The following is a 57,097-nucleotide window of genomic DNA, read 5'->3' as shown; positions in this document are numbered from 1 at the left end:
TATTGCTTCATCACGATACCGCCGCGGATCGCGATCTCACCGATCGCGCCGTCGCCCAGCGGCTGGCCCTCGGCATCGAGGATCGCGACATCAACCCCCGGCCACGGCTTGCCGCACGAGGTCAGCTTGCCCGGCAAGTCATGCGCCGACGGCGACAAAAACGTCCCCCCGCCCGCCGATTCGGTCATCCCGTAAAATTGCACGAAACCGCAGCCAAAGGTCGCACGCGCGCGGCGCAGCACATCCTCGGCGATCGGCGACGATCCGTAGGCGATCGTGCGCAACGCCGAATAATCGCGCTCGCCGACACCGGGTTGCTGCAACATCATCTGGATCATCGCGGGGGCAAGAAAGGCGTGCGCGACCTTTTCCTCCTCGATCATGCGGATCGCATCGTCGGCCGCGAAATCCTTGACCAGCACCAGCCGCCCGCCCTGCGCGAGTCCCGAAAAGCTGACGTTGGTGCCCGCGACGTGGAACAGCGGCATGATGATCATCACCGTCTCGTCGACCTCATAACCAAAGCCATTGATCTGGGTCGCCATCTCCATGAAGGCGCGATAGTTGCGGTTGGCAATAACGACCCCCTTGGGGCGCCCCGTCGTGCCGCTGGTATAAAGCTGAAGGACGTCGTCTTCGAGGTCGGGGCTTTGGCCCAGCGGCGTCGCGGCGGCATCGCCGAGCCACGCCCCGAACGCTTCGAACGCCGGATGCTCGCCATAAAGCGCGACCAGCCGCGGCGGTGCGTCCAGATCGGCGACGGCCGCCAGCGCGAGGTCGAAGAAATCTTCGCCGACGAACAATAGCTTGGGTGCCGCATCGCCGAGGATGAAGCCGATTTCGCCCGCCGCCAGCCGATTGTTGATCGGCGCGAGGCAGGCCCGGGCCAGCGCGGTGCCAAAGAATAAAGGATACCAGGCGTCGTGATTCTTGGTGAGCACCGACACCCGATCGCCGGGCACGATGGCCGCCGCGACCATCGCGTTGGCGACGCGGTTCGACTGCGCATCGAGCGCGGAAAAGCTCGTTTCGCGGGCGCCGAACTTCACGGCAATCGCGTCACCGCGCGCGCGCGCCTGCGCCGCCGGAATGTCCGACAACATCCGAATGGCGTCCAGATCGATCATTTCGCTCTCCCAGCTTCGTTTTCAACTTGAATTAGATAGAATACTAAGCAAATGTTTGGCCAGCCCAAAAATCGAGAGGACAAGCCTTGTTTAAGCACCCGATCCTGCCAACGACTATCGTCGGAAGCTATCCCCAACCCGACTGGCTGATCGATCGCGAACGGTTGAAGGCCAGCCTGCCGCCGCGGGTGCGTGCCGAGACGCTGTGGCGCATCCCCGCGCCCTGGCTCGCCGATGCGCAGGAAGCGGCAACGCTGATGGCGATACGCGATCAGGAGGAGCTGGGGATCGACATCGTCGGCGACGGCGAAATGCGCCGCGAAAGCTATTCGAACCGCCTCGCGACCGCGCTTTCGGGGATCGATCCCGACAAGCATGGCAGCGCGGTCGACCGCACCGGCAAATCGAACCCGGTGCCGCTGGTCTCAGGCCCGATCCGCCGCATCGCGCCGATCGAGGCGCAGGACGCCGCCTTCCTGCGCCGCCATTCGACCAAGCCGGTGAAGCTCACCCTGCCCGGCCCGTTCACGATGACCCAGCAGGCCGAGAATGGCTATTATCCCGACGCGAAATCGCTCGCGATGGATTATGCCGACGCGGTCAATGCCGAGGTGAAGGATTTGTTCGCCGCCGGGGTCGATGTCGTCCAGCTCGACGAACCCTATTTGCAGGCGCGGGCCGACGAGGCCGAATATTATGCGATCGAGGCGATCAACCGCGCGCTCGACGGCGTCGACGGCACGACCGCGCTCCACATCTGCTTCGGCTATGCGATGGTGCACCATGGCGCGGGTTCGACCAAGGCGAAGCCCAAGGCCTATGACTTCCTCGCCGAACTCGAAGCATCCGCGATCGACGTGATCTCGATCGAGGCGGCGCAGCCGGGGCTCGACCCCGCGATCCTCGCCGAACTGCCGACCAAGACGATCATGTACGGCGTGCTCGACCTGTCGATCCCCGAAGTCGAAACCCCCGAAGTCGTCGCGGGCCGCATCCGCGAGGCGCTGCGCTATATCGACGCCGAACGCCTGTGGATCGCCCCCGATTGCGGGATGAAATATCACAGCCGCGAACATTCGCAGGCCAAGCTGAAGGCGATGGTCGACGGCGCCGCGATGGTGCGCGCGGAGCTGAAGTAATTCTCCCCTCCCGCCTGCGGGAGGGGTCGGGGGTGGGCCAGCGACGTCGCATCTGCCCACCCCGCTGCGGCTAGCCAGCAAGCTGGCAAGCCTCGCTGCCCCTCCCGCAAGCGGGAGGGGATTAGTTATCGATAAACTCGGTCAGCAGCGCCGCCACCACCTCGGGCGCCTCGACCGTCGGCAAATGCCCCGCACCCGGCACGACCTCGAGCCGCGCGCCGGGGATCGCTTCCAGTATCTCGTCATGATGCGCGCGGCTGGTGATGCCGTCCTGCTCGCCCCAGATCAGCAGGGTCGGCACCGCAATCTCGCCGAGCCGCGGCCGGCTGTCGATCCGCGCCATGATCGCGCGCTGCTGCGCGAGGAAGGTTTCGGCGCCGGTATCGGCCGCCATCTGGCGCGCGATGCCGAGCAGGCGCGCGTCGCTGCGCTTATGCTCGGGGAAGAGGATCGGGATGCGTTCCTCGACCACCTGATCGAACTGGCCGCTTGTCACAAGATCGATATAGCCCTGCCGCCGCGCAGTCTGCGCCGGACCATCGGCCGACGCGAGCGTCGAAATCAGCGCGAGCCTGGCGACGCGTTCGGGGGCGCGGCGCATCACCTCGAAGGCGACAAAGCCACCCAGCGCATGGCCGACGAGGACGAATTTCGGGGGCGCATTGTCGAGCAGGCGCTGTGCGAAACCTTCGATCGTATCGTCGCTGCGGTTATCGGCGACAATCACTTCGCGGTCCGCCCACATATCGAGCAGCGGCTGCCACACCGCGTCGGTCAGAAGCTGGCCGGTGATGAGGACGATGGGAAGCGACATTAGATCACCTGATGTAAGAGCGCCTCGCCCGCGGCGAGACGGCGACAATTTTCATGGGCGACGTTGAGGCTCCGCACGAGCGTTTCGGGCGTGAGCCACGCGATGTGCGGCGCGAGAACGGCATTGGGCTGCGCGAGCAGCGGATGGCCGGCCGGCAGCGGTTCTGCGGCGAACACATCGAGCCCGGCGCCGCGCAAATGCCCCGACGCCAGCGCATCGACCAGCCGCGCCTCGTCAACGAGCTCGCCGCGCGCGGTGTTCACGAGTAGCGCGCCGGGCTTCATCGCGAACGGGTCGATGGTTCCGCGTGTCTCGTCGGTCAGCGGGATGTGCAGCGAGACGATATCGGCCTCGGCAACCAGCCGACCTAGCGGCCAAAATTCATAGGGCGCGTCGCGCGCGCTGCGCGCGGTGTAAACGACCTTCGCGCCCAGCGCCGCGAGGACGGGGGCGAGCAGCTGCGCCGAATGGCCGAAGCCGACGAGGCCGACGGTGCGCCCGGCAATTTCGCCGACGCTATCGAGTTCGGACGGATCGGCGGTCCAGCCTTCTCCGGCGCGGGTGCGCGCGTCGAAGAAGCAGGTCCGGCGCAGCACCGCCATCATCAGCGACAGCGCCATTTCGGCGACCGCCTGGCTGTTCGTGCCGGGCATGTTGCACACCGCGACGCCGTGCGTCTGTGCGGCGTCGAGCGCGATCGTGTTCACTCCGACCCCGAGTTTCTGGATCAGTTTGAGCTTCGGCGCCGAGGCGATGAAGTCGGCGGTCACCGGGGTCAGCACATGGAGCAAAGCGGTGATCTCGCCCGCGACACCATCGAGCGACGCCGCCTCGTCGACATGCGTCACCACGCCGGGGCCGAAAATGGCATCGACTGCGGCGCAGAAACCGGGGCTTGGGCGAGCGTGGAGGACGATCATGCGAGCGTGGCCGCGATCGGTGCGGCAAAGGCCGAGGCCCCGGCATAATCGGCTTCGGCGCCCAGCGATTCTTCGATCCGCAACATCTCGTTCCACTTCGCCATGCGCTCGGACCGCGTGAAGCTGCCGACCTTCAGCTGCCCGGCGTTCCAGCCGGTCGCGAGGTGCGCGATGGTGACATCCTCGCTCTCGCCCGAACGCGCCGAGACGATTGCGCCCCAGCCGCGCGCCACGGCGGCGTCGAGCGCGGCTTTTGCTTCGGTCACCGTGCCGACCTGATTGACCTTGATCAGCGCGGCGTTGCACGCGCCCGCTTCGGCCGCACGTTCGACACGATCGGCATTGGTCACCAGCACATCGTCGCCGATGATCTGGACCCGGTCGCCGATCGCTGCGGTCACCGCCGCCATCGCCGCCCAGTCGTCCTGCCCCGCCGGATCCTCGATCGACAGGATCGGATAGCGCTTCGCCCATTCGACGATCCGCGCCGCCATTTCCTCGCTCGTCAGACGACCGTCGTCGAGCGCCAGGCTGTAGCCCGACGCGTCGCCAAGTTCGTTCGCGGCGATGTCGAGCGAGATATAGACTTCGTCGCCCGCGCGGTGCCCGCTCGCCTCGATCGCGCGGGTCAGCGTATCGAGCGCATCCTCGTTCGAGCTGAAGTTCGGCCACCAGCCACCCTCGTCGGCAACCCCGGTAAGCGGCCCCTTCGCTTCCATCAGCTTGCCCGCGGCGCGATAGACATCGTCGGTGATTTCGAGCGCGCGGCGGAAGCTGCCCGCCTTCGGGCACATGACCATGAAGTCCTGCACATCGGTGCGGCGTCCGGCATGCGCGCCGCCGCCGAAAATCTGGATTTCGGGGAGCGGGATACGCACCTTGGCGCCGTTCGCGAGATAGCGCCACAGCGGCTCGCGCGCATGCGCCGCAGCGGCGTGGAGCACCGCCATCGATACTGCAACGACGGCATTGGCGCCGAGCCGCGCCTTGTTCGGAGTGCCGTCGAGCGCGCACAGCGCGGCATCGACCGCGGCTTGATCGCGCGCGTCCATGCCGGTGAGCGCCGGGGCGATCTCCGCACCGATGCCCGCGACCGCGCCGTTGACGCCGAAGCCGCCATACGCCGTGCCGCCATCGCGCAGGTCGATCGCCTCATGCGCGCCGCGCGATGCGCCGGCGGGGGCGATGGCGCGTCCGACGGCGCCCGATTCGAGGATGACCTCGGCCTCGACCGTCGGGCGCCCGCGCGAATCCCAAAGCTGGCGGCCGGTGACGGAGGCGATACGCGAGGTCATGCAACTATCCTTTTCCAATGGGTGACGAGCGCGTCGATCGGCGACGGCGCGGCAATCAGCGCGCGCGCCTGTTCGCGCACGATGCGCTGATGTTCGGGGTCGGTGAGATAGGGGGCGGGCGACTTGCCCTCGACGCGCGCGAGCAGCAGCGCGGCGGTGAGCTGGCCCGCGCGGAGCAACAGGTCGGCGGGGTCTTCCCAATCGATTCCGGCGCGATAGGCGGCAACGAGCGCAGTCGCGGCCTCGGTCAGGCGCGCGTCGTCCAGCCACACCGCCTTGAGCAGCAGATGCGTGGTACAGAAAGCGAGGTCGAACGCCGGATCGCCATAAACCGCGCATTCGGCGTCGAGAATGACCGGGCCTTCGGCGCTGACGAGAATATTCTTGGGGCTGACATCGCCATGGACGAGCGCGATCTTGCGCCCCGCGAGATCGCCCGCCAGCGCGCGCAGGTGCGGTGCAAGTTCGGCGTCATTCTCGGCGACATAAAGCAGAAAGGGATCGATGCGTAGCGCGCGGAACATGTCGTCGTTGGGAAAGGCGTCGCGGTCGGCGTCGTTGTGCGCCGTCGCCGCGTGGACCGCGGCGATCCCGCTCCCCACCGCGGCGGCGAAACCGGCATCGACGCGCCCCGCGACCAGCTCGTCCTTCCACACCGGACAACCGGGCAGGAAGCGCATCGCAAAGGCGTGGCCGGTCGGCAGCTCGGCGAGCACTTCGGGCGCGAGCCGTGCGTCGACCCCGCGTGCGCGGCGGAGCCAGCGCACTTCGCTTGTCCCACGCTCGACCGGGGCGAGCCATTCGGCCGCGACGCGCAATTGCGCCAGCGGCCGCTTGACGACGATCGGTCCCGTTGGCGTCTCGACCTTCCACACGTCGCACGACACGCCGCCGGTCAGCGGCTCGAGGACGACATCGCCCTCACCGATCAGGCCGGCGCCGCGCAATTCTGCGATGATATCGGCGTCGGCCTGCTCCATTTACAGCTTCTCCCGGATCCAGCTGCCGACGAGATCGGCGGCGGTCTGACGCTCTTCGATCGAATCCTCGAAATAATGCGCGCCAGGGATCAGTTCGAGCTTTTTGTCCTGGGTACCCAGGAAGTCGAAGATCTTGCGCGCATCGCTGGGGAAGACGCCGGTGTCGGCGGTGCCCTGAACGACCAGCGCCGGGGTGTTCTGCTTGGCGAGGTGCGGCGCGCCCTGACACGGCGAGGTTTCGAGACTCCACATGTTGAGCCAGGTCTTGATCGTGTTCGCGCGGCCGATGCTGGGCGTGCGGTTGGCGATCGCGGGGTCGCCGCGATAGCACCAGTTGGGCTTGCGGTCCGACGGATCGATCGACGGATCGACGCAGCGAATATCGCCCCAGCAACGGAACATCGGGAAGATGCGGTCGGGGATGCCCGCGTCGTTGAGGCGCACGAGTTCGGCCTTTGCCCAATCGGTGATGCGCTGGTTGCGCGCGCGCTGCGCGGCGCGATATTTCTCGATGAAGGCAGCCGAATAGGGCGGGCCATTGTCGGGGTTGAACGGGTCGAGTTCGGGGTCGGTCAGGGTGGGATCATTCTCGTCGATCACCGACGGGTCCATCCAGTCGGTCAGCACTTCGGGGCGACCCTGATGCGCGTTGAACGAGATATAGAGGTCGCCCTTGATCAGCTGCGCCAGCGCGTCCTGACCCACCGACGGCAGCCGGTCGGTCAGCGTTGGCGCGATCGCTTCGGCCTGATAGGCGCCCATCAGCGACCCGCCGCCCGAATTGCCGAGGATGACAATCTGTTCGACCCCGGCCACTTCCTTGAGCCACTTCATCCCGACGCCGATGTCGAGCACCGCATGTTCGAGCAGGAACTGATCCTCGACCCCGCGATAGCGGGTGTTCCAGCCGAGGAAACCAAAGCCCTGCCGCGCAAAATAAGGTGCGATATAATGTTCGGAGAAATCGACATTATAATGGGTCGCGATGATCGCAACCTTGGGCCGCGTGCCCGATTTCGTCCAGTAAATGCCCTGGCACGGATGCCCGCCCGCCTGAATGCGCGGCGCGGTCGGCGACACCAGTCCGACAAATTGCGCGTCCAGTCCTTCGTTCCCGTTGGGGTCCATCATCGTCTCTCCTGATTATCGATTGTCAAATTGTGCGATTGCGGGGCGCGGCGGCTCCGAAAGAGATTCGCGCAGAGGCGCAGAGATCGCAGAGAAAGAGAGAATAGGAGCGGCGAAGCCGCCAATCTCTTGCCTGCTCCACACCTCCGCGCCTCCGCATAAACCCGAATCTCTGCGATCTCTGCGCCTCTGCGCGAATCCTATTTACGCTTCGCGTGCGGGAGCGATGCTCGAAACCCAGCCCTGTCATCCGCGAGAAACCTCGAACGGCAGCGCATAGCCATCGAGCCCGGCGCGGATCGCGCGCTTGTCGATCTTGCCCGTCGGTCCCAGCGGGATTTCGTCGACGAAGAGCACATCGTCGGGCATCCACCATTTGGCTATCTTGCCGTCGAGATAGGCGATCAAGTCACTCGCGACAGCACTCGCGCCGGGCTTGAGCTGGCACAGCAGGATCGGGCGCTCGTCCCATTTGGGGTGCGCGACGCCGACAACCGCAGCGACCGCGACGGGGCTATAACCCAGTGCGATATTTTCAATCTCGATCGAGCTGATCCACTCGCCACCCGATTTGATCACGTCCTTGGCGCGATCGGTGATCTGCATATAGCCCTGCGCGTCGATCGTGCTGACGTCGCCGGTGTCGAAAAAGCCCTCGGCATCGAGGACATCGCCGCCGTCGCCGCCATAATAGGCGCCCGCGATCGTCGGCCCCTTGATCATCAGCCGCCCCGGGGTCTTGCCATCGTTGGGCAGGCGCGCGCCGTCGTCGTCGACCAGCTTCATCTCGAGCCCGCAGAGCAGCCGGCCTTGCTTGAGCTTATACGCCATTTGCTCGGCGTCGGGCATCGCGGCGACCGCCGCATTGGGTACCGCGACTGTGCCGAGCGGCGAGGTTTCGGTCATCCCCCAGCCTTGGATGACATCGACGCCATAATCGTCGCGGAAGGTACGGACGATCGATTCGGGGCACGCCGCGCCGCCAATCGTCACCCGCTCCAGCGTCGTGAAGCGTTTGCCATTGTCCTGCATATATTGGAGCAGCATCTGCCATACCGTCGGAACTGCGGCCGAGTATGTGACGCCCTCTTCCTCGATCAGATTATAGATGGATTCGCCGTCCATCCGCTGCCCGGGCAGTACCAGTTTCGCGCCAACTGCGGGCGCCGAATAGACGACCCCCCACGCATTGGCGTGATACATCGGCACGACAAGCAGCACGGTATCGCGCGCCGACAGCCCCAGTGCGTCGCGCTGGAGCGTCATTAACGCATGGATGTAATTCGACCGGTGCGAATAAAGCACGCCCTTGGGATTGCCTGTCGTACCGCTCGTATAGCAAAGCCCGCAGGCGCTATTCTCGTCGAACCCGCCCCAGACATATTCGGCGGGCTGACCCGCGATCCAGTCGTCGAATGCGGTCGCGGCAAAGCTGGTTTCAGGCAGCGCGGCGCGGTCGCAAAAGAAGATCACCTTTTCGATCGACGGCACCTGCGGCAGCAATTGTTCGACCAGTTCGGCGGTCGCCGGGTCGGCGATCAGCAGCCGGTCGCCGGCATGATTCGCGATATAGGCGATCTGCTCAAGGAACAGCCGCGGGTTGAGCGTGTGGAGCACTGCTCCCATCCCCGCTGCGCCATACCAGGCGGCGAGATGGCGGCCGCTGTTCCAGCCCATCGTCGCGACGCGGTCGCCCGGCGCAATGCCTTCGGCGGCGAGCGCGTTCGACACGCGCTTCGCATCGGCATGAATATCGGCATAGGTCGACCGGGTAACGCGCCCCTCGGCATCGCGCGACACGACCTCGCGCGCACCGTGCCAGCTCGCCGCATGGTCGATGATCCGGTCGACCGTCAGCGGCACATTCTGCATCAACCCGTCCATGCGCCCCGTCTCTCCCTTGGATGCTCGATCATGAAAGATAGTATACTAAGCATTTTGCCTTTGCAACGCCGCTTTGCTTGCCTCGACCCGGCGCTTCTTCTAGCGTGATACCGTTGGCGCTTCGCCGGCCAACAGGGAAACACCACAGCCGCCTATGCGCACCAACCAGCTGATCATCGCCCTTTTTCAGCGCTTCTGCTGGCTCGACGAAGGACTGCAATCGCGGCTCCACGACCATGGCTGGCCTGACGTCAGCCGGCCGCAGTCGATGGTGATGACGAATGTCGTCAGCGGCATCGTGCGCCCGTCGGATATCGCCCGCAACATCGGCGTTTCACGGCAGGCAATCCACAGCACGATCGGCCAGATGGTGACGCTGGGAATCGTTCAGCTCGAACCCGATCCAGCGGACCGCCGCCACATGATCGTGTCGCTGACCGACCTCGGCGCGCGGATGCGCCAGGATGCACAGCGCGCGATGGACGCGATGACGACCCAGATCGCAGCGCGACTGGGTCAACCGCAGTTCGATGCGCTGCTCGCCGCGCTCGACGCCGATTGGGGTGACAATATCGAACTCGTCGCCTCGGCGCCACGGCGGCGCAGCGCCTAGGCCGCGAGCGCCTTCGCAACCGCGATCAGACGCCCCGTGGTCATGTCGACCAGCGACGCGGGCAACGCATCCTTGAGCGCCCCCTGTTCGTCGAACGCAGCATAGGCGGCGGGGATGGCAACCTGTTCGGGGATCACCAGCATCTGGATCGTCGACAATATCTGGCGCAAATGCGTGAGTCCGCGCAGCCCGCCGAACGGGCTGAGCGACGCCGACATGACCGCCGCCGCCTTGCCGCGATAGGCGGTCAGCGCGACCAGCCCTTCATCGCCGGTGGGGCGTGAGGCCCAGTCGATGGCATTTTTGAGCAGCGGGGGTAGCGAGCCATTATATTCGGGCGACACGAACAACAGCCCGGCCTGCCCGGCGAAAAGAGTCTTCAGCCGCAGCGCATCGGGCGGAAAGGCACCCGCCTCGAGCGCAGCCGAATAGAGCGGCAGGTCGAAGGTCGAAAGATCGACCCGGGTGACATCGGCCCCCTGCGCGGCAAGGCTCGCGGCGGCAAGCTCACCCAGCATTTTGTTGAACGAACCGTCGCGCGTACTGCCGACGATGACTGCGATTTTGGTCATTTTCCCTCCCGAACAAAATAATTAGCATGCTAACCTATTTTTCGTCCGGTCCGCAATCCTTTCCACCCGCGCTGCACCCTGAAATCAGGCTTTGATATCCGACAGCACCGACAGCTTGCGGGTTTCATCCGACAGATTGTCGATCACGCGGCGCAGCAGCGACTGCAATTGCTCGACCTCGGCATCGGTCATGCCCTGGGTCGCAATCTCGTGAACCTCGGCATTCATCGGTGCGAGCACAAGCTCCAGCTTTTTGGCGTGCGGGGTCAGATAGATGAAGGTCTTGCGACGGTCGGCATCGGTCTTTGTCCGCGTGATCAGCCCGGCCTTTTCCAGCCCTTTCAGCGCGACGACGGTCGTCGGTTCGCGCATCCCGACCCGCTCGCTCAATTCGCGCTGGGTAATGCCGTCCTCGCGCCACAACTGCCGCAGAAAACGCCACTGACCCGCCGACACATCCTGCGTCAACGTCCCGCGTTCGAGCAGCCGCGAAAAAGACCGAAAAACGATGCGCGAAAGATAGCCGATACTGTTTTCCAGATCGGTGTAATATTCGGCGGGATGCCGATAGGCTTTGTTTTTCTTGGCCAACATATTTCCCCTTCGGCCGTTCCCGTCCACAAACTTGGTCGTTGCCTATCGAACCTTAGGCCGCGAAGATTTGGGCGGCAATATGCTTCGATACGCGCGGCGATCGACCGCCGGCAACCGCCCATCGCGCCAATTTCGTTGCACAACGCCGCGAATGGCTTATGCTTAGAATACTAAGTTATTGAGGCAATGCTATGGAAAAATTCACCCGGCTGTCGGCCGTTGCGGCACCGCTGCCGCTGACCAATGTCGACACCGACATGATTATCCCCGCGCGCTTCATGAAGGCGCTGACCCGCGACGGACTGGGCAGCCATCTGTTTCAGGAGATGCGCTTTGCCGCCGATGGCAGCGAACAGAGCGACTTCATCCTCAATCGCGGTCCCTGCCGGCACGCGCAGATATTGGTCGCCGATCGCAATTTCGGCTGCGGCTCGTCGCGCGAACATGCGGTGTGGGCGCTCATCGGCTTTGGCATTCGCTGCGTCATCGCGCCAAGCTTCGGCGATATTTTCTCGAACAATGCACGCAAGAATGGCCTGCTGCTGATCCGCCTGCCCGACGAGGCCTGCGCATGGCTGCGCGAACAAAGCAGGCTTTCACAATATGCGCCGGTTACGGTCGATCTGGAGGAGCAGCAGATCCTGCTCGCGTCGGGCGAAACGATCCTGTTCGACGTCGACGCCGCCGATCGCCGCATCCTGATCGAGGGACTCGACGATATCGACCGGACGCTGCGCCACGCCGACGCGATCACACGCTTCGAAGACGCCGCCTAGTCGAGCATCCGGGGGTCGGCGATATACCCCGCAACAGCGCTCGCGGCCGCCAGCGCGGGGCTCATCAGATGCGTCCGGCCGCCGCGCCCCTGCCGATTTTCAAAGTTCCGGTTCGACGTCGCGGCGCAGCGCTCGCCCGGCTGCAACCTGTCGGAGTTCATCCCCACGCACATCGAGCATCCCGGTTCGCGCCAGTCGAACCCGGCGTCGCGCAGGATCACATCGACTCCCTCGGCCTCGGCCTGCCGTTTCACCAGCCCTGACCCCGGCACGACCATCGCGCGGATATGCGGCGCCACGCGGCGGCCGCGCACAATATCGGCGACGACGCGCAGATCCTCGATCCGGCTGTTGGTGCAGCTGCCGATGAACACCCGGTCGAGCCGCTGTCCGGCAATCGCCGCACCGGGCATCAAATCCATATAGGCAAGCGCACGCTCGGCGGTGGCCCGGTCATCGCCGTCGGCCATCGCGGCGGGGTCGGGGATGCACTCGCCGATACCGATCACCTGTGACGGATTGGTGCCCCAACTGACCATCGGCCCAACGTCGGCCGCATCGATCTGCACCTCCCGGTCGAAAAGCGCGCCAGCATCGGTCGCCAGCACACGCCAGCGCATAACGGCCGCGTCCCAATCACCCCCCGCCGGTGCCGCCGGACGGCCTTTCAGATAGGCAAAGCTGATGTCGTCGGGCGCGACCAGCCCCGCGCGCGCGCCCATTTCGATGCTGAGATTGCACAAGGTCATGCGCGCCTCCATCGACAGCGCACGGATCGCCGCGCCCGCATATTCGATGACATGCCCCGTCGCCCCGTCGACGCCCAGGGTGCGCAGCAGATGCAGCGCCAGATCCTTGGCATGGACATGCGGCGCCAGTTCGCCGTCGACCAGCACCCGCATGTTGCGCGAACGGCGCTGGCGAATCGTCTGGGTCGCCAGCACATGTTCGACCTCCGACGTGCCGATGCCGAACGCCAGCGCGCCAAAGGCACCGTGGGTCGAGGTGTGGCTGTCGCCGCAGACGATCGTCATCCCCGGCTGCGAGCGCCCCTGTTCGGGTCCGACGACATGGACGATGCCGCCGCGCGGGTCACCCATCGGAAAATTCTCGATCCCGAAACGCGCCGTATTGGCGGCGAGCATCTCGATCTGCGCGCGCGCCTGCTCGTCGGCGACCCCCGACGGCCCGGCGGCCTGCCCCTCGGTCGGTACATTATGATCGCACAGCGCGAGCGCCCGCGCCGGACGCCGCACCGGGCGCCCCGCCGCTGCAAGCGCGGCGAAAGCCTGCGGCGATGTCACCTCGTGCAACAGGTGCAGGTCGATATAGAGCAAGGTCTCGCCATCATCCTCGGCGACGGCGTGGGCATCCCATATCTTGTCGTATAATGTGCGCGGCGACGACGCTTTCATCCGCCGGACGCCCATCGCAGATCAACCTTCCTTCGCACGCGACACGCTCCCCCGGCCTTGACTCGCCCCTCGCCCGACGGCGGCGACATAATACTTAGATATCTAACCTATAAGCCAATGCACCCCACTCCAGCAAGCGGTTTTCAGGGGTTTTCGGTTATGCGAACATCATAATGCTTAGCACTTGAAGTATTTTTCCTCTCTGCTACATCGGGCTTGGAACGAAGGATAGCGACCAAGCTGGCGGCACGCGATGAGGATGCAAAGACATTCTGTGCCGACAGAAATATCGGCCCCGGCCAACAACCGCTCCCGTTCTTGTGAAATGAAGAGGCCGGATGTGAAGGCACATTCCGCCGCGGCAACGCGTGCGGGCGACGAAAGCACACGGCCGCCAAAGTGGGAGGATTTATGAAGACCGGTTTTCTGTTCATTTCGACAGCGGTTGCGGCGCTCGCCGCCATGCCCGTTCAGGCGCAAACCAGCGACGCTCAAACCGATCAGGCGACATCGGGTGACACGGCATCCAACGCCGACAACAGCTATGGCGAGATTCTCGTGACCGCCCAGCGCCGGTCCGAAAGCGTCCAGAATGTCCCCATCGCGATTTCGGCGTTCAACGCCGAAATGGTCGAAGGCAGCGGCAGCACCAACATCACCAGCCTCAACGGCCTCGCGCCGAACGTCGTCCTCCAGACGCAGGGCCTCGTCGCCAACGTGCCGATGATCTCGATCCGCGGCATGAGCACGGCGGATCCCGATCCCAATGCCGACCCCAAGGTCAGCACGATCATCGACGGCGTCTATATCCCCTTCGTCTCCAGCACGATGCTCGACCTGTTCGACGTCGAGCGCGTCGAAGTATTGAAGGGTCCGCAGGGCGTGCTGTTCGGCAAGAATAATCTCGCCGGCACGCTCAACGTCATCACCGCGCGCCCGACCGACGATTTCGGCGCCGAGGCGCGTCTGACCATCGGCTCGTTCGGGCTCAAGCAGTTTCGCGGCAAGGTCAACACCGGCAATTTCGCCGACGGCGCGCTGTCGGCGAAGGTCGCGGTCAATTTCCGCGACTATGACGGCTACAGCCGCAACGTCATCACGGGCAATCGCCTGAACGGCAGCAACGTCAAATCGGTGCGCGGCGCGCTCGCCTATGATGCCGGCGGTGCGTTCGACACGACGATCGTCGCCGACTGGCTGAAGCAGAAGACGACCGGCCCCGCGCCGCACGTCCTCGACAATGGCGACCCAAACTGGGACCTGCTGCCCAATGAAGTGAAGACCGATGTCCGCAAATCGGCGGTGCTGTTCGATCCGATCGCCAACACCGAAACCTATGGCGGGTCGTGGACCTCGAACCTCGACGTCGGTTACGGCACGATCACCTCGGTGCTCGGCTATCGCCACCTCACCTATCTGACGCGCGGCGACTTTGACGGGCTGATCACCCCGGCGCCGCAGCTCGACGTGACCCGCGACTTCAAGGGCGAATCGAAGAGCGGCGAGTTGCGCTATGTCTCGCCGACGGGCGAGCCGGTCGATTTCGTCGTCGGCCTTTACTATCAGACCGACAAATGGCGCCAGTTCAACACGGTGCTCGCAACGCCGACCACGACGACGCTGGCACAGCTCCACCAGGACACCGAAAGCTATGCGATGTTCGCGCTGGTCAACGCGCATCCGGCCGAGGGGCTGACGCTGTCGCTCGGCGGCCGCTACAGCCACGACCGCAAGAAATATGACATCGCGACACAGGTGCGGGTGAACGGCAACCAGACTTCGTCGTTCGCGAGCAGCCTGGAGGCGTCATGGGCCGAATTCACCCCGCGCCTGACCGCCGAATATCGCTTCTCGCCCGCCGTGATGCTCTACGCCAATTATTCGCAGGGCTATAAGGCCGGCGGCTATAATTCGCGCGGCACCATCCCCGAAAATGTCGGTCCCTATAACCCCGAGCGCGTCAATGCGTTCGAGGTCGGCGCCAAGACCGACCTGTTCGACCGCCTGCTGCGCGTCAACGTCGCGGGCTTCGTGAACAACTACCGCGACCTGCAAAGCTCGGTGACCAAGATGGGCGCCGTCCGCGCCGAAAATATCACGACCAATGTCGCGGCGGCCAAAATCTATGGCTTTGAAGTCGAAAGCCTGCTGCGTCCGATGGACGGGCTGACCATCGGCGCCAATGTCGCCTATCTCCACGCGCGCTACACCGACTTCTGCGCCGACACGAACGGCGTCTTCACCAACGGCGCGCCCGAAGTCGGCCAGTGCGGCCCCGCCACCCCGATCCTGATCAACGGCGTGCCCAACGGCACCTTCGCGGTCCCGACCGATTCGTCGGGCCTCGATCTGGCCAATGCGCCGAAGTGGAGCGGCAGCCTGTCGGTCGACTATGCGATCCCGACCGGTTTCGGCGAGATCAAGCTGCACAGCGACGCGCGCTATTCGGCGCGCTTCAACACCTGGGGCCGCAGCAATCTTCCCGGCTATTATCGCGACGAAGTCGTGCTGCTCAACGCAAGCATCGCGGTCGCGGGTCAGGACGACAAGTGGAAGGTCACCCTCTATGGTTCGAACCTCACCGATCAGGAGGTGATTTCGGGCGCGACCAACGCCGGCGCGACCCCGATCTCGCAATTTTACCAGCCGCCGCGCGAATTCGGCGTCGACTTTGCGGTGAAATTCTGACGATCAAAGCCCCGCGGCGGCGTCATGCGCCGCTGCGGGGCGATCGCGTCAAAGGATATTGGGAGAATATGGGATGGCTTGGGATGTGAACCGCCGGACGTTCGTCGGGGGCATGGGGGCGCTGGCGGCAGCCGGGCTCGCGCTGCCGACCTATGCGAAGAACGGCAAGAAGCTCAACGTGCTGATGATCGTCACCGATCAGGAACAGAGCGTCGCCAGCTATCCCAAGGGCCTGCTCGAAAAACTGCCCGCGCACCGCGAACTGATGGAGCGCGGGATGCTGGTCGAAAATTACCATGTCCACACGACACCCTGCACCCCGTCGCGCTCGACGATCTTCGCAGGCCACCACACCCAGCAGACCGGGCTGTTCCTCAACAGCGATAACGCCCCCAACCCGGTCATGGCCGACGATATGCCGACGCTCGGCCATATGATGCAGGCAGCGGGATATTACACCAGCTACAAGGGCAAGTGGCACCTCAGCCGCCTGAACCATGAACGCAACTGGCCGCGCGTTCCCGGTGGCATTTATCCCAGCACCGAACACGCCATGGAGAAATACGGCTTCCACGATTATGGCTTCGACGGCGAAGAACTGGGGCTGACGTGGGACGGTTACCGCGCCGACATGTATGTCGCGGGCGACGCGTCGCGCAGCATTTTCGATTTCGTCCGCCGCGACAAGGCGGGCGGCAAGCCATGGTTCATGGTCGTCGGCCTGATCAACCCGCACGACATCATGTTCTATGACGCGACGGGCGAACAGGCGAAGCACCGCACCCACCCCGATATCCTCGGCCCGCTGCGCCGCGAGCCCGGCGACCCGATTTACGAAGTCGACAACAAGTTCGACCTCCCCGAAAGCTTCTACAAGGACGACCTCAGCACCAAGCCCGAGGCACATCGCGCGATCGTCCGTCTCAACGATCTTTTCTATGGCCCGATCCCGCACGAAGACGAGGCGTCGTGGCACCGCTTCAACAATTATTATTACAACTGCCTGCGCGACGTCGACCGCCGCCTTGCCCAATTGCTCTGGGCTCTCAAGGAAAGCGGGCAGATCGACAACACGATCATCGTCTACACCAGCGACCATGGCGAACGCGCCGGCGCGCATCGCATGCGACAAAAGGCCGGGACGATGTACCGCGAGGAAACCAATATCCCGATGATCATCGCCCACCCCGACTTCGCGGGCGGGCGCACGACCAAGGGGCTGATGGGCGCAATCGACATCGCCCCGACGCTCATGTCGCTCGCGGGCCTTTCCGCCACCGATGCGGCCAGCAAATTCCCGGGGCTGCCCGGGGTCGATGTCTCGGGCCTGCTGTCGTCACCGGCCACACCAACCGAGCGCGACAAGCGCGGCCATTTCTTCAACTATGCCGTCGCGCATATGTGGGAACCGGCGTCGAAACGGAGCGTCGGACCGCGTCCGCCGGGTGAGACGATCCCCGATTACAGCAAAATCTATGACCTCTCGAAGCGGCGCCTGCACCGCGGCGTCCATGACGGACGCTGGAAGTTCGCGCGTTATTTCGCGCCGGCGCACCACCATATGCCGAAAGACTGGAAAACGCTGAACCGGCTTAACGACCTCGAGCTTTACGACACCCACGCCGACCCCACCGAGCTCGTCAACCTCGCGAACGACCCGAGACACCGCGCAACCGTGATGCGGCTGAACAAGATGGTCAACGCCCTGTCGGACCGCGAAATCGGTCCCGGTCTCGACGATGGCCGCGAATATCCGGGCCCGACCGAAATGTACAACCAGCCTGCCTGAGGCTGTGGCCGGAAAGCCGGGGTTTCCTCAGTTTTCCGGCCCCTTCTCAGTCGCCGGCCTCGTCCTGCGCCAGATTGAGCGTCATTCGTTCGATCACATCGAGGAACAGCGCCCGTTCCTTTGCGCTGACCCCCACCGCCGCGCGTCCGTTGACCTCGGCAACATAAGGGAAGAGGTCGGCGCGCAGTGCCACAGCATGCGGCGTCAGCGCGATCCGCCATTTGCGCTTGTCGTCAGCCGCGCGGGTGCGCGTAACGAGCCCGTCCTTCATCATCGCCGCGATCATCGCCGCCGTCGTATTTTCGGCGACCCCTGTGCGGTCGGACAACTGCTTTTGCGTCAGCCCGTCCTCGTCCCACAGCGCGCGCAGATAATACCAGTAACCCGTCGCGATGCCGTGCGGCGCCAGCCGCCGCTGCAGCGCGCGGTCAAAGGCGCGGTGCGCGCGGCGGATGGCAAAGCCGAAGCTATGCTGACCCGATTCAGATTTTGAAGGCTTCAAAACATTCCTCGGCAAAAAGCTCTTCGGGTTGCAGCCGCCGCGACGACAGGCCCTGCTCGTGATGATAGCGCAGGAAGGTGTCGATCACCGCGCGATTCGGACCAAAGCCATAGGGCCACCAGTCGCGCCCAAGCAAGCTCACCGCCTGTTCGACCGCCGCAATCTGCCAGGGCAGCATCGTCTTCAGCGACGCGGTGACGAGCAATTCCTCATAAACCTTCGCCTGCGCGGCCTCGAACGCCTTTTGCAGCGAGCGCGCGATCCAGCGGTTCTTTTCATAGATTTCGCGGCGGATCGCGACGACGTGCATGATCGGGAAGATGCCGGTGCGGCTATAATAATCCTGCTCGACGGGGACGAAATCTGTGAACAGGCGGCGGACCTTGTCGGGCTCGCTGTAGAAGGTGCTCGGCGTACGCGCGGTGTGGAGCGCGTCGATTTCGCCATCCGCGAGCATCCGCGACAGCGTCTGGTCGGGGCCGATCGGCTGAAGTTTGAATTTTTCGGGCAGGGTCAGCTTCAGCTTCTCGTCGCGCCCAGGCTGCTCCTCGCCGCCGGTATAATAGGTGACGCTCGCCGGATCGACGCCATATTCGTCGGCAAGAATGCCGCGGATCCAGACCGGCGCGGTCATCTGATATTCGGGAACGCCAATCCGCTTGCCGACCAGATCGGCGGGGGTTTCGATCCCGCTTTTCGCCGAGACGAAAATGCAGCTGTGGCGGAACAGCCGCGACGGGAAGACCGGGATCGCGATGAACGCCGGATCGGGGCGCGACAGCGTGACGCAGTATGACGACATCGACATTTCGGCGGCGTCGAATTCGCGGTGCCGCAGCATGCGAAAGAAGGTCTCCTCGACCTCGAGCGTCTGGAAGTTGAGGTCGATGCCGTCGGGCCGGATGCTGCCGTCGGCAAGCGCCTGGGTGCGGTCATAGTTCCAGCAGGCGAGCGAAATGGGGAGGCGGGTCATGCGTGTCTTTCAATGCGAGGAAGGAAGAAGGTCGGAAGGCGAAATATCGCGGCGCTCGCGCGCCGAGCGCAGGATGGCGTGGCACACCGCGAGGCTGTCGAGACCCCAGCGGCCGTCGAACAAGGGCGATTCGCCATCGAGGATGGCGCGGGCAAAGGCGTCGGCGACATCGGCGCGCTGCACCGGCGGCAAGGGCGCCGCGATGCTGCGCATCCCGCCATCGCCGTGAAGATTCACCCCCTGCGGGGTCAGTTCGAGATCGGCCTTTTCGCATAGCGCGACGAGCATCCCGAAGCGTTCGTGGTGGCGCACCGCGGAGCTGACCCGATCACCCGCAGCAAAGGTGCGCGCGGCTTTCGCCGTCTGTTCGTCGGCCCCCGCCAGCACCGCGCGCGCACGTCCATGGGCTGCGGGGTCTTTGGCACCGCCCAGCTCCCCCGCCCATCCCGCGAGCGCGTCGCTGTCGTAGCGCGCATAGCCCGAATAGGTGAGGTTCGCCGCGGCACCATTCTCGAACGTCAGCAGCGCGGTGAACGCGCCTTCGGCCGCGCGCGCGTCCCAGCCGCCGGTCCATGCGCGGACCGACGCGACCGGGCTGGCCGCGAGGCGGCGAATCATGTCGATCTGGTGCGTCGCCTGACTCAGCACCACGCCGCCGCCCTGCGCGGTGTCGAGTTCGGCCGGGCGGCGCGGGCGATAGAGGAAATCGGTGAAGTTCGCGGCGTGGATCAGCCGCACCGCGCCCGCCTCGCCCGACGCGATCAGCTCGGCCGCGAGCGCGACCGGCGGGTCATAGCCATGGCTTGGCCCGACCATCAGCACGGTTCCGGCGGCTTCTGCCGCCGCAACCATCGCCGCCGCCTCGGCCAGCGTCACCGCCATCGGTTTTTCAACCAATATATGCTTGCCCGCCTCGGCCGCCATGATCGCGTGGCGCGCATGGAATTCGTGCGGTGAGGCAATATAGACGGCGTCGAAATCGTCGCCATGCGCGAACAGCTCCTCGGCGCTGGCATAAGCGGGAAGCCCGAACCCCGCGCGCGCATCGGCATTGGGATCGCATCCGGCAACGAGCGTGATCCGCGGATGCGCAGCGAACGCCGGCACGGTCAGCACCGCGCCGCGTCCCAATCCCAGCACTGCCAATCGCACCGTCATCCGCCGCTCCCGAAACCCTTGCGGACCCATTTAGCGCCTGCCCCCTTGAAAAGCAAATTACTTCTATATAGAAGTATTTTTAAGCCGCACTGCACGGCACCCTTGTCAACTTCGGGAAAGACCATGACTCCTCAGCAAAATGACCTCCTCTGCCGCGTCGAAGGCGATGCCCCGATGGGCAAAGTGATGCGCCGCCACTGGATGCCCGTGTGCATGAGCGAGGAAGTCGCCGAGCGCGACGGCCCGCCGCGCCGCGCCCGCCTGCTGGGCGAGGATATGGTGGTGTTTCGCGACACCGAGGGCCGCGTCGGCGTGCTGGACGAACAATGCCCGCACCGCCGCGCCTCGCTGGTGTTCGGCCGCAACGAGGAATGCGGGCTGCGCTGCCTTTATCATGGCTGGAAATTCGACGTGAACGGGCAGGCGGTCGACATGTCGTCCGAACCCGTCGACGCCAAGCTGCGCGAATCGATGCGCACCCGCGCCTATCCGGCGCGCGAGGCCGGCGGTTTCGTCTGGGCGTGGATGGGCGACCCTGAAAATCCCGCGCCCTTCGATCCGCCGGTTTGGACGAAGGCCCCCGACGACAAGATCGCGATCGTCAAGATTCACGCCGCGTGCAACTGGGCGCAGGTGCTCGAAGGATCGATCGATTCGGCGCACAGCAGCAGCCTCCATTCGTCGAACATGCCGACCGCGACCGACGTGTCGGGATCGACCGCGACCGACAGCCAGTGGCTGCGCCCCTCGGCCGACAAGTCGCCGCGATTGCAGGTCGAACGCACGCCTTACGGCTTTCGCTATGCCGCGATCCGCACCCCGATCGCCGACGCCGACAAGCAGGATTACGTCCGCACGACGCTGTTCGCCGCGCCCTTCACCGTGATGATCCCGCCGACCGACCGTTATCGCCTGATCCAGATGCTGGTGCCGATCGACGATGTGAACTGCATGTTTTACTGGATCGCCTGGCACGAGACGAAGGGGATTTCGACCGAAGCCTGGCGCCAATTCTGTGATGCGACCCCCGGCATCGACATCGACCCCATCACCTTCCGCAAATATCGCAACGCCGAAAACGACTATCAGCAGGACCGCGCGGCGATGAAGGCCGGCGACTTCACCGGCATCAAGGGCATTCCCACGCAGGATATGGCGATGTGGGAATCGATGGGCCCGATCGCCGACCGCAGCCATGACAAGCTGGGATCGAGCGACCGCGCGATCTTCGAATTCCGCAAGATCATGCTGGCGCAGGCGAAGGGCACCGGCAGCGAGGCCCCTGAAAAGGGCTGGCGCAACGCCGATCTCTTCACTTTCGAAGGCATGGTCAGCCACAGCGACGACTGGCGCGAGGTGTCGCCGCCGACCTGATGGGGCCGTCCGTTTTGGCCTTCGCCGTTGTCAAGCCAACGGCGTCCCGGTAGGGGCAGGCGCGTGGACAGCAGCATCGAAATCGGAACCGAAGGAGCGGGCAGGGCCGTCCATATCAACGTGCAGGAATTGCTCGCAACACGCCTGCTCGTCCAGGGCAATTCGGGTTCGGGCAAGTCGCATCTCCTGCGCCGCCTGCTCGAGGAAAGCGCCGAACTCGTCCAGCAGGTCGTGATCGATCCCGAGGGCGATTTCGTCACGCTCGCCGACACCTACAGCCATGTCGTCGTCAACGCCGGCGACTATAATGAGCGCGAGATTGCGGCGATGGGCGCGCGCATCCGCGAGCATCGCGCCTCGGTCGTGCTCAGCCTCGACACGCTCGATATCGAGGCGCAGATGGGCTGTGCCGCGGTTTTCCTGAACGCGCTGTTCGACGCGCCGCGCGAACACTGGTTTCCTGCACTGGTCGTCGTCGACGAAGCGCAGATGTTCGCGCCGAGCGCGTCGGGCGACGTGTCCGACGCGGTGCGCCGCGCCAGCCTGAGCGCGATGACCAATTTAATGTGCCGCGGGCGCAAGCGCGGGCTCGCGGGGGTCATCGCCACCCAACGGCTTGCAAAACTCGCCAAGAATGTCGCCGCCGAGGCGAGCAATTTCCTGATGGGCCGCACCTTCCTCGACATCGACATGGCGCGGGCCGCCGACCTGCTGGGCATGGAACGGCGGCAGGCCGAACAGATCCGTGAGCTCGAGCGCGGATCTTTCCTCGGCCTTGGCCCCGCGATTTCGCGTCGGCCGATATCGGTCAAGATCGGCGCGACCCGGACCGCGACGCGAATGGGAACCCACGGCCTGATGCCGATGCCCGACGCCGAGCCGCAGGATATGCGCACGATGCTCTTCGCCGAGCTCGAAACGCAGGTGAAGCCGCCCCCGCCGCCCGCACCGGCGCCGGTCGCGCCCGATGAACTGATCCGCCGTTTTGCCGAGCAGGCCGCGACGGATCATGGCGACGACGGCGCGAGCGACAACGACGCCGACACGCCCGAAATCGATATGCCCGACATCGATGGCGCGATCATCACGGTGCTCGAGGATATGCTCGCCGATCCCGGCAATGCCTTTCATCCCGAATCCTTCCTCTATCAGGATTTCTCGGTGCGGTGCCGGATGCAGCGGCTTGCCCGCGTCCCACTCGACCTCACCCAGTTTCGCCGCCGTTTCGCCTTTGCCAAGGGCGGCATCTTCGAGCCCGCCCAGCCCGAATGGCAGGAACTGATCGGCGCCGCCGGGCGGCTTCCAGACGACATGCTCGCGCCCTTCACCCTGATCGCGCGCGCAGCAATGGAGGGGAGCGCCTGCCCCGACGACGACGCGCTCGCGCGCGCCTATGGCACCAGTTCGTCGGGCCGCGTCCGCCGCCTGCTCGAATATATGGAAAAGCAGGGCGCGATCGTCGTGCGGTCCGATTTCGGCGGTCGACGCTCGATCGGCATTCCTGCGCTCGGCGTCAGCACCGAAGCCGAATAGCGCCGCGTACCACCGGCGGTGGCGCGGATTTTCTGCTCCGGCTGGCGCTATCAGCCTTTCACGACATGCTCGCGCTGTTCGGCGCGGCCCATCGACAGCAGGACCGGCTCCTCCGCCTGTCGCGCCATGAAGTCGGCCTTGCTTGCAATTCCCTGCCAGCCGATGCCGATCAGCGATTGCGCGATCGCGCCGCCCAGCGTGTCGCCGGGGCCGGGCAGGATGATGACGTCGGGGGCATATTCCCGGACCGCGACCTGCACCGAGCGCGCGAAGTCATAGGGCGCGAGAATCTGGTGGCCGAAGCTATAAGCCCAGAGTGCCGCCGGCTCGCTCGACAGGCGGCGCCAGATCTGGCCGCGCCCATCGACCAGCGGCAGCGCCGGACGGCCGAACAGCGAGGTCGGCAATTCGGTCTTCGCCTTGTCCGAACTGCCGAACATCAGCGGGGTGTGGAAAGGACCGTGCCCCGCAAGGCGCAACGGATCGCGACCGGGGGTCGGCGGTGCTTCGGCGAGCAGGGCGGCAAGCCCGGCCTCATCGCCCGCGAGCACGAGCATCCCGGCAAGGTCGATCGACAGCGCGAGCGCATGGCCGGGTCGCGAGCCGATGTCGGCGACGAGCGCCAGCAGGGTTTCGCGGAGGCCGGGCACCGGCCGCCAATCCTCATCGACGACCTGCAGCAGGACCTGTCCGCCGGGGCCGTGGGCCTGGCTGTTCATCCCCATTGCATTGCTGATGCGGAAACCATCCTCGACCGACACCGCCCCGCCGCAGGCGAGCGCGCTGTACCAGCCCATCGAGTTGCCCGCGACGGCAACGATGTCGAACGCCTCGCGGTCGATACTGAGGAAATCGAGGATCGTCGCGGTGTAGATCAGCGGCGCCGCAACATCGCCGCGCATATGGGTCGCAACGCTGAAACGCTCGGCGCTGTCGAGTTCGCTGACCGTCGGCTGGCCCTGCTCGCGGCGCTGCGCATCGAAATGGGCGATCAGCTCACCGAAACGCTCTCCGTGCAACCGGGCGATGCTGCCAAGCTCGCCCTTTCCATATGTGCCACGCCCCGGCGCAACGACGAGGGCCGTCTTTTTGCTCGCCGCCATCACCAATTCCTCTTCCGTTTGTGCTGAGCTTGTCGAAGCACTGTTCTTCTCTCTTTGGTCAAAAACAAGGACGGCCCTTCGACAAGCTCAGGGCGAACGGACCAAAATTCAGTCTTTGCCGATTAGCTCACGCGCCGCCGCGGCGATGCTGTCGCGGCTCGGCATCGTCAGCGTCGCCGCGCGGCCGAGCGGGATGAAACTGTCGTCGGCGGCGATCCGCGCGAGCTTCTTGTCGGGCGTGCGTTCGGCGAACAGCGCCATCAGCGCCTCGCTCTGCGACCCGGTGATGCGGCATTCGTCGACGATCAGCACGCGCTTGGCGTCGCCGACCGCTGCGACCAGCGCGTCGGCGTCGACCGGCCCCAGCCAGCGCAGATCGATCACCCGCGCCTTCACGCCCTCGGCGGCAAGCAGCTTTTCGGCCTGGCGTGAGAGATAATAGCCATTGCCATAGGTGACGATCGCAAGGTCGCTGCCGTCGCCATGAACGCCGACTTCGCCGAGGCGGATCGGTGCGCCCTCCCCTGGCGCTTCATAATTGCTTGTCCACAGCCCATCGCCCTCTTCGTGGAGATCGCGGGTCATATAGAGCGCGATCGGTTCGACGAAGACGACCACCCGCTGCTCCTCGCGCGCCAGCCGCACACATTCGCGAAGCATATGCACCGCATCGCGCCCGTTCGACGGCACCGCGAGGATGACTCCGGGAATGTCGCGGAAGACCGCGAGGCTGTTATCATTGTGGAAATGGCCGCCGAAGCCTTTCTGGTAACCGAGCCCCGCGATGCGCAGCACCATCGGGTTGGTATATTGGCCGTCGGAGAAGAAACTGAGCGTCGCCGCCTCACCGCGAATCTGGTCCTCGGCATTGTGGACATAGGCGAGGAACTGGATCTCGGGCATCGGCAGAAAATCATTGTGCGCCATGCCGATCGCGAGCCCGAGGATCGCCTGTTCGTCGAGAAGCGTGTTGACGACGCGCGCCGAACCGAAACGCTGGTGAAGCTTCGCGGTGACATTATAGACGCCGCCCTTCGGCCCGACATCCTCGCCCGCGACGACGATCTCGGGATAGGCAAGCATCAGGTCGGCGATCGCCCAGGAGAGCAACCGCGCCATATGCTGCGGCTTGTCCATCGCCCCCGCATCGCTGCCGAACATCGCACTGCGATCCTCGGCCGACGGGGTGTTGGCGCGCACGACCTCGCGCTTCGGCGGGATCAGGCTTTCCATCACATGCGCGGGCGTCGTGATCTTGGGCCGCAGGATCGCAGCCTCGGCCTGCCGTGCCAGAGTCGCGCCAATGTCTTCATAGGCGTCGGCGATTTCGGCGGGGGTCATCCAGCCCTGCTGCGCCATCAGCGCTGCGCCGGCGAGCAGCGGGTCGCGCCTCTCATCCGCCTCGATCAAGGCCTTTGGCAGATAGGCGCCCTGCACGTCCGACCCGGCGTGGCCATAAAGACGCACCGTCGCCATGTGGAGGAACACCGGCTTGCGATATCGCCGCGCATAATCGGCCGCCTCGCACGCCCCGGCATAGGCCGAGGCGAGGTCGGTGCCGTCGCACCGGATATAGTGCAGCCCCGCTCGGTGGCGGAACTGCGCCTCGATCCACCCCGTCGGGGTACGGGTCGAAATGCCGATGCCATTGTCTTCGCACAGGAAGATCAGCGGCATCGGTGATCCCTGAAATGCTGCCCAGCCGGCGGTATTGAACGCGCCCTGTGCAGTCGAATGATTCGCCGACGCATCGCCGAAGCTTGTCAGCACCACCGCGTCGTCGGGAAGCGGTAGCCCGGTCCGGCCCAGCCGCCGCGCGATCCCGATCGAGAAAGCCGCGCCGACCGCCTTCGGAAGATGCGAGGCGATCGTCGAGGTTTGCGGCGGGATATTGAGCGGCTTCGACCCGATCACCTTGTGCCGCCCGCCCGAAATCGGGTCATCGCTCGACGCGGCGAAGCTCAGCAGCATGTCCCACGTCGGCGTCTGTCCCGGCACCTGCCGCGCACGGTGAAGCTGGAAAGCATTTGAACGATAGTGAAGAAATGCCATGTCGGTGACGCGCAACGCGGCGGCGACCGCGGCATTGCCCTCATGCCCCGACGATCCGATCGTATAGAAACCCTCGCCGCGCGCCTGAAGGTGCCGCGACAACCGGTCCATCTGGCGGCTGGTCAACTGGGAAAGGAAAATATCGGTCGCATCGCCGCGCGACAGGCCAATCACCGCAGGATCGGGCGCATCGCCGCGATCGGGCAACGCCCCTTGCGCCAGCGCCGCAAGGAATTTTTCATGTACCGCCTGCGCCGCGTCCACTCCCGATCTCCTGTTCACCGCCACCGGTTACACATGCAACCATCCGGCCTGTTTTTTCGCGCGCTAGAACGGCGCTCCGCAACGCGCAAGCATCTCTTGCCTTGGCGCGCCGCGACGCGCTACCACTTGTTGCGATGACGGAGCGGGGCGGGGCCATAATTTCAATATGATATCGATGGGGATCGTCCAGGCGTCGGCCGCCGCCGCGCCATCGAGTCAGGGGTGGCTCATCGATCCCGAACTCGTCGATCCGGGTTATGCCCAGACGATGGCTGGCGGTGAAATCCAGACCAGCTTCCCGCCGCCGCCGCCGACACCTCCGACGCCCGAATGGCTGAAATCGCTGCTCCAAGGGCTCGGCGACTTTTTCCAGTGGAGCGCCCCCGCTCTTAAGCCACTACTATGGATCGGCGCGATCCTGCTGCTGCTTTTCATCCTCTATCATTTCGTCCCGGCCTTCGCGCAGTGGGTCGATGAGATTCGTTTTCGCCGCAAGTATGGGGCGGCCGACGAAGAAATTGTCGGTCAGGCCGAAGCCGGCGCAGCACGCGCGCTGCTGGCCGAGGCCGACGCGCTGGCCGCCGAGGGGCGCTTTGCCGAGGCCGCCCATCTGCTACTCTATCGCAGCGTCGAGGATATCGAGGGCCGCCGCCCCGGCCTCGTCCGGCCGGCGATGACCTCACGCGATCTGGCCGAGACGCAGGATCTTCCCGCGGTCGCGCGCGGCGCGTTCAGCCGCATCGCAGGCGCCGTCGAAATCAGCCTGTTCGGCGGGCGGTCGATCGATGCCGCCGCCTGGCAAATATGCCGCGACGCCTATGCCGAGCTGACCGTGCCGAAAAACTGGGCGCGCACATGAGCGCCTCCACAGCCCATGACGCCGGCTTCAACCCGCGCCTGATCGGCGGCGTGATCGTCATCGGCATCATCGCCTTCATCGCCCTCTGGGCGCTGATCGCGCTCGGCCCACAGCTTTCGACCGGAAAGGACGGCGGCGGCCATGCACTGTCAAAGGCAGCACCGGGCTATGCTGCTATCGTCGACCTGCTCGAGCGCGCAGGCGCCGATGTCGAACTGCGGCGGCAGGTCGAGCCGCCGCAATATGACGACTATACGCAGCTCGCCATCCTGACCCCGACCGTCCGCACCCGACCCGAAGAGATGACGGAATTGCTCGAAGCGCAGGGAAAGGCGCCGGTCCTCATCATATTACCCAAATGGTATACGCCGCCAACCCCGGGCAAGGCGCCCAAGCCCGGCTGGGCCGGGCCGGGCATCCCCGGCATGCCGCCCTCCCGGCTTTTGCCGCCCGCCATTTTCGGCGAAGTCGATCTGCAAACCCACGAGGGAAGCCAGCCGGGCTCGGTGCGCGCCGATCTCGCCGGCCGGACCGTCGATGTCGCGGTGCCCGCCAACGGCATTACGGTGACCGGCGACGCAATCGAAACGCTGATCGCGCATCCGGCGGGCGGCGCTATCCTCGCGCGGGTCAAGGAGCGCGACCTCTATATCCTCGCCGACCCCGACCTCATCAACAATCTCGCCTTCGCCTCGCGCGACAAGGCACGCGCGGCGGTGTCGCTGATCGATGCGATAGCCGAGGACGCCGCCGCCGACGGCCTCGCCTTCGACCTCACCCTGAACGGCTTTGGCGGCGGGCGCTCGCTGCTTCGCTTCGCCTTCGTCCCGCCCTTCATCGGCATCACCCTGTGCCTGATCGCGGCGGGCCTGCTCGCATTGTGGCAGGCGTGGATACGTTTTGGCCCATCGCTGAAACCCCAGCGCGCGATTCCGGTGTCAAAGGCAGCACTGATCGCCAACAGCGCCGACCTGATCAAACAGGCGCGGCGCGAACTCGATGGCGCCGATGCTTTCGTCCACAGCCAGCGTAGTGCGATCGCCCGGCGGCTGCATGCCCCGGCGGGACTCGATTCCGCCGCAACCGACGCATGGATCGACAAGCATTTGCCGCCCGGCAGCGATCTGTTCTCCGCGCTCGCCCGGCGCCTGCCGCTCGCGCGCAACACCCATGAGTTTTTGGCAGACGCGCAGGCGCTGCACGCCATCAGGAAGGATCTACTCCGTGACAGCTAATCCCATCGCCAAAAACGTCGAGAGCGTCCAGGCGCTCGGCGCCGCGATCGAGGCCGAGGTTGCCAAGGTCGTATTCGGTCAAGGACCGCTGACGCGCATGGTGACGATCGCCTTGCTCGCGGGCGGGCATGTCCTGCTCGAAGGCCCGCCGGGGACCGCCAAGACCCTGCTCGCGCAAGCCTTTTCCCGCGCCACCGGCCTCGATTTCGGGCGCATCCAATTCACCCCCGACCTGATGCCCGGCGACATTTTGGGGTCGAACCTGTTCAATTTCCAGACGTCGAGCTTCACCCTGACCAAGGGAGCTATCTTCACCGAATTGCTGCTCGCCGACGAGATCAACCGCACCCCGCCCAAGACGCAGGCCGCGCTGCTCGAGGCGATGCAGGAGCGCCGCGTGACGATCAATGGCGAAGCGCATGCCTTGAGCCCGCGCTTCACCGTGCTCGCGACGCAAAATCCGATCGAGCAGCAGGGCGTCTATCCCCTGCCCGAAGCACAGCTCGACCGCTTCCTGTTCAAGCTGGTCGTCGATTATCCCGACGCCGCCGAGGAACGGCGGATCGTCGCCGACCATGGCGGACGCTTCAAAAGCCCTGCCGTCGCCGATTTCGGCGTGACGCAGGTCGCGAACGCCAAAACGATCGAAGCCGCGATCGACACGATCGCGACCGTCCGCCTCGCCGACGAGATCGTCGACTATATCGTCCGCCTCGTCCGCGCGACGCGCGAGAGCGCCGACCTGGAGTGCGGCGCATCGCCGCGCGCCGCGACTTTGCTCGCGCGCGCCGCCTGCGCCGCCGCAGCGCTCGACGGGCGCGACTATGTGATCCCCGACGACATCCAGCGCCTCGCCCCCGGCGTGCTGCGTCACCGCGTCATCCTGTCGGCGGCGGCCGAGATCGAGGGCCGCAATGTCGAACAGATCGTCGCGGCGCTGCTCGAGCATGAGGAAGTCCCGCGATGATCAGGATTTCCACATTATCCTCCCTGTGGCGTAGCCATGGGGAGGGGGACCGTTCGCGAAGCGAATGGTGGAGGGGCAGCGAGGTCGCGCCATTGGCCCCTCCGTCAGCGCTGCGCGCTGCCACCTCCCCATCGCTTCGCGACAGGGAGGATCTTTCGCGATGATCTACCCAACCCGGCGGGCGATCTATCTGCTACTCGCGGGCGCGCCCCTGGCGCTCGCGCTCGGGCTGATCCGCCCAGAGCTGTGGCTGGTCGCGCCCGGCTGGATCGCCGTCGTCCTTGCCTGCCTGCTGCTCGACGCGGTTGCCGGCGCCAGCCCGCGCCATCTCGCGCTCGATGCGCGCTTTCCGCATCAGGTCGGGGTCGGCGACCCTTTCGACATGACGCTATCCGCGACGGGCCGCGCAGTTCCGCGCCGCGCCGAAATCGCCATCGCGATGGACGAACGGATCGCACCCGGCGGACGGCTGGCGAGCGACATGACCGCAGTCGGCGGCGCCGACGCGCTGGCCCGCACCCTGTCGCTTTCGGCATCGCGGCGCGGTCAGGCGCTGGTCGAGGCATTGTGGGTCCGCTGGGCCGGGCCGCTAGGCCTCGTCTGGAAACAGCGGCGCTTCGCAATCGACCGCGCCATCGGCGTTGTCCCCAGCCTGCATGCGGTGACCGAAGAGGGCAGCCGCCTGTTCCAGCGCAACAGCTGGTTCGGCCTGCGCCAACAGCGGCTGCGCGGCGAAGGCAGCGAGTTCGAAGCACTCGCCGAATATCAGCCCGGGATGGACCGGCGCGCGATCGACTGGAACGCCTCGGCGCGTCACGTCAAACTGCTCGCGAAGGAATATCGGGTCGAGCGCGACAATCGTGTCGTGCTGGCGATCGACGGCGGCCGGACGATGGCCGAGCCCGTCGGCGGCATGCCGCGCGTCGACCGCGCGGTATCGGCGGCGCTGCTGCTCGCTTATGTCGGGCTGAAACTGGGCGACCGGATCAGTCTCTTCTCCTTCGCTGCCAAGCCGCAGGCGCTGACCCCCGCCTATATGCACACGCAGGATTTCCCGGCGCTGCAACGCGCCGCGAGCCTGATCGACTATGCTCATGTCGAAAGCAATTTCACCCTCGCGCTGACGACGCTGTCGGCGCAGCTCACGCGCCGCTCGCTGATCATCCTGTTCACCGAATTCACCGATGCGACGAGCGCCGACCTGATGATCCGCGCCGCCGGACGGCTGGTCAAGAAACACCGCCTTTTGTTCGTCGTGATCAAGGATGAAGAAGTCGAAAGCGAAGAGCGTCGCCGCCCCGAAAGCGCCGCCGACGTCACGCGATCGAATGTCGCCGCCGCGATGCTGCGCGACCGGCAGCTGGTGATCGCGCGGCTCCAGCGTTTGGGGGCGGATGTCATCGAAGTGCCCGCCGATGCGATGGGCGCGAGCGCGGTCGAGGCCTATCTGGGCATCAAGCGGGCGGGTAGCCTGTGATCCCCGCCGCCCCCGCCGCGCGCACCATCGATGCGCCAAGCTTTTCGACCAGCCGCTTTCGCGCCGAGCGCGAGGCCGACTGGATCGCCTTCGACGCGCTGCTGACCAGGCTCGAGAAACGGGGCGCCAAGGCGCTGACCAGCGACGAGCTGTTGCAACTGCCCCTGCTCTATCGCGCCACCCTGTCGTCGCTGTCGATCGCGCGCGCGACCAGCCTCGACAAGGCGTTGCTCGACCATCTCGAGGCCTTGTCGATCCGCGGCTATTTCCTCGTCTATGGCGTGCGCGAAACGCGGCTCAGTCGGCTGCGCCGCTTCTTCCTCTATGACTGGCCCGCGGCGGTGCGGGCGGTGTGGAAGGAAACCGTCATCATCGCGCTGATCATCCTGCTCGGCGCACTGACCAGCGGATCGCTCGTCGCCAGCGACCCCCAATGGTATTTCAACTTCGTCGAGGAGGAGATGGCAGGCGGGCGCGATCCGCGCGCTTCGGTCGAATATCTCCAGTCGACGCTGGGCCATGGCAAGGCCGCCGGCGAGCAGGAGGATGGCCTCCACGTCTTTGCGACCTATTTGTTCACCCACAACAGCCGGGTGTCGATCATGTCCTTTGCGCTCGGCTTCGCCTTTGGCGTGCCGACGATGATGCTCGAATTTTATCAGGGCATCGGGCTCGGCGCGATGCTGGCGCTGTTTTCGTCGAAGGGGCTGGGTTTCGAATTTGGCGGCTGGCTGTTCATCCACGGCACGACCGAGCTATTCGCCGCCGCCTTGTCGGGTGCAGCGGGGCTTCGCATCGGCGCCGCGGTTGTCTTCCCCGGCGCACGCGGGCGGTTGCAGGCGGCGTCGGATGCGGGGCGCACCGCGGGCAAGGTGATGGTCGGCGTCATATTGATGCTGCTCGTCGCCGGGTTGCTCGAGGGTTTCGGGCGCCAGCTGATCACCGACACGATGCTGCGCTACGGCATCGGTACGCTGATGCTATTGTTCTGGCTGGCCTATTATTACATCCCGCGGCGCGAGGACGTCGCATGACTGCCGCTGTCGCCGACGCCCAGCGCCGCACCGCCGAGAGCCGGAAGATCCGGCAGTTCATCACGCCCGAGGGCGTCGATCTGGAGCTCAAGATCGCGAGTTCGGGGTTGCGGCTCGGCGCGCTGATCATCGACATCATCCTGATCCTGATCATTTTGACCCTCTTCTCGCTGGCGATGCTCTGGGCGGGAATGGCATCGCGGTCCGATATGATGGTGGTCGTGTGGATGCTCGGTGCCTTTGTCCTGCGCACCTTCTGGTTCATCGGTTTCGAACTGGGTCAGCGCGCCGCGACACCGGGCAAGCGACTGATGGGGATTCGCGTTGTCGCGCGCGACGGCGGGCGCCTGACCGCCGACGCCGTGGTTGCGCGCAACCTGATCCGCGAGCTCGAACTTTTCCTGCCGCTGATGATGCTCGGCGTCGGCGCGGCGGAGGATATGGTGTCGGGCTGGACGATCCTCGCCGGGGTCGCCTGGTCGCTGACGCTCAGCCTGTTCCTGCTGTTCAACCGCGACCGGATGCGGATGGGCGATCTGATCGCTGGCACCTGGGTGGTGATGGCAAAGCGCGCCAAGCTCGACGCCGATATCGCTGCGGGAAGCGATCAGGGCGACGCAATCCGCTTCAGCGACGCCGAGCTGGGCGTATACGGCATTTTCGAGCTACAGGAGCTCGAACGTGTGCTGCGCGTTCGTGATCCGCGCGCGATGCGCGAGGTCGCCGACACGATCCGGGCCAAGATCGGCCGACCGGTCGCCGAAGAGGATGACGCCTTCCTGCTTTCCTATTATCGCCAGTTAAAGACCAGGCTCGAACGCAAATTGCTGTTCGGCAAGCGTCGAGAGGATAAATATGCCAGTGACTGACACGCTTTCCCTTTCGGTTACCGAAACGCTGAACCGCCGCCGCTCGGTGCGCGCCTTCACCGACCGCGCAGTCGACCCCGCTCTACTCCGCGACATTTTTACTGCCGCTCAGCGCGCGCCGTCGGGCGGCAACCTCCAGCCCTGGCAGGCGACGGTGCTGACCGGCGAACCGTGGCAGGCGATGAAGGACGCGGTCGCCGCGCGCATCGCGATGGGGCGTGAGGGCCATGAGCCCGAATATGACATCTACCCCAAGGGCCTGACCGAGCCGTGGGAAGCCCGCCGCTTCGGCGTCGGCGAGGGGCTTTATGCCGCGCTCGGCATCCCGCGCGAAGACAAAGCCGGGCGACTCGCTCGGTTCATGGAAAATTACCGGGGTTTCGGCGCACCGGTGATGCTTTTCCTCCATTGTTCGCGCATCATGGGCCCGCCGCAATGGTCGGACATGGGCATGTGGCTGCAATCGGTTATGCTGCTACTCGTCGAAGCGGGCCTCGCCAGCTGTCCGCAGGAATGCTGGGCGATGTACGGCGCCACGGTGCGCCGCACCCTCGCGCTGGACGACGGCCAGATTTTGTTCACCGGCCTCGCGATCGGCTATGCTGACGAGGATGCGGCGGTGAACCAGTGGCCGGTGCCGCGCGCGCCGCTGGATGAAGTGATCGATTGGCAGGGATTTTAGTATGACCAGCAGCACCGCCGGATTTCGTCATGCCATTACGGGGGCGCTTGCCCTCGCACTGGCGGGCTGCACCGCGATTCCGGCACCCGTCGCGCCCCCTGCGCCGCGGCCGGTCGCGCCCACGCCGACGCCCACCCCACTGCCCACACCCACCAAAAGCTGGAAAGATCGCGCCGTCGACAGCGGCGCATGGCGCTATGATGCCGCCAGCCGGACCGCTGCGTTCGTCCCGACGGGCAGCGCAAACCCGCTGCTGACGATGGCATGCAGCGGCGAGGCCATTCGGCTGACCTCGACGCTCGCGGGCAATGTCAGCCTGCGCACCAGCGCCGGAACCGACCAGATCCGCTTTGACAATGGGAGCGCGAATCTCGGCAATCGCGACCCCCGGCTCGACAAGATCGCGTTCAGCCGCGGCCGCTTCGCGCTCGAGACGCCAAGCGGCGGCGCGCTCACGCTGCCCGTCCAATCGGAGATTGGCCGCGTGATCGAGGATTGCCGGTAGCGAGCGTCGCCCCCGCGAAGGCGGGGGCCGTTAGAGGCTTTAAACCTGCTTGCCTGCGTAAAACGACAGCGGCCCCCGCCTTCGCGGGGGCGACGGGACAAACTCAGGCGCCCAGCTGAACCGTGCCGCCCCTGATCCAGCCCCAGCGGCACGGCCCCTGATATTCGCGCGCGTTGGGCACCGACTTGCCGATGCCGCACATGTCGGGATCGGTGCCGGGGGCGGCAAACACCACGCCAAACCAGGCATCATTCTCGGCCGCCTCGCACAGCGACACCTTCTCGCCGCCCGCAAGCTTCGCCTTCACCGCGCGCGTTTCGCCGGGCGCCCAATAGACGTCGGTGCCGCCGGCCTTGACGCGCGAAATGCTCGAACAGGCGGGCAGGCTCGGCCCTTCGGTGCCGATCATCACCGCGCGCGTTGCGAGCGGTTCGCCGGCGACGACGGGGCCATTGTCGGCCGGCGGCGGGGCCTCCGAACAACCCGCAAGCGCGAGCGCCAGCAGCATGGTGAGGGGAAGGGCGGGGTGAGCGAATGGAGAGCGTTTCATGCCGCGAAACTAGCCGCCGCGGCGCGCGCGCGCAACGCTCCTCGCCCCGGCCCCGAGAGCCGCATTTTCGCTTGGGTTTTGGGTGCTTCGACCCTATATAATCAATATGACGGACACCCCTGAAAATCTGGCGCCGAGCGCCAATGCCAACCTGCCCAATGCCAACGCCTATGGCGCCGATTCGATCAAGGTTCTGAAGGGCCTTGACGCGGTGCGCAAACGGCCGGGCATGTATATCGGCGACACCGACGATGGGTCGGGCCTGCATCACATGGTGTTCGAGGTTTCGGACAATGCGATCGACGAAGCGCTCGCGGGTCACTGCGACCTCGTCCTCATCACGCTGAACAGCGACGGGTCGGTCAGCGTCGAGGATAATGGTCGCGGCATCCCGACCGGCATCCACGCCGAAGAAGGCATTTCGGCGGCCGAGGTCATCATGACCCAGCTCCACGCCGGCGGGAAGTTCGAAAATACCAGCGACGACAATGCCTATAAGGTGTCGGGCGGCCTCCACGGCGTCGGCGTTTCGGTCGTCAACGCGCTCAGCGAATGGCTCGAGCTTACCATCTGGCGCGACGGCGAAGAGCATTGGATGCGCTTCGAACATGGCGATTCGGTCGCCCCGCTCAAGGTCAACGGCCCCGCTCCCGCGGGCAAGAAGGGCACCCGCGTGACCTTCTCGGCCTCGACCGACACGTTCAAAAATGTCCTCGAATTTGATTTCGACAAGCTCGAGCATCGCTATCGCGAGCTGGCGTTCCTGAACTCGGGCGTCCGCATCAAACTGGTCGATGCCCGCCATGCCGAACATGTCACCCACGATCTCTATTATGAGGGCGGCATCGCAGCGTTCGTCAAATATCTCGATCGCAACAAGACCGCCATGCTGCCCGAACCGATCGCGATCAGCAGCGAGCGCGACGGCATCGGCATCGACGTCGCGCTCGAGTGGAACGACAGCTATTATGAAAATGTCCTCTGCTTCACGAACAATATCCCGCAGCGCGACGGCGGCACCCACCTCGCCGCTTTCCGCGCCGCGCTGACGCGCACGCTCAACGGCTATGGCGACAAGTCGGGCCTTCTCAAGAAAGAGAAAGTCTCGCTGACCGGTGAGGATATGCGCGAAGGCCTGACCGCGATCGTCTCGGTCAAACTGCCCGATCCCAAATTCTCGTCGCAGACCAAGGACAAGCTTGTCTCGTCCGAAGTACGCCAGCCGCTCGAAAGCCTGATGGCCGACCGGATGACCGAATGGCTGGAGGAAAATCCCGGCCATGCCAAGATGGTGATCCAGAAGGTCGTCGACGCCGCCGCCGCACGCGAAGCCGCCAAGCGCGCCCGCGAACTCACCCGGCGCAAGGGCGCGATGGACATCGCCTCGCTGCCGGGCAAGCTCGCCGACTGCCAGGAACGCGACCCCGCCAAATGCGAACTCTTCCTCGTCGAAGGTGACTCGGCAGGCGGCAGCGCCAAGCAGGGCCGCGACCGCAAGGTTCAGGCGATCCTGCCGCTGAAAGGTAAAATCCTCAACGTCGAGCGCGCCCGCTTCGACCGGATCATCTCGTCGAAGGAAGTCGGCACGCTGATTCAGGCGCTCGGCACCGGGATTCGCGATGAATTCAACCTCGAAAAACTGCGCTATCACAAGATTGTGATCATGACCGACGCTGACGTCGACGGCGCGCATATCCGCACACTCCTGCTCACCTTCTTCTACCGCCAGATGCCCGAGATTATCGAGAACGGTCATCTCTACATCGCCCAGCCGCCACTTTACAAAGTCGCGAAGGGACGCAGCGAAGTCTATCTGAAGGACGACACCGCGCTGGAGAATTATCTGGTCGACGGCGGTATCGACGCGTTGATGCTCGAAACCACGGGCGGTGCGCGATCGGGCGCCGATTTGCGCGACCTGATCGAGCATGGCCGCCGCTTGCGCGCGCTGATGCGCTATGTCCCGCGCGGTCACAATTATGAACTGGTCGAAGCGCTGGCGCTGACCGGCGCGCTCGATCCCGCGCTTGACACGACCGGGCGCACCGCTGCCGCGGTACGCGCCGCCGAATGGCTCAACGCCGCCGAACGCGCGCTGACCGGCGGACGCGAAGCCAAGTGGACGATCACCGCCGAAAATGGCGGTTACACGCTCGAAAAGCGCTGGCGCGGGGTGAGCGATCATCACGCCATCGACGCCGCTTTCCTCGCCAGCCAGGAAGCCCGGCGCCTCCACACGCTCGCGGGCGCGCAGGCTGAAAGCTATGCCCACCCCAGCCGTCTGGTGAAGGGCAGCAACGCCGCGGCGCAAGCCGCCGACGCGGCCGCGCTCGCTGCGGCAGCCGAAGCCGATGATAATGCCGAAGCGAGCGATAGCGATCTGCCCGCCGCAAGCACCGGCAAGGCCACGCCGATTACGCGTCCGTCCGAACTGCTCGAGGCGATTTTCGCGCACAGCCGCAAGGGGCTCGCGATCAGCCGCTATAAGGGGCTGGGCGAGATGAATGCCGAACAGCTTTGGGAAACCACGCTCGATCCGTCGAACCGTTCGTTGCTGCGCGTCGAGGCCGAACAGGCCGATATCGCGCATGAAATCTTCGAACGATTGATGGGCGACGAGGTCGAACCACGGCGCGATTTCATCCAGACCAACGCGCTTTCAGTCGCCAATCTGGACGTTTAGGTTCGTTTCAGCATAGTTGAAATCGAGCGGGCCACTGCGGCCTCCACGCCGGTGGAATCCGCAAAAAGGCGCATCCTGACGTAAATAGGGTTCCATTCAACGCGCGGCGGCTTGCCTTGGCAGGCCGCCGCTGCTCTGGGCGCGTCCACCGAAAGGGGATGTTGCCATGCGGGTTTTTTCAGCGATGCTGATGCCGCTTCTGCTCACGGTCTCGGCCGCGGCGCAGGATGCCGAAATCACCAATGACAGTGCCGACGCCGCCGTCCAGATCGACGAAGAAACCGCAATCGGCGGCGGAATGGCGAGCTATTATGGCAATGAACTTGCCGGCAACCGCACCGCCAGCGGCGAGCGCTTCAACCCCGGCGAACTCACCGCGGCGCACCGCACGCTTCCCTTTGGCAGCCTGGTTCGCGTCACCAACACCTCCAACGGCGACAGCGTCGTCGTCCGTATCAACGATCGCGGTCCCTTTTCGCACGGGCGGGTGATCGACGTCAGCCACGCCGCAGCACGCGAAATCGGTATGCACCGCAGCGGCACCGCGCGCGTGAAGCTGGCCCTGCTCGACAACGACTGAGCCTTTCCCCTCCGGTATGCGGAGGGACGAATTCAATCAAACACCGACCAACCCGCCGCATAGGCGAAATGTTCGAGCGCGACCGCGCCCGCCAGCGACGTCCCCGCCTCATTGAGCCCCGGCGACCAGACCGCGATCGATCCCTGCCCCGGCGCGATGCACAAGATGCCGCCGCCGACGCCGCTCTTCCCCGGCAGGCCGACGCGAAAGGCGAACTCGCCTGAATTGCCATAATGGCCGCACAGCATCATGATCGCATTGATGCGCCGCGCGCGATGCGGTTCGACCAGCTGCTCGCCGGTCAGCGGATCGCGTCCTTCCATTGCAAGAAACAGCCCTGCCTTCGCCAGCTGACGGCACGACATTGCGATCGCGCATTGGCGGAAATAGACGCCGACCACCGTCTCGACCGGATGCTTCAAATTTCCAAACGCATCCATGAAATGCGACAGGCTGCGGTTGCGCGCGCCGGTTTCGGATTCGGACATGGCGACGTCGAGGTCGATAGCAACGCGATCGTCACCTGCGCGCGTGCGCATGAAATCGACGATCTCCTCGGCCACCGCATCAACGCTCCGCCCGTCGATCAGCCGGTCGGTGGTCGCGATCGCGCCCGCATTGATCAGCGGATTGCGCGGGATGCCATGCTCGCTTTCGAGCTGGACGATCGAGTTGAACGCCGATCCCGACGGTTCGCGCCCGACGCTGTCCCATAGCGAACTGCCGACCCGCCGCAGCGCCATCGCCAGCGTGAAGACCTTCGACACCGACTGGATCGAAAAGGCCTCGTCGGCGTCGCCCGATGTATGGACGGTGCCGTCGGGCAGCGCGAGCGCGAAGCCGAGCTTGTTCGGTTCGACCTTCGCCAGCGCCGGAATATAATCGGCGACGCGCCCCTTGCCGAGTTGTTCGGCGGCCAGTGCCATCGCCTCGTCGATATATATGCGCAGATCATCGGTCATGGCGGAAGCTTAGCAACTTCACGTACAAACGCATGTATTTTCATTTTCCCGAAAATATTCTATATATGCGAAATCATCTGCAGCGAATCGGAGAGATGCCATGGTCGATCATCCGCGCGGTAAGGGGCTTTCAAGCGCCGTCAGCTATCAGGACAGCAAGGCGGCGTTCCGCTGGCTCGAGGAGGCGTTCGGGTTCGAGCCGCTGTTCGTGCTGCTCGATGCCGACGGCAATCTCGCCCATTCGGAAATGGGCTATGGCCATTCGGTGGTGATGGTCGGCAATGAATGGTCGGACGATCACAAGAGCCCGAAATCGATCGGCGGCAAGAATACGCAATCGGTGCATGTCCAGCTGGCGGTCGGCGAGGATATCGACGCGCATTGCGAAACCGCGCGCGCCGCGGGGGCCATCATCATCGCCGAACCCGAGACGCAATTTTACGGCGACCGCAGCTATCGTGCGAAAGACCCCGAAGGCCATATCTGGACCTTTGGCGTCACCGTCGAGGAAAAGACCGCCGAAGAGTGGGACGCCGAGGGCGGCTTCACAACCAAGACGCGGCTCGACGATTGAGCGCGGGGGTCGACCGCATATTCGCCGCGCTCGCCGATCCCAACCGGCGGCGCGCGGTCGAATTGCTCGGCCAGCGCCCGCACAGCGCGGGCGAGCTCGCGGGCGCGCTCGGGCTCGCGGCCCCGGCGATGAGCCGCCATTTGCGCGCGCTCAAGGAGAGCGGGCTGATCGAGGACCAGCATCCGGCCTTCGACGCGCGCGTTCGCATCTATAGCCTCAAGCATGGCGCGACCGCCGAGCTTAAGCAGTGGCTCGCCGAGACCGAGGCGCTGTGGACGCACCAGCTGGCGGGCTTCAAGGCGCATGTCGAGGCCGGCGAATGAGCGCCGCGGTGATCGTCGCGCTGCGCGTCGCGGTCACACCGCAAGTGGCGTTCACGGCCTTCACCCGCGATATCGGCCGCTGGTGGCAAAGCCATCCGCTGTTCCAGCTGACGCGCAAGGGTGACGGGATGCTGCGCTTCGATCCCGAAGGGCCGGGCGGTCGGCTCGTCACGCGCTTTGACGACGGGGCGGAGTGGGAAATCGGGCTGGTGCGCCACCGGTTGCCGGGAGAACGGCTCGCTTTCGGGTGGCGGCTGCCGAGCTTCGCCGTTGGTCAGACGACCGAAGTCGATGTGCGCTTCGAAGCCATCGGCGCCGAAACGCGGGTGACGGTCGAGCATCGCGGCTGGGATGCGATCCCGCAAAGCCACGGCGCGCGGCACGGCTTCGAACTGATGCTGTTCCAGCGGCGGTTGGGCGAGCATTGGCGGGGGTTGTTGAAGGCGATGGCGGAGAGGATTTAGGTGGATGACCACGTTGGGTGGTTAGCGGACAGGCCCTAAACGCAATTGATACCTCGAAGGCGAAGCGTACTGCACACGCGATCTAGCACCCCATCGTTGTCGTCCTCAGCAACGAAATATTGTCCCGTTTCGAAGGCAGTCAAACCTGAGGGTAGAGCAAAGACTGCATCGGCTATATTCCTGACAGTTCCCTCAAAGTAATAACCATAACCTTCGCGACCATCGTGCTTCTGCTCCCAAACCCTCGGGTTCTCATTGATCCAGGCTTGGAAGCGCTTGCGAAGACGCTCAAGCGCAGGAAATTCCTTCGGCTTATGGAGAAAATGGACCTCACCTACGGTCCAAAGTGCGCCTCTACGAACCTTCGGCATAATTATCGAAATCAGGGGAAAGTCCGACGCATCTAGGCTGCTCTCAGACTTTTGAATCAACGGGCCAGCGAGTAGCATCCGCTCTTCGTTCAAATGTCGTTCTGCCGCTTCGGGTTGACGCCTAAACCAGTCCAACACATCGCGCTCATTGGGAGCCGAAAGAAAATAGTAAGTCGCTGCCATAAGGCCGTCTATCACGATGGCGAGCGTCCGCACCAGCCGTTCGTCATCCCGGACTTGATCCGGGATCCATAGCCTCGCTCACCCGAAAACGTCGCGCCCGCCGTCATGGACCCCGGATCAAGTCCGGGGTGACGAGGAATGACAGGTCGCCTTTTGGTCTGTGCCGGACTTGATCGATCCTCCCTGTCGCAAAGCGATGGGGAGGGGAACCGCCGCCGAAGGCGGTGGTGGAGGGGCCGTCGCGCCATGGCCCCTCCGTCAGCGCTTCGCGCTGCCACCTCCCCATCGCTTCGCAACAGGGAGGATCTGGAGAAAAGCTTGCCCCCCACCCCGCGCCGCCCCAAGCTCGCACCCATGCCCCTCCCCACCCCCTTCACCGACTGGTTCGCCGCGCGCGGGTGGCGGGTGCGGCGGCATCAGGCCGATATGCTCGCGGCGGCGGAGCGCGGTGAGCATGCGCTGCTCGTCGCGGCGACCGGGGCGGGCAAGACGCTCGCGGGGTTTCTGCCGACCCTCGTCGATCTGGCGCAGCATCCGACCGACCGGCTCCACACGCTTTATGTGTCGCCGCTCAAAGCACTCGCCGCCGACGTCGAGCGCAACCTTAGTGCCCCGATCGCGGACATCGGCCTCGATATCAGCGTCGAAAGCCGCAGCGGCGATACCTCGTCGGACAAGAAAGCGCGCCAGCGCAGCCGGCCGCCGAACATCCTGCTCACCACCCCCGAATCGCTGTCGCTGCTGATCTCCTATCCCGACAGCTTCCTGATGTTCTCCGACCTCAAGACGGTGGTGATCGACGAGATTCATGCGTTCGCGCCGGGCAAGCGCGGCGATTTGCTGAGCCTCGCGCTCGCGCGGCTGCAGATGATCGCTCAGGGCCTCCGCCGCGTCGGCCTGTCGGCGACGATCGCCGACACCACCGCCTATCGCAGCTGGCTCGCTCCCGGCGGCGATGCCGATACGGTGACGCTGGTCGAGGGCGAAGCGGGTGCCGATCCCGATATCGAAATTTTGCTTCCCGAGGGCGCGGTGCCATGGGCGGGCCATTCGGGGCGCTATGCGGTGCATCAGGTGATGGCCGAGGTCGCCAAGAACCGCACGACGATCATCTTCTGCAACACCCGCGGGCTCGCCGAGCTGATCTTTCAGGAGCTGTGGAAGGTCAATGATGCCGGGCTGCCGATCGCGATCCATCACGGCAGCCTCGACCGCGAAGCGCGCCAGCGCGCCGAGGCGGCGATGGCCGAAGGGCGGCTGCGCGCGCTCGTCGCGACCTCCAGCCTCGACTTGGGGCTCGACTGGGGCGATGTCGATTGCGTGATCCAGATGGGGGCGCCCAAGGGATCGTCGCGGCTGCTCCAGCGCATCGGCCGCGCCAACCACCGCCTCGACGAACCGAGCCGCGCGCTGATCGTACCCGGCAACCGCTTCGAATATCTTGAGGCACAGGCGGCCTTGGATGCGGTCGAAGCGGGCGAGCGCGACGCCGACCGTTTCCGCCCCGGCGCGCTCGACGTGCTCGCGCAGCATGTGATGGCGCTCGCCTGCGCCGCGCCGTTCAAAGAGGATGCGCTGCTCGCCGAGGTGCGAAGCGCCACACCCTACCAGTGGATCGACGCCGATATGTTCGGACGGCTGCTCGGCTTCGTCCGCGACGGCGGCTATGCGCTCAAAAGCTATGACCGTTTCCGCCGCCTCGCCCCCGATGGTGCCGGCGGCTGGCGCATCGCGCATCCCCAACTGGCGGCGCGGCACCGGCTCAATGCCGGGATCATCGTCGATGCGCCGACCTTTGACGTGCGCTTCAAAAACGGCCGCCGCCTTGGCAGCGTCGAAGAATATTTCGCGAGCACGCTGACGCCGGGCGACACCTTCGCTTTCGCGGGCCTCAGCCTCGAGGTCGAGTCGATCCGCGACTCCGACCTCTATGTGCGCGCGACCACCCGCCCCGCCCGCATCCCCAGCTATACGGGCGCGCGCATGGCGCTGACGACGCGGCTCGCCGACCGGGTGCGCGCCTTTCTTGCCGATTCCACAAGCTGGGCGCCTTTTCCCGAAGATGTCCGCTTCTGGCTCGAGGCGCAGGCCGAACGCTCGGTGCTGCCGCGCGTCGATCAGCTGCTCGTCGAGACCTTCCCGCACGACGACGCGCATTTCATGGTCGCCTATCCCTTCGAGGGCTGGAACGCGCACCAGTCGCTGGGGATGCTGATCACCAAGCGAATGGAGCGCGCGGGGTTGCAACCGCTGGGCTTCGTCGCCTCCGACTATGCGCTCGCCATCTGGTCGCTGCGCCCGGTCGCCGACCCCGCCGCGCTGTTCGACCCCGCGATATTGGAAGATGAATTCACCGAATGGGTTGAGGGATCGCATCTGCTGAAACGCGCCTTCCGCGAGGTCGCAGTGATCGGCGGGCTGATCGAGCGCCAGCATCCGGGCAAGCGCAAGACCGGAAAGCAGGTCACTTTCTCGACCGATCTGATCTTTGACGTGCTGCGCAAATATGAACCGGACCATCTGCTGCTGGAAGCAGCATGGGCCGATGCACGCGAGCGACTGACCGATGTCGCGCGGCTCGGCGACCTGCTCGACCGCGCCGCGGGGACGATGCTCCACCGGCCGCTCGGCCACATCAGCCCGCTCGCCATCCCGGTGCTGATATTGATCGGCCGCGAAAGCGTCGCGGGCCACGACATCGACGACGCGCTGCTCGGCGAGCTTGCCGATACGCTGGCGGACAAGGCGATGCGGCCCGTTTGAGCCTCGCTTGCCGCCGCCCCGCGCGGGGTGTATTATGGCGGCGAGAGAGGATGCCGATCATGCTGCATGCTGTTTTCTCTGCCCGCCTGCGGGCCGCTCTCGATACCCGCTTGCGCTGGGCCACCATCCTGCTGGCACCGCTGGCCATCGGCGCCAGCCCGGCCCCCATGGCCGCGCCCTCCGCCGTCCCGCCGCCGATCGCACCCGATGCCGACCCCGCGCCGACCGGGCATATCGGCGCAGAAATCGTCCCGATCATCCAGCCCTTTGACCTCGACGCCACCCGCCGGATGGCGGTGCCGGTCATGGTCGAAGGAAAGGGCCCCTATTCCTTCCTCGTCGACACCGGCGCTGAACGGACCGTCATCGCCGAAGAGCTGGCCAATCGGCTGGGGCTGGCGAAGGGAGCCAAGCTGCGGCTGGCGACGATCGGCAGTTCGGCGATCGTCCCCTCGTTCCAGATCGCCTCGCTCGAGATGACCAATTTGCGGCTGCTGCCGTTCGACGCCCCCGCCTTTGCCGGACGTCACATCGGCGCGCCGGGGCTGATCGGGGTCGATATGCTCGAAAACCGGCGCGTGCTGATCGATTTTCGCAACGAAACGATGCAGATACTGGAAACGCGCTATCGCGCGCGACCGATCATCCACACCTCCGACGCGATCGTCGTCACCGCGCGCAACAGCGCCGGACGGCTGATCCTGTCCGATGCGCGGATCGGCGGCCAGCGCGTCGATGTGATCGTCGACACCGGCGCCCAGACCAGCGTCGGCAATCTCGCGCTGCAACGCCTGGTCATGGCACGGCGCCAGAATCGCGTGCCCCTGTTTCCGACGATCCTGAATGCGGTCTCCGGCGAAGAGGTCGCGGCGATGCGCACGGTGCTCAAGGCGATCCAGATCAACGGGATCGACGTCAACGACCTGCGCGTCTCGTTCGCCGATTCACAGGCGTTCCGGGCGCTTGGCCTTCAGGAACGCCCCGCGCTGCTGCTGGGCATGGACGGGCTGGCGGCGTTCGACCGGATCGAAATTGATTTTCCGAACAGGCGCGTCGTCTTTGACCTGCCGTCCAGTGCATCGCAATCGATCATACGCACGGGAACCCCTGCCGGACGCCTCGCGACCGGATAGCATCCTTGCCCGCCATCATGCCGCTTGGCATAGCGCGCGCATGTCAGGCGGGTCTCTCTTGCAATTTGCCGGTCACGCATTCCACGCGCTGGCCGATCGCGCCCTGTTCTGGCCACGCCATGCGGCGCTGATTGTCGCCGACCTGCATCTGGAAAAGGGCAGCTGGTATGCGGCGCACGGCCAGCCGCTGCCGCCCTATGACAGCCACGACACGCTCGACCGGCTGGCGCGGCTGACCGCCGAAACCGGCGCACGCGCGATCTGGTGCCTCGGCGACAGCTTTCACGACCGGGACGCCGCCAGCCGTATCGCGCCCGCAATCGCCGACCGGCTGCACCGCCTCGCCGCATCGGCCCAGCTGCTGTGGATCGCCGGCAATCACGACGGGCTGAGCGGCGGCGCATGGGGCGGCGCGGTCGCCGACGAACTGGTCGTCGACGGCGTGGTCCTGCGGCACGAATGCCGCGCCGACGAGCAACGCCCGGAAATTTCGGGCCACTTCCACCCCAAATTGCGCCTGGCGGCGCGCGGGCGAAACGTCGCGCGCGCCTGTTTCGCGGGCGACGACCGGCGGCTGATCCTGCCTGCGTTCGGCAGCCTGACCGGCGGCCTCGATGTCGGCGATCCGGCGATCGCCCGAAATTTCCCCGGCGATTATTGCGCGATGCTCGTCGCGCAGGGGCGGCTCCTGTCCTTTCCGTGCCGCCGCGAGACAGGATATGACGCTACGGAAAATGGCGCGGCCTCGGGTTGAGCGGCAAAAGGCGGCCCGATCACTCCTCGCCCGCCTGTGGCGCAAAAACATCACCCGCCCAAAGAATCGCGCAAATGCGCGGCTGGCGCTGGATTGGCTTTCGGCTTTGGCTATGATCGCCCCCTAACAATAAAAATGACCGAGAGAGGAGTGCCCGCTATGAATCTATCATCCCGTCTTGCCGTCCGCCTGATGCGCACCAGCGCATTGGGCGTATCGATCGCCATCGCCGCCGTATCGGCGCCGGCCTTCGCCCAGGACACCGCCACTGCCGACGACAGCGGCAGCGCGGAAATCGTCGTCACCGCGCAGGGCCGTTCGCAGCTTTTGTCCGACGTTCCGGTCGCGATTTCGGCGGTCAGCGCCGAAACGCTGCAGAACAGCGGCGCCAATGACATTCGTCAGCTCAACCAGGTCGCCCCCTCGCTGCTCGTCTCCTCGACGGGGTCAGAGGCCAATGGTTCGGCGCGTATTCGCGGCATCGGCACCGTGGGCGACAACCCCGGCCTCGAAAGCTCGGTCCCGGTGTTCATCGACGGCGTCTATCGCTCGCGTTCGGGCATCGGCCTCAACGAACTCGGCGAAATCGAACGCGTCGAGGTCCAGCGCGGTCCGCAGGGCACGCTCGGCGGCCGCAACTCGTCGGCCGGCCTGATCAGCATCTATTCGAAAAAGCCCGATTTCCAGTTCGGCGCCAACGGCGAAGTCACCTATGGCAATTATGATTATTGGCGCATCGCCGGCGGGGTCACCGGCCCGATCACCGACACCATCGCCGCCCGCCTCGACGGCGTGTGGGTGAAGCGCAACGGCTTTTATAAGGACACCACCAACAACACCGACGTCAACAACCGCGACCGTTATTTCCTGCGCGGACAGATTTTGTTCGAGCCCAGCGATGCGCTGTCGGTGCGACTGATCGCGGATTACACCTATCGCGACGAAAAATGCTGCGCCGCAACCTATATCGACAACAGCGTCAATCCGACCATCGGCAATCTGAACAATCCCAGCGCACCCAACGCGCCACCGACCGGCACGACGAACAATATCGTTCGCGTCCTCACCGATCTGGGCCAGCCGCTTGGCGCATTCAGCCAGGGCTATGCCCGCGACATTTCGGTCAGCGCGGGGCGCAGCTTTGCCGGCCAGACCAAGGATTATGGCTTTTCGGGCCAGATCGACTGGGATCTGGGCGCCGCAAAGCTGACCTCGATCACCGGTTACCGCGAATATCGTTCGGGGCAGGCGGGCGACCTCGACTATGGCGCGGTCGATATTCTCTATCGTGCAGAGAGCAAGGATGCCTACCGCCAGTTCCACACCTTCACCCAGGAAGTGCGCCTGCAGGGCGAAGCGTTCGACGGCAAGCTCGACTGGCTTGTCGGCGGCTTCTACGCGAATGAAAAGCTGACCGTTCGCGACAATCTGCGCTTCGGCGACGATTATGGCCGCATTGCCGCGTGCCGCTTCATCACCGGTGTCGCACCGCTTTCGCCGCTCTATTCGCCGAACAGCCCCTCGTGCATCATCCCCGGCGTCGGTCCGGCGGCGATCGTAGGGGCGCTGGGCGCAGCCGTCGGCAACGATGTCGTTGCGGGCCTCGCCGCGCTCGACGGAATCAGCGATCGCGGCAGCATCAACGACGTCTATCGCCAGAATGACCGCAACTGGGCGTTGTTCACCCACAATATCTTCCACATCACCGACAAGCTCGATTTCACTTTCGGCGTTCGCTACACCAATGACCGGAAGAAATTCAGCGCGAGCTTCACCAACGACAACACCGCCTGCCAGACGATCCAGAACCTGCTGTCCGACGATCTGCTGAACGCCAGTGCCACGATCAGGGCGGTTGCGGGCGGCGTGATCGGACTTGGCTGTCAGGGCAATTCGACGGCGGAACTCGACGGCGTGTCGATCAACGACAAGCGGAGCGAGGATGAATGGACCGGCACCGCCATCCTGTCGTACAAGCCGATCGACGACCTGATGGTCTATGCAAGCTTCGCGCGCGGTTACAAGGCGGGCGGCTTCAATCTCGACCGCTCGGCGCTCAAAAACCCGATTCAGGTCGTGGGCGGCGTTCCGACGACGACCTTCGCGGCGGCCGGCGGGGCGCAGGCGCTGGTCGGCAATCTCCAGTTCGACCCCGAACTGGTGAACAGCTATGAATTGGGCGCGAAATATTCGACCGGACCGTTCGGCCTCGGGCTGACCTTCTTCCGGTCGGACTTCAAGAACTTCCAGCTCAATACCTTCAACGGCAGCGTCTTCATCGTCCAGACGGTCAACGGCTGTTCGGCCGACCTTGCGGGCGGCGACCGCGACCAGAGCAAGTTCACCGGGGCGCCGAATTACAATCCGGCGGCGGCAACGACCGGCGCCTGCGCCGCGGACGATGTCGGCTATGGCGTGCGGACCGAGGGCTTCGAGCTCGAAACCTCGCTCGTTCCGATGCGCGATTTCCGCATGACCGCGGGCCTGACCTACGCCCGGACCAAATATCGCAGCAATCTGGTCGGCAACAAATCGGGTAGTCCGCTCGATCAGGCGCTCCGCAACCTGCCGGGTAATAATCTGTCGAACGCCCCCGAACTGGTCGCAACCGGCAGCGTCACCTGGACCCCGGAAATCGGCAACAGCGGCCTGACCGGGCTCGTCTACATCGATGGTCGCATGACCAGCGATTACAACACCGGGTCCGACCTGTTCCCGCAAAAGGCGCAGGATGGCTATGCCCTGTTCAACGCCCGTCTGGGCGTTCGCGGCCCCGACGAGAAATGGGGCATCGAGCTTTGGGCGCAGAATATCTTCAACAAGCAATATGCCCAGGTCGCCTTCAACTCGCCCTTCCAGGAAGGCGCAACCTCGGCGACCGCAGCCTTCGCCGACCCGCAATATCCGGGCGGCCGCCAGATCTTCTCGCAGTTCCTGGCCGAACCCAGGACCTATGGCGTGACGCTGCGCGGCAAATTCTGATAGGTTAGACGGTAACGGGAACCGCCCGCTTGCCCTTGGGTGAGCGGGCGGTTTCTTTTTGCCCGCGTCTCCCTTCCCGCAAGCGGGAGGGAAAAGGCATTAACGCGCGCGCGCCGCCTGATGCGCGATGTCGGTCATCAGCTTGCGGAACAGGACCGCCCCCGCCGTCCCCGATGCCTTGAGCGCGCGCTCGCAGTCGAGCAGCCGGCTCATCAGCCGCGCAATGCGCAGCGAATCCCAGATGTGAAGCTGCGCGGTCACCGCGTCGCGTTCTTTCCAGAAAATGCCGCTGCTCCGCGCCGACACGACGGTCGCGGGATGCGCGCCCGCGTCGACCTCGGCGCGCAGCCGCGCAAGCGCCATCGCGCGAATCGCGAGCGCACGGATGATGCGGATCTCGGCGACCCCGACTGCAGTCGCCTTTGCGAGCATCGCGGGCATCTCGCGCACCTTGCCGCCAAGCGCGACATTGATACATTCGCTGACATCTTCCTCATGCGTCGCAGCGCCGAGCGCGGTGATGTCCGCAGCCGCGACCTGCCGCTGCCGGTCGGGCGCAGCGTCAAGATACAGCGCCATCTTCTCGATCTCGCGCCGCATCAGCGCCTGATCACCCGACACCAGATCGACGAGCAATTGCGCCTCGGCATTGGCGAGCCGCAACCCCTGTTCCTCCGCCGCCGCCATCGCGATGCCGACGAGCGCGCGGCGATCGGGCTGGTAACAAATGGCGGCGATGGCGTTGCCCGCGCCTTCGACCAGCTTGATCAGTTTCGACTTGGCGGTGACCGACGCACCGGTCGCGACCACCGGGTTGATCGCGGTGTCGGCGTTGATCAGCGCCTCGACCGCCGCGAGGCAATCGTCGCCGCTGCCGCCGATTTCGAGCCGGATGATCCGCTGGGTGGCAAAGAGCGACATCGACGCCGCCTCGGCCGCGAGCAGCGAGGGGTCGTGCGAAAGCTGCGTCCCCGTCAGGTCGAGCCGTTCGGCGTCCTTGCCGGCGAGGCCGATCAGCCGCGCTGCGAGAGCGCCCATCGTCGCTTCGTCGGGACCGGTGAGCAAAGTGAAACGCACTGCGGGGTCGAGCCGCGACTGGCGTTCGAGGTCGGTGGGCTTGACCGTTTTCATGCCGGTCAGGGGACCGGCGCGGGCGCCGGGGTTGTCTGGACCTGGCCGCCGCCGCGGTTCGCGAACACCGCCAGCCGCGCGACGATCTGATCGGCGACGCCCGAGGCAAGCCGTTCGAGCGCCGACGATTCGGCGGCGATCGTCGCATATTCGCTGCCGACGACGTCAATCCCGGCGTCCTGCGCTGCGACCGCGTCCAGCAGCACTTCGCCCGACGCCGCATCGACCAGCTGATAACGCGCGCGCAGCGTCCGCCGCTCACGCGTCACCGCATCATCGGCGCGGACGCCAAAGCCGGTGATCGAATCTTCCAGCCGCACGTCGAGGCGCAGGCGCTTGCCCGCGCCATGCCCGGCCTGCGTCGCCTGAAAGCGGTCGCGCAGCGCGTTGCGGACGAGCCAGCCCGAATGGCCCTCGATCGGTGCAACATCGACGTCGGCGAGCACCATCGCCACCGCGCCCTTGCTGCCGTTCGCATAAAGCGGACGCAGCCCGCACCCGCCGATGGTCAGCGAGGCGGCTGCGAGGCAGGAAATGAAGAGCGTGCGCATCTTAGACAATATTGACCCTTATCCCGTTCGTGTCGAGCGCAGTCGAGACACCCCGAAGGCACGCACAGACGATGGGCATCTCGACTTCGCTCGATGCGAACGGAAATGAGGATGCCATTTCTTACGGTACGATATTCACCAAACGGTCGGGGACCACAATCACCTTCTTCGGTGCGGCGCCGCCAAGCAGCTCGGCGATGCGCGGGCGCGCGAGCGCCGCGGCCTCGACCGAATCCTTGTCGAGCCCCTTGGGCAACGTCATCGTATCGCGCAACTTGCCCGCAACCTGGATCGCGATGGTCGCTTCGTCGTCGACAAGCAGTGCCGGATTCGCGGCGGGCCATGCGGCATCGGCAATCATCGCGGTCATGCGCTGGTTCGCGGGAAGCGCCGCCCACGCCTCTTCGGCGAGATGCGGCATCATCGGCGCGACGAGCAGGATCAGCGTCGCGCAGGCTTCGGCGCGCGTCGCCGAAGGCTTGGCCTTTTCAATCTCGTTCGCAAGCGCGTGGATTTTCGCCACCGCCTTGTTGAAGCCCAGTGCTTCGATATCGGCCGCGACTCCGGCGATCGTCTGATGCAGCTTGCGCGCGAGGGCCATGTCTTCGCCGCCGTCACCGATATTTTCGGTGTCGCCGAAGATCCGCCACAGGCGCTGAACGAAGCGCCATGCGCCTTCGATCCCGGCCTCGCTCCACGGCAGATCGCGTTCGGGCGGGCTGTCGGACAGCATGAACCAGCGCGCGGCGTCGGCGCCATATTGGTCGAGGATGGCATCGGGATCGACGACATTCTTCTTCGACTTCGACATTTTGATCACGCGGCCGACCGCGACCGGCGCACCATCGGCAGTCAGCGTCGCGCCATCGGCGCTGCGTTCGATCTCGTCGGGGGTGAAATAGAGCGGCGGCAAGCCTTCACCCTGTTCGCGGCTGTAGGTTTCGTGCGTCACCATGCCCTGTGTGAACAGGCTGGCGAACGGCTCGACGATGTCGATAATCCCCATCTTGTTGAGCGCGCGCGTCCAGAAGCGCGCGTAGAGCAGGTGGAGAATCGCATGCTCGATACCGCCGATATACTGATCGACGGGCAACCAGCGGCGGATCACCTCGGGATCGAACGGTCGGTCGGCGGGCGAACTCGCGAAGCGCAGGAAATACCATGACGAATCGACGAATGTGTCGAGCGTGTCGGTTTCGCGCACCGCATCCTGGCCACAGCTCGGGCAATGGACATGCTTCCACGTCGGATGACGCGCCAGCGGATTGCCGGGGACCGAGAAATCGACATCCTCGGGCAGCACGACGGGAAGCTGACTCTTGGGCACCGGCACCGTGCCGCACGCGGCGCAGTGGATGAAGGGGATCGGCGTCCCCCAATAGCGCTGGCGCGAGACGCCCCAGTCGCGCAGGCGCCAGACGGTGGTGCCCTTGCCCCAGCCATCATGTTCGGCGCGCGCGACGATCGCGGCCTTCGCCTCGTCGATGCTCATCCCGTCGAGGAAGTGGCTGTTCACCAGCTTGCCGGTGCCGGTGTAGGCTTCCTTGCCGGTGAAATGCAGCGCCACTTCGTCGCCGTCGGCGATCACGCGATGGACCGGAAGTTCATATTTATGCGCGAAATCCAGATCGCGCTGGTCGTGCGCGGGGCAACCAAAGATTGCGCCGGTGCCATAATCCATCAGCACATAATTGACGACCCAGACCGGCAGGTGGAGCGCGGGATCGAGCGGATGTTCGACCGACAGGCCGGTGTCGAAGCCGAGCTTCTCGCCGGTCTCGATCTGCTCGGCCGAGGTTCCCTGACGGCGGCATTCGGCGATGAATTCGGCGAGTGCGGGCGCGTCCTGCGCCAACCGCTCGGCAAGCGGATGGTCGGGCGAGATCGCCGCGAAGCTCGCGCCATAAAGCGTGTCGGGGCGCGTCGTAAAGACGTCGAAGCCCGGCGCGCCGCCGACCATTTTGAAGCTGAATTCCAGCCCCTGCGACTTGCCGATCCAGTTTTCCTGCATCAGCCGCACCTTGTCGGGCCAGCTGTCGAGACTGCCAAGCCCTTCGAGCAGTTCCTCGGCAAAGTCGGTGATTTTCAGGAACCACTGCGACAGTTTCTTTTTCTCGACCAGCGCGCCCGAGCGCCAGCCGCGGCCGTCGATCACCTGTTCGTTCGCGAGCACGGTCATATCGACCGGGTCCCAGTTGACGTAGCTTTCCTTGCGCGTGACGAGGCCTGCGGCGAACAGGTCGAGGAACAGCGCCTGTTCCTGGCCATAATAATCGGGCTCGCACGTCGCGAGTTCGCGGCTCCAGTCGATCGAGAGGCCGAGTCGCTTCAGCTGACCGCGCATCGACGCGATATTGTCGCGGGTCCAGCCGCCGGGATGGACGCCCTTTTCCATCGCGGCATTTTCGGCCGGCATGCCGAACGCATCCCAGCCCATCGGGTGGAGCACGTCGTGGCCGGTCATCTTCTTGAACCGCGCGAGAACGTCGCCCATCGCATAGTTGCGGACATGGCCCATATGAATGCGCCCCGAGGGATAGGGGAACATCTCGAGGATATAGGCCTTGGGCTTTTCTCCCCCCTCGGCATCGCTGCTGTCGGTGGTGGCAAAGCTGTTCGCCGCCTCCCACGCCGCTTGCCAGCGGGCATCGGCGGCCAAGGCGCCAAAGCGCGTTTCGCGGGTCATGTCTTAAGCTTCCCGTTGTCTATCTGGTTCGGCGCGAGGCGCGCCCGTGGATCAGCCCTGGAAGGCACCGCGGCGCAGATCGCGGGCGCGGGTAAGGATGATTTCCTCCAGCTTCTGCACCGTGGCCGCCTGCACCGGCGCATCGACCCAGGTCCCGCCCTGTGCGACCTGGCGCGAGGCGGCGACGCGCAGCGCGTCGGCGCGCAGATCGCGGTCGAGGATCGATACCGTCACCTTCATCCGTTCATTGGCGTTGCCGGGATTGGCATACCAGTCGGTGATGATGACCCCGCCCGCCGAATCGGCCTGGAGCAAAGGCATGAACGAAAGCGAGTCGAGCGAAGCGCGCCACAAATAGCTGTTTACGCCGATCGTCGTCACCTGGCTGGCGGCCAGATCGGCGCGCGGCCGTTCCTTGCCGCCGCACGCCGAAAGGCCGAGCGCCGCGACGCCGAGCAGCGCGAGCGTGGCCGGACGGCGACCGAGCGTGGCAAGAAGGTTAAGCTTGGGCATGCCGAAACACCTTATTTTGGGCGCGCCGGGCATGGAACCGGGCCGCACTGCTGAGAATTTTCAGCGTCTCTATCGCCCTTGCCGCCGTCGGGCAAGCGCGGCAATTTCCGCTCTGCCGCCGTTCATGCCCGGCTCAGGCGGCGCCCGACTGTTGTCATTGCGCAACAAGTTTCGGTGAAAAGCGAATATGGTAAGATTAATTGCCTCCGAATCGCTGGTAATCTTACGAGGGAAGGCCTATTTGACGAGTCTCTAGGGGTTGGAGTCGCAGAGCATATGGCGCGCAAATCGCGACATTTTTGGAAAGGCAGCATCGTCGCTTTGGCGGCGATTTCGCTTGCCTTGCCGCCTGCCCTCGCCGCGATGAGCCGCACCGATCGCATCCGCGACACCGCCTTGTCCGAAACCCTGCTCGGCCAATTCACCCCGGCGTCGGGCGATCCGCGCCTGATCGCACGCTATACCAAAATGTCGGCCAATGCGCGCAGCGGGTTCAGCTTTACCCCCGCGATGACCGACGAAAACCGCAAGAACCGCGCGATCACCGTCGTGATTCGCGCCCGCGACGACACGTCGAGCGCATCGCGCACCTCCGCTCTCGCCATGGGCCGCAAGGCACCGGTCGCCATCACCCCCGTCGCCTATAATCTGGGCGCCTCGGTCGGGTTTGAGAAATTCGTGACGCCGTCGTTGCCGCGCGGCGTCGACCTGCGTAACCTGCCGGTCGCGAAAGCGCCCGAACAGGAAGAAAGAAAATCGCGCTTCGCAACGCGCATGATCGCGCGACCCAGCGATCCGAGCGGCGCAACCGATCGCGTCACCGCACCGGGCGAAGACCAGGTCGTCGATGTCGTCAGCAGCTATCGCGTGACCAAGAATATCGACGTCACCGCCGGCGTCCGTTACCGGAGCGACGAGCGCGTCGAGCCGCTGACCGATGCGCGCCGCGACAGCCAGGCTGTCTATGTCGGAACCGCGTTCCGCTTCTAGGCTGTATCGAAATTCGGCCCATGGTGGCCTGCAAATGGCAATTTCCCGACCTTCCGGTGCTCACGTACAAAACGACGCTGCGCTCCGTGTCTCGAAAAATCACCATTTTCGACTCACCCTGAGCCAAGTCTCGACACAACCCGCTCCCGGCGCTTCGCCGCCTTTTCCACCCACGCATCGATCGCCGCCCAGCCGGGGGTGATCCCGCTGGCCATAGCCGCCTTCTGCAACGCGCGCGCGCGCGCAGGAGACATGCCGCCGAGCGCGATCGGCTGCGCGCCCGCGAGTCGGGCGAGCCGCAGCCATGCCGCACGGCCGAGCCCCGGAGCGCCGGGATGCGAACGTGTCGGATGGAGCGGCGAGATGAAAGCAGCATGCGTACCGGCACGCCGGGCCCGGCGTGCCTCCGCCCGGTCGTGCACCGGCATCGTAAGTATCAGCCCCAGCCGATGCGCCTGCCCCGCCTTGCCCAAATGATGCTGGCGCAAATGAACGCCATCGGCGCCCCAGCGGTGCGCAATCGCGGGGGTGTCGGCGAGCAGCAGCACCAGCCGCCGTGCTCGCGCAATATGGATCAGCCGCCGCGCAAGGCGCCAGCGCGCCGCGGGCGCTAGGCTGTCATGGCGCACGACGATGCCGCTGCCCGGCGGGAGCAACGCCGCGAGCGTCACGACGTCAATCGCCGACCGCTCGTCGCTGAACAGCCAGATGTGCGGGGACGAGATGGTAGGGGACAGGGGGTGGCGTCGCGGCATCGCCCTTCCTATAGGCGCGCTGCAAACAGGCGCAACGACAGGAACATATGATGAGCGACGCGGCGAACAGGCTGGCACAGGTGCAGGCGGCGATTGCCGACGCGGCGAAGCGCGCGCAGCGGCGCGCGGGCGATATCTGCCTGATCGCGGTGTCGAAGACCCACGAGGCCGACGCGATCCGCCCGCTGATCGCCGCCGGCCAGCGGCACTTCGGCGAGAATCGCGTGCAGGAGGCCGAGGGCAAATGGCCGACACTGCGCGCCGAAACTCCCGACGTCGTGCTGCACCTGATCGGCCAGCTGCAATCGAACAAGGCCGAAGAGGCGGTCGGCCTGTTCGACGCAATCCATTCGGTCGACCGCTCGTCGCTGGTGCAGGCGCTCGCACGCGCCTGCGACAAGGCGGGTAAACAACCGCAGCTGTTCGTGCAGGTCAATATCGGCGACGAGGAACAAAAGGGCGGCTGCGCGGTCCGCGACCTGCCCGCGCTGCTCACCGAAGCGAAGGATGCGGGACTCGAGATCGCGGGACTGATGGCAATCCCCCCCGCCGACATCGAACCCGCGCCCTATTTCGCGCTGCTCGACGAACTCGCGGAACGCCACGCCCTGCCGCTGCGGTCGATGGGGATGAGCGGCGATTATGAGACTGCGGTCACGATGGGCGCGACGCATGTGCGTGTCGGGACAGCGCTGTTCGGGTCGCGCTAACCGGCGACCGACAGGGCGAATATGACGCTCCCACTATCGTCATGCCGGACTTGATCCGGCATCCATAGCCACGCCTGTCGCATGGACCCCGGATCAAGTCCGGGGTGACGAAAGGGGAATGGCAGCAAACGACCGAAAGTGGACGTTTAATCCGCCTGAGCCTCGATCTAATCCGCCTGAGCCTCGATCCCAATTCGGTCATAGAACTCTTCGAAATCAGGCGCGATAATCGCGGCGCTATTGCCGCCCGCAATCATGTCGATCGCGACGACAGGCCACGGTGCTATGCGCCGGGTGTCGAATGCAAGATACTCTCCGCCACCATTACTGCCGAAAATGAGAAATCCTTGGAGGTCGCATTGACCGTGGTTCTTGCTATTGATTGTATCCGCAACAGTCATCGCCGGGTCCAAGCAGAGGTTGTAAGGCTGGATAGCCAATGGGCCTTCACCACCATTGCTAAAAGCGAGCAGATCGAGATACCGAGTGGGCAGATCATGCGGTGCGACGGTTCGTAGGTGCGCCAATTCCTCCGCCGTCGCTGCACTCGCCGCATACCAGTCTCGCCCTTCAAGCATCCGCAGTCCCCCTCATCGCTCTTATGATTGTCTGATTGTCGCTCGTGCGCAACCGAAAGCCGACTGTCGCCTAACCCAATATCAATTGCAGACGTTGGTCTTGGCCGATACGCTCTCCTTCAGAGGGAGAGGCGAATGAGGCTTGTCGAACTGATCACGAGAGCATCCGACTGGACGGATGACGATAGCACAATTTACGTTGCGAAGCCTTGGAGCGGCGATGCAGACGCCATCGTTGTATCGCCCGCGCCCGATACAACAGAGCCTGTTGAGCGAGACGGGGTCAAATATGACTACTTTCTGGAGACGTTCATCGCTCGCGACTTGCTCGAAGGGCTCAACGGCTCCCCCGACGATCGTTGCCAGCGACTAGTTGACTACGCTGAAAACGACGCCTGAATAGCGTCCGCTTTCCATCTGTGGACGCCCCAAAAGACGCAAGCGGTTTTTTGGAGGTAATGCACGTAGTCGGATGCTGCCATCTGTCCGGCCTCTGATGCAGCATCGGAGGCTGCGGGCCCGTATGGGAGTTCGCGGACC

51 protein-coding genes (1 of these 51 cut by a window edge) are annotated in these 57,097 nt (G+C 65.0%); 27 read left to right on the top strand and 24 right to left on the bottom strand.

Features of this window, described 5'->3' with window-relative positions:
- Window positions 1-1,127, bottom strand: the 5' portion of a protein-coding gene (locus tag CDQ91_RS08945) for a long-chain-fatty-acid--CoA ligase (protein ID WP_088472381.1). The gene continues 439 nt to the left of window position 1, outside the view; only the first 1,127 of its 1,566 coding nucleotides appear in the window; its start codon is at window positions 1,125-1,127; the stop codon falls past the left edge of the window.
- Window positions 1,128-1,213: 86 nt separating this feature from the next.
- Here CDQ91_RS08945 and CDQ91_RS08940 point away from each other — a divergent pair, with 86 nt between their 5' ends.
- Window positions 1,214-2,266, top strand: a complete 1,053-nt coding sequence (locus tag CDQ91_RS08940) for a cobalamin-independent methionine synthase II family protein (protein ID WP_088472380.1) — start codon at window positions 1,214-1,216, stop codon at window positions 2,264-2,266.
- A gap of 121 nt (window positions 2,267-2,387) precedes the next feature.
- On the opposite strand, the gene CDQ91_RS08935 is transcribed toward CDQ91_RS08940, so the two are convergent.
- The 6 genes from CDQ91_RS08935 to CDQ91_RS08910 all read right to left on the bottom strand — a co-directional run bounded on the left by CDQ91_RS08935 (window position 2,388) and on the right by CDQ91_RS08910 (window position 9,287).
- A complete protein-coding gene (locus CDQ91_RS08935) occupies window positions 2,388-3,080 on the bottom strand; it encodes an alpha/beta fold hydrolase (protein WP_088472379.1) in 693 nt (230 codons plus the stop codon).
- Window positions 3,080-4,000: an NAD(P)-dependent oxidoreductase gene (locus CDQ91_RS08930; RefSeq protein WP_088472378.1), complete on the bottom strand. Its 921-nt coding sequence runs from the start codon at window positions 3,998-4,000 to the stop codon at window positions 3,080-3,082. Before CDQ91_RS08930 ends, CDQ91_RS08935 begins: the two co-directional genes overlap by 1 nt.
- Complete coding sequence (eno, locus tag CDQ91_RS08925) at window positions 3,997-5,295, bottom strand: phosphopyruvate hydratase (protein WP_088472377.1); 1,299 nt, start codon at window positions 5,293-5,295, stop codon at window positions 3,997-3,999. The genes CDQ91_RS08930 and eno overlap by 4 nt, the downstream gene beginning before the upstream one ends.
- On the bottom strand, window positions 5,292-6,275 hold the full coding sequence (locus CDQ91_RS08920) for a phosphotransferase family protein (RefSeq protein WP_088472376.1): 984 nt from the start codon (window positions 6,273-6,275) through the stop codon (window positions 5,292-5,294). The genes eno and CDQ91_RS08920 overlap by 4 nt, the downstream gene beginning before the upstream one ends.
- A complete protein-coding gene (locus tag CDQ91_RS08915; RefSeq protein WP_237245902.1) occupies window positions 6,276-7,406 on the bottom strand; it encodes a lysophospholipase in 1,131 nt (376 codons plus the stop codon).
- A 243-nt stretch (window positions 7,407-7,649) separates the two neighbouring features.
- Entirely contained in the window at window positions 7,650-9,287 is a 1,638-nt protein-coding gene (locus tag CDQ91_RS08910; protein ID WP_088472375.1) for a long-chain-fatty-acid--CoA ligase, read from the bottom strand.
- Window positions 9,288-9,441: 154 nt separating this feature from the next.
- Here CDQ91_RS08910 and CDQ91_RS08905 point away from each other — a divergent pair, with 154 nt between their 5' ends.
- On the top strand, window positions 9,442-9,900 hold the full coding sequence (locus tag CDQ91_RS08905; protein ID WP_088472374.1) for a MarR family winged helix-turn-helix transcriptional regulator: 459 nt from the start codon (window positions 9,442-9,444) through the stop codon (window positions 9,898-9,900).
- Here the strand turns inward: CDQ91_RS08905 and CDQ91_RS08900 are convergent.
- Together CDQ91_RS08900 and CDQ91_RS08895 are read right to left on the bottom strand one after the other, a co-directional pair.
- A complete protein-coding gene (locus tag CDQ91_RS08900) occupies window positions 9,897-10,472 on the bottom strand; it encodes an NADPH-dependent FMN reductase (protein ID WP_088472373.1) in 576 nt (191 codons plus the stop codon). The two genes, CDQ91_RS08905 and CDQ91_RS08900, sit on opposite strands and share 4 nt — an antisense overlap.
- 84 nt (window positions 10,473-10,556) lie before the next feature.
- Entirely contained in the window at window positions 10,557-11,066 is a 510-nt protein-coding gene (locus CDQ91_RS08895) for a MarR family winged helix-turn-helix transcriptional regulator (RefSeq protein ID WP_237245901.1), read from the bottom strand.
- A 191-nt stretch (window positions 11,067-11,257) separates the two neighbouring features.
- On the opposite strand from CDQ91_RS08895, the gene leuD reads away from it, so the two are divergent.
- Entirely contained in the window at window positions 11,258-11,842 is a 585-nt protein-coding gene (leuD, locus tag CDQ91_RS08890; protein WP_088472372.1) for a 3-isopropylmalate dehydratase small subunit, read from the top strand.
- Here the strand turns inward: leuD and leuC are convergent.
- On the bottom strand, window positions 11,839-13,257 hold the full coding sequence (leuC, locus tag CDQ91_RS08885; protein WP_088472651.1) for a 3-isopropylmalate dehydratase large subunit: 1,419 nt from the start codon (window positions 13,255-13,257) through the stop codon (window positions 11,839-11,841). The genes leuD and leuC overlap by 4 nt on opposite strands.
- Window positions 13,258-13,668: 411 nt before the next feature.
- Between leuC and CDQ91_RS08880 the strand changes: the two genes are divergently transcribed.
- Window positions 13,669-15,945 (top strand): TonB-dependent receptor, encoded by a 2,277-nt coding sequence (locus CDQ91_RS08880; RefSeq protein ID WP_088472371.1) that lies wholly within the window; start codon window positions 13,669-13,671, stop codon window positions 15,943-15,945.
- Between the two features lie 73 nt (window positions 15,946-16,018).
- Window positions 16,019-17,734: a sulfatase family protein gene (locus CDQ91_RS08875; RefSeq protein ID WP_088472370.1), complete on the top strand. Its 1,716-nt coding sequence runs from the start codon at window positions 16,019-16,021 to the stop codon at window positions 17,732-17,734.
- Window positions 17,735-17,780: 46 nt separating this feature from the next.
- Here CDQ91_RS08875 and CDQ91_RS08870 read toward each other — a convergent pair whose 3' ends face one another.
- From CDQ91_RS08870 to CDQ91_RS08860, 3 genes are read right to left on the bottom strand one after another with little or no spacing between them, the layout of a single operon-like run.
- A complete protein-coding gene (locus CDQ91_RS08870; protein ID WP_088472369.1) occupies window positions 17,781-18,236 on the bottom strand; it encodes a MarR family winged helix-turn-helix transcriptional regulator in 456 nt (151 codons plus the stop codon).
- Window positions 18,217-19,209: a 4,5-dihydroxyphthalate decarboxylase gene (locus CDQ91_RS08865; RefSeq protein ID WP_088472368.1), complete on the bottom strand. Its 993-nt coding sequence runs from the start codon at window positions 19,207-19,209 to the stop codon at window positions 18,217-18,219. The genes CDQ91_RS08870 and CDQ91_RS08865 overlap by 20 nt, the downstream gene beginning before the upstream one ends.
- Window positions 19,210-19,218: 9 nt before the next feature.
- On the bottom strand, window positions 19,219-20,367 hold the full coding sequence (locus tag CDQ91_RS08860) for a Gfo/Idh/MocA family protein (RefSeq protein ID WP_088472367.1): 1,149 nt from the start codon (window positions 20,365-20,367) through the stop codon (window positions 19,219-19,221).
- Between the two features lie 123 nt (window positions 20,368-20,490).
- On the opposite strand from CDQ91_RS08860, the gene CDQ91_RS08855 reads away from it, so the two are divergent.
- Together CDQ91_RS08855 and CDQ91_RS08850 are read left to right on the top strand one after the other, a co-directional pair.
- A complete protein-coding gene (locus CDQ91_RS08855) occupies window positions 20,491-21,741 on the top strand; it encodes a Rieske 2Fe-2S domain-containing protein (RefSeq protein WP_088472366.1) in 1,251 nt (416 codons plus the stop codon).
- A 63-nt stretch (window positions 21,742-21,804) separates the two neighbouring features.
- The gene (locus CDQ91_RS08850; RefSeq protein ID WP_088472365.1) at window positions 21,805-23,274 is read left to right on the top strand and encodes a helicase HerA domain-containing protein; all 1,470 of its coding nucleotides are present in this window, start codon (window positions 21,805-21,807) and stop codon (window positions 23,272-23,274) included.
- Window positions 23,275-23,324: 50 nt separating this feature from the next.
- On the opposite strand, the gene CDQ91_RS08845 is transcribed toward CDQ91_RS08850, so the two are convergent.
- Window positions 23,325-24,377, bottom strand: a complete 1,053-nt coding sequence (locus tag CDQ91_RS08845; RefSeq protein WP_088472364.1) for an acyl carrier protein — start codon at window positions 24,375-24,377, stop codon at window positions 23,325-23,327.
- Between the two features lie 108 nt (window positions 24,378-24,485).
- A complete protein-coding gene (locus CDQ91_RS08840) occupies window positions 24,486-26,693 on the bottom strand; it encodes a dehydrogenase E1 component subunit alpha/beta (protein WP_088472363.1) in 2,208 nt (735 codons plus the stop codon).
- 166 nt (window positions 26,694-26,859) lie between these two features.
- On the opposite strand from CDQ91_RS08840, the gene CDQ91_RS08835 reads away from it, so the two are divergent.
- The 8 genes from CDQ91_RS08835 to CDQ91_RS08800 all read left to right on the top strand — a co-directional run bounded on the left by CDQ91_RS08835 (window position 26,860) and on the right by CDQ91_RS08800 (window position 34,321).
- A complete protein-coding gene (locus tag CDQ91_RS08835; protein WP_088472362.1) occupies window positions 26,860-27,552 on the top strand; it encodes a DUF4129 domain-containing protein in 693 nt (230 codons plus the stop codon).
- Window positions 27,549-28,787 (top strand): DUF4350 domain-containing protein, encoded by a 1,239-nt coding sequence (locus tag CDQ91_RS08830; RefSeq protein ID WP_088472361.1) that lies wholly within the window; start codon window positions 27,549-27,551, stop codon window positions 28,785-28,787. Before CDQ91_RS08835 ends, CDQ91_RS08830 begins: the two co-directional genes overlap by 4 nt.
- A gap of 97 nt (window positions 28,788-28,884) precedes the next feature.
- Window positions 28,885-29,754 (top strand): AAA family ATPase, encoded by an 870-nt coding sequence (locus CDQ91_RS08825; protein ID WP_419722557.1) that lies wholly within the window; start codon window positions 28,885-28,887, stop codon window positions 29,752-29,754.
- A 160-nt stretch (window positions 29,755-29,914) separates the two neighbouring features.
- On the top strand, window positions 29,915-31,231 hold the full coding sequence (locus CDQ91_RS08820) for a DUF58 domain-containing protein (protein WP_088472360.1): 1,317 nt from the start codon (window positions 29,915-29,917) through the stop codon (window positions 31,229-31,231).
- A complete protein-coding gene (locus CDQ91_RS08815) occupies window positions 31,228-32,265 on the top strand; it encodes a stage II sporulation protein M (RefSeq protein WP_088472359.1) in 1,038 nt (345 codons plus the stop codon). Before CDQ91_RS08820 ends, CDQ91_RS08815 begins: the two co-directional genes overlap by 4 nt.
- Entirely contained in the window at window positions 32,262-33,134 is an 873-nt protein-coding gene (locus tag CDQ91_RS08810; RefSeq protein WP_088472358.1) for an RDD family protein, read from the top strand. Before CDQ91_RS08815 ends, CDQ91_RS08810 begins: the two co-directional genes overlap by 4 nt.
- Entirely contained in the window at window positions 33,121-33,816 is a 696-nt protein-coding gene (locus tag CDQ91_RS08805; protein ID WP_088472357.1) for a nitroreductase, read from the top strand. Before CDQ91_RS08810 ends, CDQ91_RS08805 begins: the two co-directional genes overlap by 14 nt.
- A 1-nt stretch (window position 33,817) precedes the next feature.
- Complete coding sequence (locus CDQ91_RS08800) at window positions 33,818-34,321, top strand: hypothetical protein (protein ID WP_088472356.1); 504 nt, start codon at window positions 33,818-33,820, stop codon at window positions 34,319-34,321.
- 103 nt (window positions 34,322-34,424) lie between these two features.
- Here the strand turns inward: CDQ91_RS08800 and CDQ91_RS08795 are convergent, their stop codons facing one another.
- The gene (locus CDQ91_RS08795) at window positions 34,425-34,871 is read right to left on the bottom strand and encodes a hypothetical protein (protein ID WP_144036732.1); all 447 of its coding nucleotides are present in this window, start codon (window positions 34,869-34,871) and stop codon (window positions 34,425-34,427) included.
- A gap of 106 nt (window positions 34,872-34,977) precedes the next feature.
- Between CDQ91_RS08795 and gyrB the strand changes: the two genes are divergently transcribed.
- Together gyrB and CDQ91_RS08785 are read left to right on the top strand one after the other, a co-directional pair.
- Window positions 34,978-37,554: a DNA topoisomerase (ATP-hydrolyzing) subunit B gene (gene gyrB, locus CDQ91_RS08790; protein ID WP_088472649.1), complete on the top strand. Its 2,577-nt coding sequence runs from the start codon at window positions 34,978-34,980 to the stop codon at window positions 37,552-37,554.
- Window positions 37,555-37,720: 166 nt separating this feature from the next.
- On the top strand, window positions 37,721-38,134 hold the full coding sequence (locus CDQ91_RS08785) for a septal ring lytic transglycosylase RlpA family protein (protein WP_088472354.1): 414 nt from the start codon (window positions 37,721-37,723) through the stop codon (window positions 38,132-38,134).
- A gap of 32 nt (window positions 38,135-38,166) precedes the next feature.
- On the opposite strand, the gene CDQ91_RS08780 is transcribed toward CDQ91_RS08785, so the two are convergent.
- Window positions 38,167-39,096 (bottom strand): glutaminase, encoded by a 930-nt coding sequence (locus CDQ91_RS08780; RefSeq protein WP_088472353.1) that lies wholly within the window; start codon window positions 39,094-39,096, stop codon window positions 38,167-38,169.
- 100 nt (window positions 39,097-39,196) lie between these two features.
- Here CDQ91_RS08780 and CDQ91_RS08775 point away from each other — a divergent pair, with 100 nt between their 5' ends.
- From CDQ91_RS08775 to CDQ91_RS08765, 3 genes are read left to right on the top strand one after another with little or no spacing between them, the layout of a single operon-like run.
- Window positions 39,197-39,670: a VOC family protein gene (locus CDQ91_RS08775; protein ID WP_088472352.1), complete on the top strand. Its 474-nt coding sequence runs from the start codon at window positions 39,197-39,199 to the stop codon at window positions 39,668-39,670.
- On the top strand, window positions 39,667-39,993 hold the full coding sequence (locus CDQ91_RS08770; RefSeq protein WP_088472351.1) for an ArsR/SmtB family transcription factor: 327 nt from the start codon (window positions 39,667-39,669) through the stop codon (window positions 39,991-39,993). The genes CDQ91_RS08775 and CDQ91_RS08770 overlap by 4 nt, the downstream gene beginning before the upstream one ends.
- Complete coding sequence (locus tag CDQ91_RS08765) at window positions 39,990-40,457, top strand: SRPBCC domain-containing protein (protein WP_088472350.1); 468 nt, start codon at window positions 39,990-39,992, stop codon at window positions 40,455-40,457. The genes CDQ91_RS08770 and CDQ91_RS08765 overlap by 4 nt, the downstream gene beginning before the upstream one ends.
- Window positions 40,458-40,492: 35 nt before the next feature.
- Here CDQ91_RS08765 and CDQ91_RS08760 read toward each other — a convergent pair whose 3' ends face one another.
- Window positions 40,493-41,011 (bottom strand): hypothetical protein, encoded by a 519-nt coding sequence (locus CDQ91_RS08760; RefSeq protein ID WP_144036731.1) that lies wholly within the window; start codon window positions 41,009-41,011, stop codon window positions 40,493-40,495.
- Window positions 41,012-41,365: 354 nt separating this feature from the next.
- On the opposite strand from CDQ91_RS08760, the gene CDQ91_RS08755 reads away from it, so the two are divergent.
- From CDQ91_RS08755 to CDQ91_RS08740, 4 genes are all read left to right on the top strand, one after another.
- Window positions 41,366-43,774 (top strand): ligase-associated DNA damage response DEXH box helicase, encoded by a 2,409-nt coding sequence (locus CDQ91_RS08755; RefSeq protein ID WP_088472348.1) that lies wholly within the window; start codon window positions 41,366-41,368, stop codon window positions 43,772-43,774.
- 59 nt (window positions 43,775-43,833) lie between these two features.
- Window positions 43,834-44,907, top strand: a complete 1,074-nt coding sequence (locus CDQ91_RS08750) for a retroviral-like aspartic protease family protein (RefSeq protein ID WP_088472648.1) — start codon at window positions 43,834-43,836, stop codon at window positions 44,905-44,907.
- A 58-nt stretch (window positions 44,908-44,965) separates the two neighbouring features.
- Window positions 44,966-45,661, top strand: coding sequence for a ligase-associated DNA damage response endonuclease PdeM (gene pdeM / locus CDQ91_RS08745; protein WP_237245900.1), 696 nt, complete (start codon window positions 44,966-44,968; stop codon window positions 45,659-45,661).
- Between the two features lie 159 nt (window positions 45,662-45,820).
- Window positions 45,821-48,643, top strand: coding sequence for a TonB-dependent receptor (locus tag CDQ91_RS08740; protein WP_174688492.1), 2,823 nt, complete (start codon window positions 45,821-45,823; stop codon window positions 48,641-48,643).
- Between the two features lie 99 nt (window positions 48,644-48,742).
- Here the strand turns inward: CDQ91_RS08740 and holA are convergent, their stop codons facing one another.
- From holA to CDQ91_RS08720, 4 genes are all read right to left on the bottom strand, one after another.
- Complete coding sequence (gene holA, locus CDQ91_RS08735) at window positions 48,743-49,774, bottom strand: DNA polymerase III subunit delta (RefSeq protein WP_088472345.1); 1,032 nt, start codon at window positions 49,772-49,774, stop codon at window positions 48,743-48,745.
- 5 nt (window positions 49,775-49,779) lie between these two features.
- Complete coding sequence (lptE, locus tag CDQ91_RS08730) at window positions 49,780-50,325, bottom strand: LPS assembly lipoprotein LptE (RefSeq protein WP_088472344.1); 546 nt, start codon at window positions 50,323-50,325, stop codon at window positions 49,780-49,782.
- A gap of 121 nt (window positions 50,326-50,446) precedes the next feature.
- A complete protein-coding gene (leuS, locus tag CDQ91_RS08725) occupies window positions 50,447-53,011 on the bottom strand; it encodes a leucine--tRNA ligase (RefSeq protein ID WP_088472343.1) in 2,565 nt (854 codons plus the stop codon).
- 51 nt (window positions 53,012-53,062) lie between these two features.
- The gene (locus tag CDQ91_RS08720) at window positions 53,063-53,524 is read right to left on the bottom strand and encodes a DUF3576 domain-containing protein (RefSeq protein ID WP_088472342.1); all 462 of its coding nucleotides are present in this window, start codon (window positions 53,522-53,524) and stop codon (window positions 53,063-53,065) included.
- 276 nt (window positions 53,525-53,800) lie between these two features.
- On the opposite strand from CDQ91_RS08720, the gene CDQ91_RS08715 reads away from it, so the two are divergent.
- Complete coding sequence (locus CDQ91_RS08715) at window positions 53,801-54,514, top strand: hypothetical protein (RefSeq protein WP_088472341.1); 714 nt, start codon at window positions 53,801-53,803, stop codon at window positions 54,512-54,514.
- Window positions 54,515-54,627: 113 nt separating this feature from the next.
- On the opposite strand, the gene CDQ91_RS08710 is transcribed toward CDQ91_RS08715, so the two are convergent.
- Complete coding sequence (locus CDQ91_RS08710; RefSeq protein ID WP_088472340.1) at window positions 54,628-55,269, bottom strand: thiamine phosphate synthase; 642 nt, start codon at window positions 55,267-55,269, stop codon at window positions 54,628-54,630.
- Between the two features lie 50 nt (window positions 55,270-55,319).
- Between CDQ91_RS08710 and CDQ91_RS08705 the strand changes: the two genes are divergently transcribed.
- Entirely contained in the window at window positions 55,320-55,979 is a 660-nt protein-coding gene (locus CDQ91_RS08705; RefSeq protein WP_088472647.1) for a YggS family pyridoxal phosphate-dependent enzyme, read from the top strand.
- Window positions 55,980-56,146: 167 nt separating this feature from the next.
- Here the strand turns inward: CDQ91_RS08705 and CDQ91_RS08700 are convergent, their stop codons facing one another.
- Window positions 56,147-56,557 (bottom strand): SMI1/KNR4 family protein, encoded by a 411-nt coding sequence (locus tag CDQ91_RS08700; protein WP_088472339.1) that lies wholly within the window; start codon window positions 56,555-56,557, stop codon window positions 56,147-56,149.
- Between the two features lie 135 nt (window positions 56,558-56,692).
- Here CDQ91_RS08700 and CDQ91_RS08695 point away from each other — a divergent pair, with 135 nt between their 5' ends.
- Window positions 56,693-56,956: a hypothetical protein gene (locus CDQ91_RS08695; protein WP_088472338.1), complete on the top strand. Its 264-nt coding sequence runs from the start codon at window positions 56,693-56,695 to the stop codon at window positions 56,954-56,956.
- Window positions 56,957-57,097 lie beyond the last annotated feature (141 nt).

The sequence above is a fragment of the Sphingopyxis witflariensis genome, from assembly GCF_002205635.1.
Taxonomy (GTDB): Bacteria; Pseudomonadota; Alphaproteobacteria; order Sphingomonadales; family Sphingomonadaceae; genus Sphingopyxis; species Sphingopyxis witflariensis.
Note: the sequence above shows the minus strand (reverse complement) of the source record. Positions and strands in the feature narration are given on the sequence as shown.

Coding starts and splice junctions, on each gene's coding strand:
- CDQ91_RS08935 (WP_088472379.1), bottom strand. CDS start 3,080: ATGTCGCTTCCCATCGTCCTCATCACCGGCCAGCTTCTGACCGACGCG.
- CDQ91_RS08930 (WP_088472378.1), bottom strand. CDS start 4,000: ATGATCGTCCTCCACGCTCGCCCAAGCCCCGGTTTCTGCGCCGCAGTC.
- eno (WP_088472377.1), bottom strand. CDS start 5,295: ATGACCTCGCGTATCGCCTCCGTCACCGGCCGCCAGCTTTGGGATTCG.
- CDQ91_RS08920 (WP_088472376.1), bottom strand. CDS start 6,275: ATGGAGCAGGCCGACGCCGATATCATCGCAGAATTGCGCGGCGCCGGC.
- CDQ91_RS08915 (WP_237245902.1), bottom strand. CDS start 7,406: ATGATGGACCCCAACGGGAACGAAGGACTGGACGCGCAATTTGTCGGA.
- CDQ91_RS08910 (WP_088472375.1), bottom strand. CDS start 9,287: ATGGACGGGTTGATGCAGAATGTGCCGCTGACGGTCGACCGGATCATC.
- CDQ91_RS08905 (WP_088472374.1), top strand. CDS start 9,442: ATGCGCACCAACCAGCTGATCATCGCCCTTTTTCAGCGCTTCTGCTGG.
- CDQ91_RS08900 (WP_088472373.1), bottom strand. CDS start 10,472: ATGACCAAAATCGCAGTCATCGTCGGCAGTACGCGCGACGGTTCGTTC.
- CDQ91_RS08895 (WP_237245901.1), bottom strand. CDS start 11,066: ATGTTGGCCAAGAAAAACAAAGCCTATCGGCATCCCGCCGAATATTAC.
- leuD (WP_088472372.1), top strand. CDS start 11,258: ATGGAAAAATTCACCCGGCTGTCGGCCGTTGCGGCACCGCTGCCGCTG.
- leuC (WP_088472651.1), bottom strand. CDS start 13,257: ATGAAAGCGTCGTCGCCGCGCACATTATACGACAAGATATGGGATGCC.
- CDQ91_RS08880 (WP_088472371.1), top strand. CDS start 13,669: ATGAAGACCGGTTTTCTGTTCATTTCGACAGCGGTTGCGGCGCTCGCC.
- CDQ91_RS08875 (WP_088472370.1), top strand. CDS start 16,019: ATGGCTTGGGATGTGAACCGCCGGACGTTCGTCGGGGGCATGGGGGCG.
- CDQ91_RS08865 (WP_088472368.1), bottom strand. CDS start 19,209: ATGACCCGCCTCCCCATTTCGCTCGCCTGCTGGAACTATGACCGCACC.
- CDQ91_RS08860 (WP_088472367.1), bottom strand. CDS start 20,367: ATGACGGTGCGATTGGCAGTGCTGGGATTGGGACGCGGCGCGGTGCTG.
- CDQ91_RS08855 (WP_088472366.1), top strand. CDS start 20,491: ATGACTCCTCAGCAAAATGACCTCCTCTGCCGCGTCGAAGGCGATGCC.
- CDQ91_RS08845 (WP_088472364.1), bottom strand. CDS start 24,377: ATGGCGGCGAGCAAAAAGACGGCCCTCGTCGTTGCGCCGGGGCGTGGC.
- CDQ91_RS08835 (WP_088472362.1), top strand. CDS start 26,860: ATGATATCGATGGGGATCGTCCAGGCGTCGGCCGCCGCCGCGCCATCG.
- CDQ91_RS08830 (WP_088472361.1), top strand. CDS start 27,549: ATGAGCGCCTCCACAGCCCATGACGCCGGCTTCAACCCGCGCCTGATC.
- CDQ91_RS08825 (WP_419722557.1), top strand. CDS start 28,885: ATGGTGACGATCGCCTTGCTCGCGGGCGGGCATGTCCTGCTCGAAGGC.
- CDQ91_RS08820 (WP_088472360.1), top strand. CDS start 29,915: ATGATCTACCCAACCCGGCGGGCGATCTATCTGCTACTCGCGGGCGCG.
- CDQ91_RS08810 (WP_088472358.1), top strand. CDS start 32,262: ATGACTGCCGCTGTCGCCGACGCCCAGCGCCGCACCGCCGAGAGCCGG.
- CDQ91_RS08805 (WP_088472357.1), top strand. CDS start 33,121: ATGCCAGTGACTGACACGCTTTCCCTTTCGGTTACCGAAACGCTGAAC.
- CDQ91_RS08800 (WP_088472356.1), top strand. CDS start 33,818: ATGACCAGCAGCACCGCCGGATTTCGTCATGCCATTACGGGGGCGCTT.
- CDQ91_RS08795 (WP_144036732.1), bottom strand. CDS start 34,871: ATGAAACGCTCTCCATTCGCTCACCCCGCCCTTCCCCTCACCATGCTG.
- gyrB (WP_088472649.1), top strand. CDS start 34,978: ATGACGGACACCCCTGAAAATCTGGCGCCGAGCGCCAATGCCAACCTG.
- CDQ91_RS08785 (WP_088472354.1), top strand. CDS start 37,721: ATGCGGGTTTTTTCAGCGATGCTGATGCCGCTTCTGCTCACGGTCTCG.
- CDQ91_RS08780 (WP_088472353.1), bottom strand. CDS start 39,096: ATGACCGATGATCTGCGCATATATATCGACGAGGCGATGGCACTGGCC.
- CDQ91_RS08775 (WP_088472352.1), top strand. CDS start 39,197: ATGGTCGATCATCCGCGCGGTAAGGGGCTTTCAAGCGCCGTCAGCTAT.
- CDQ91_RS08765 (WP_088472350.1), top strand. CDS start 39,990: ATGAGCGCCGCGGTGATCGTCGCGCTGCGCGTCGCGGTCACACCGCAA.
- CDQ91_RS08760 (WP_144036731.1), bottom strand. CDS start 41,011: ATGGCAGCGACTTACTATTTTCTTTCGGCTCCCAATGAGCGCGATGTG.
- CDQ91_RS08755 (WP_088472348.1), top strand. CDS start 41,366: ATGCCCCTCCCCACCCCCTTCACCGACTGGTTCGCCGCGCGCGGGTGG.
- CDQ91_RS08750 (WP_088472648.1), top strand. CDS start 43,834: ATGCTGCATGCTGTTTTCTCTGCCCGCCTGCGGGCCGCTCTCGATACC.
- CDQ91_RS08740 (WP_174688492.1), top strand. CDS start 45,821: ATGAATCTATCATCCCGTCTTGCCGTCCGCCTGATGCGCACCAGCGCA.
- holA (WP_088472345.1), bottom strand. CDS start 49,774: ATGAAAACGGTCAAGCCCACCGACCTCGAACGCCAGTCGCGGCTCGAC.
- lptE (WP_088472344.1), bottom strand. CDS start 50,325: ATGCGCACGCTCTTCATTTCCTGCCTCGCAGCCGCCTCGCTGACCATC.
- leuS (WP_088472343.1), bottom strand. CDS start 53,011: ATGACCCGCGAAACGCGCTTTGGCGCCTTGGCCGCCGATGCCCGCTGG.
- CDQ91_RS08720 (WP_088472342.1), bottom strand. CDS start 53,524: ATGCCCAAGCTTAACCTTCTTGCCACGCTCGGTCGCCGTCCGGCCACG.
- CDQ91_RS08715 (WP_088472341.1), top strand. CDS start 53,801: ATGGCGCGCAAATCGCGACATTTTTGGAAAGGCAGCATCGTCGCTTTG.
- CDQ91_RS08710 (WP_088472340.1), bottom strand. CDS start 55,269: ATGCCGCGACGCCACCCCCTGTCCCCTACCATCTCGTCCCCGCACATC.
- CDQ91_RS08705 (WP_088472647.1), top strand. CDS start 55,320: ATGAGCGACGCGGCGAACAGGCTGGCACAGGTGCAGGCGGCGATTGCC.
- CDQ91_RS08700 (WP_088472339.1), bottom strand. CDS start 56,557: ATGCTTGAAGGGCGAGACTGGTATGCGGCGAGTGCAGCGACGGCGGAG.
- CDQ91_RS08695 (WP_088472338.1), top strand. CDS start 56,693: ATGAGGCTTGTCGAACTGATCACGAGAGCATCCGACTGGACGGATGAC.